Origin of the sequence: Sphingobacterium sp. (assembly GCF_039596235.1) — a bacterium.
Classification (GTDB): Bacteria; Bacteroidota; Bacteroidia; order Sphingobacteriales; family Sphingobacteriaceae; genus Sphingobacterium.
On sequence record NZ_JBCNKE010000005.1, the window covers coordinates 1 to 57,671 of the forward strand.

The window sequence follows — 57,671 nt, forward strand, 5'->3', positions numbered from 1 at the left end:
GCCGCTAGCGTTCATCCTGAGCCAGGATCAAACTCTCCATTGTAAAATGAAGTTTTTGATTCCAACTATTTATAATAATCAGAATTCTTTTTTTATATCTCTGATCTTGGACCGAATTGAACGAATTACTTGAATTTGTTCATGACTTTCGTTTACCTACTCGTCACGCTACATGATTGTGTTTTCTTAAAGAACTTTGTCGCTTCAACTTCCGTATCCGCTTTTATTCCGATGGGCACCAGCCCGTCTTTATCTTTTTCTGTTTTCCCTCCGTTTCCGTTGGGACTGCAAAGGTAGAAATCTTTTTCGGAATTCCAAAAAACTTTTGAAGTTTTTTTTCTTTTTCTCTTTTCCGATTTCTGCGTTTAAAATAAGCTGAACGGGATTTTAAATCCTGCCCGGCTCACCTAAACCCTTCTTTTTTTCATGGTTGCCTGCTCTGGCGGCAACCGTCCCTCCCTTGCGGAGTGGTGCAAAGATAGGAAGATTGTTAACAAACTTCCAAGCCTTTTGTTCTTATTTATTTCATTTTTCCGCTAACTGGCTGTACCCTTGGGGGATTGTTTTTGTGAAACGGGATCCCGCAGGGGATCTGGCGGGGTACGGTGGCGGCAAGGGGTGTGCGGTAAGGCCAAAAAGGCCGGTCAGCATAGGACCGCTACGGGATCTGTGCTGACGGTTGGCGCTGGCCCCGCGGCGGAAAGCCCAGGAGTGTACATAAGCTCGGTAGAAAACAGGTACAACTAGGGCGGGTCAGCGTCTGTAGAGATTAACTGTTTAGTTAGAGTTTAGTTAGGGTTTGCTTAGGTTTAGTTTAGGTATAGCTTAGGTAAAAGCTAATGAATACCTAACTAAATACTAACTTAAATCTAAACTATTCCTAAGCTATTGGTTAAGTTGTGTATAAGCAGGTGATATAATGGTCAAAAGCGGATACAATATCAGGCTATCGTAAAAACCAAAAGATATTTGAATGCCGATAGATAATCCATTGCTGGAGGGGCAAACTTAACTTCTTCATGTACTTTTTGTCTTACACAAAAGTATTGCTGCGTATAATCAGTATGTGCAGAGTTTTCAATTTATTACGAAACGCAAAGACAAATGACCAAAATAGGGGTAAACAGTAAAAAGACATCTGAAAGAAAAAACGATGACTTTCATCTTGCTGAGGATATTAAATTGATCTAGATTAAAAAATTACGAAAAGGCGGGAGTACATATACTAGATATTAAAGATATTGAATACTTTTATTCTAAATAAATACCAAATTGGTCATGATAGATTACAACGAACTTCTAAAACAAGTCGAAGAATATTCTAACACATATATTATACAGAATATTTCATCCTGTCATTGTTTTCACAACAGTCTGCATACGCATTCTGTAGTTCAGGCGGCAGAAGAGATTTCATCCTATTATAAGTTAAATGACGAAGATCATTTTATTGTGATCAGTGCGGCCTATTTTCATGATTTAGGTTATGTAAAATCTGACAATGCAATCGGTCATGAAAAAATAAGCGTAGACATTGCCTTGGATTTCTTAGCGGACAAAGGTGTATCCGACGAAGTTAAAGAAAAAATAAAAGGTTGTATTCTGGCGACAAGAATGCCCCAAGATCCAAATAATCTATTGGAGCAGATTCTTTGTGATGCTGATCTGTTTCATTTCGGAAATGATGAATTTGAGAACAGGAATAAACTCATGAAGGCCGAAGCTGAAGCTGTATTAGGAAAAGAAATCGACAAGGATGTTTGGCGTGCCGGCACAATAAAACTCTTAGCAAGCCATCATTACCATACAGCCTATGCACAGCAGAAGCTCAATGCAAAGAAAGAAGAAAACTTAAAAGAACTTCAACGTAAGCAGGAAAAATCTAAGGACAAGAAAAAAGAAGATAAGAAAGAAGCAAAAAAGGAAAAAGACAAAAGTGTAAAACCGGAACGCGGCATAGAAACGATGTTTCGCATAACATCGTCCAACAATCAACGGCTGAGTGATATGGCTGACAATAAGGCAAATATATTATTGACAGTCAACTCCATTATCCTGTCAGTTGTTATCGCTGTATTATTTAGAAAATTAGATAGCAATGAACATCTGATCTTCCCAACAATTATTCTAACGGTAATTGTTGTCGCAACCATGGTCATGGCCATATTATCGACTATTCCGAAAATACCATCCGGGAAATTTTCAAAACAGGAAATTGAGAATAAAACCGTCAACCTATTATTTTTTGGGAATTTCTATAAAATGAAACTCGATGACTACAATGAGGGGATGCAAAAAGTAATGACTGACTCCGAATTCTTATATGGTATGCTTACAAAAGATGTTTATTCCCAAGGCGTGGTTTTAGGCAGAAAATACAAGTTGCTACGGTATGCCTACGGTATTTTTATGTTTGGCCTGGTCATTTCTGTTATTTCTTTTGTGATCGCAACCCTATTATAAAATAGTGAAAGCATCTCTAACCTTATTGCTTCTTAGATTATTTTGCAGATGAAAAAAAAAGACTTATATATCAATAGAGATATCAGTTGGCTATCGTTTAATGACAGGGTACTCGATGAAGCGGGGCGTCAGGAGGTTCCACTATTGGAGAAATTACAGTTCCTCGCCATTTTTTCATCAAATCTAGATGAATTTTACCGTGTACGGATGCCGGTATTGATGGCATGGAAGAAAATTAAAAAGAAGAGCAGTGATCAAATGGTTCCGAATCTCGATATTGGAACCTATAAAAAGGCTACTAAAATTATTGATAAACAGCAGGAAAAATTTGGCCTATTTTTAACTGATATCATTCATCAGCTGGCTAACGAAAAGATTATACTGATCTATAACCAGGAAATCCCATTAGCGATAAAATCGCTTGTAGCTAATTATTTTTTTAGTACGATCGCTTCTTATCTACAAATAATTCGCGTAGACGAAGAATTTTCATTTTTTCCGATCAACAACTGCCTGTATTTTGCCCTGACCGACAATAATACAACAGATTTATTTATTGTCAATATACCTTCAGATCGTATCAATCGTTTCTTTACATGTCAGTTCGATGCTAGTACGTACGTTGTCTTTATCGACGATATCATTAAGCTATTTCTGCCTGACTTAATAAAAAATAGCCATTTAAATTTCTATTCTTTTAAAATTACCCGTGACGCTGAACTCAATCTACAAGATGAGTTCGATGGCGATATCGCACAGAAAATAGAAGCAGAGGTCAATAAAAGGGACCTTGGCTATGCCACCCGATTTTTACACCAGCCTGGTTTTCCAGATTCGCTCATTGAAAAACTTGCCGTTCTTTTCGACCTTCGAAAAAGTAGTATTGTTGCAGGGGGGTATTACCATAATCTGAAAGATTTTTTCTCCTTCCCAATAAAACGGAACGAACTGTCTTTTCCGAAACAGCAGCAGCTAGCAGCACATCAGGATTTTGAACGCTCCATTTTTGAACAGCTCGATCAGCATGATATGCTAATCTCTACACCCTATGAGTCATTTGATCCTATTCTTCGTTTTTTTAACGAGGCCGAGATAGATCCTGATGTAGCCGAAATTCATACTACACTCTATCGAATTGCCAGCGATTCACTTATCGCCCAAGCACTGGCTACCGCAGCAAAGAATGGCAAGAAGGTAAATGTATTTGTTGAATTGAAAGCTCGTTTTGATGAGGCCAATAATATGCGTTGGTCAAGAATTATGAAAGAGCAGGGGGTAAAGATCAGTTACAGTATCCCAAATCTTAAAGTGCATGCTAAAATTGCACTTGTCAAACGAAAAGACGGAAAAGAGAGCGCATTATTCGGAACAGGCAACTTAAATGAAAAAACAGCCAAGGTATATACCGATTACTTCTTAATGACATCCAATCGTCTATTAACAGCAGAGTTAAGCCTGTTATTTGAGTTTCTGCCCAGCAGAAAGAAACCGGATAAGCCGACAGATATCCCATTTCAACAGCTTCTGATCGCTCAATTCAATCTAAAACAGACGTTTGTTACTTTGATTGATGAAACCATCGCTCAGGTCAAGACGGGCAATGCCGCCTCCATAAAAATTAAGCTAAACAATTTAGAGGAAGAATCGTTAATCAATAAACTATACGAAGCCAGTCGGGCAGGGGTGAAGGTACAATTATTGGTCAGAGGCATCTGCAGGCTAAAACCCCAGGTCAAGGAGCTAAGTGAAAACATTGAAATAAAACGGATCGTAGGTCGCTATTTAGAGCACGGGAGAATCTTTATATTCCAATATGGAGCGCAGACAAAGGTGTATTTAGGTTCCTCAGACTGGATGAATCGCAATATCTACCGTAGAATAGAAACCTGCTTCCCGATTATGGACCCTGCATTGGCCAACAGAATTCAGCAACTCTTTAAAATTCAGTTCGCTGATGACGTTGAAGCAACTTTCCTTGATGAGATGGGGCGTAATATGCCTGTCGAACATCCGATTGGCAATAAATCGCAACAACAAATTGTTGACTACTTAAGAAAATGAACTAATGAAAGACGCTACACGATTAACAGCCCTGGCTTTAGCAATGATTTCCACTGTATTACTGGCTTGTAACCCCAGTAATGGAAACAAAGAACACACAGCTCATGTAACCAACGTTACAGCAGATAATCAACAGCAACAGACAATTCCGTATAAATTATCATCCGGTGAAAAGATAAACTTGCCCGATCAACTGCTCGAAATATCAGGAATCGCATTTGTCGAAGGTCAGGATGAAGATATTTATGCCATTCAAGATGAACAGGGGCTGCTTTTTAAATATCATTTATCCAGCCAGAAGCTTACATATAGTCCCTTTGGAAAGGACGGTGACTACGAAGATATAGGCATTAGTAAAACCCACTTCTTTATTTTGAAGAGCAATGGATCTGTGTATTCCTTTCCCATAACGGAAAAAGATAACATACAAACGGTCGTTGAGCAAAAAGATATTTTGCCGAAAGGTGAATATGAGGGACTTTTTGTGGACAAAACAAGTAACCTGGCTTATGTCCTCTGTAAAGAATGCCGGGTAGACAAAAAACAATCACAGACAACCGGCTATATTTTTTCCATTGGGCGTGACGGGAAATTTACCCCGAAAGGTGAATTTGCGATTCAGATTCATGAACTGAAGCAATTTGATCCAAAAATCAAAAAAACATTCAAACCTTCGGCCCTTGCAAAGAAAACCGACAGCAACGAGTGGTATATTTTATCCTCGATTGATAGGGCTCTTGTTGTAACGGATGAGAGTTTCCGTGTCAAATCCATAACAACCCTAGACCCAAAGCTATTTCCTCAACCAGAGGGGATCAGCTTTGATTCAAAATCCAATCTTTACATCAGCAGTGAAGCTGGGAATCAGGATAAAGGAATCCTTTATAAATTTGAAAAATAATAAGCATGCAACGGGTTTTACCATTCTTTTTACTTTTTCTTACGATACAGACTTCTGCCCAGCAGAAGAACAAGTCCAATCGGGCGGCAGATGCACACAAAATTGCCCCTCTGGTACAAACAGTGATCAAAGACAGCACTACTGTCATCGCAAATGCGAAATACGGAAAGGCGAGTAAATTTAAGAAATCATTTCTTGGGGAAAATTATCGTAAAGAATGGGCGGCCGAAACAACATTGCCGCTGCTACAGCTCTCTAAATTATTTGGTGGCCTAACACCGGTCAAACAGGGCGGCGGGATGCAGTCTGTCTCCTTAAGGTTGACTGACCCAACCGGAAGAGAATGGGCACTTCGATCGGTCAATAAACGGACGGAATCTTTGATTCCAGTAGAACTGCACGGCACCTTTGTACAGGATGTGCTGGACGATGCGACGAGTGCACAACATCCTTATTCCGCATTGATGATTCCAGCATTGGCCAACGCGGTTAATGTGCCACATGCACATCCGATCATAGGTGTGGTTGCTCCAGACACAATCCTGGGAGAATACGCACCATTATTCGAAAATACGGTTGCTCTTTTGGAAGAACGAGAGCCCTTAGGCGACTCAGACAATAGCCCAAAAGCTGTTCGCAAACTACAGGAGGACAATGACGATAATTTTAAACCAAAGGCCTATCTTAGAGCCCGTATGCTGGACGTGATCGTAAGCGACTGGGATCGTCATGAAGATCAATGGCGCTGGTATAATGAAAATCAGGACACGGACGATAAAGACAAAGACTATATTCCCATTCCGCGCGACCGTGATCAAGCCTTACGCGTGACCCAGGGTTTTTTGATGAAGGACATTTACCAACGTTTTGTGAATCCGGTTATGCAGGGGTTTACGACAGGTATACCAAGTATCCGATATTCGCTTTTTAAATCCAGATTTTTAAATGCACACCCTAGTAACCAACTCTCCCATAAAGAATGGACAAAAGAGGTGGACCAGTTTGTCGCCCGCTTGACAGATTCGGTACTACGCCAGTCTGTCAATAGTCTACCCCAGTCATCCATTGCCATTCGCGGGGAACAGATTTTCCGTACCCTCCAGAGTAGGCGTGATGCTTTGCCTGCAGCAATGGAAGAATATTATCGTTTTATCAATAATATTGTCGACATCCATTTCAGTGATAAGAATGAAAAGGTGGAGATTGCCAGCACCAAAGATGAGGGCTTAAAAATCATGGTCTCCAAAATCAATAAAGATGGCAAGGTAACCAAAACCTTGATGGACAAAACTTATGAAAAGAACCTAACGAAAGAAATCCGCCTATACCTTTCTGAGGGTCAGGATTCCGTATCCATAAATAACTTAAATTCACCGATAAAGCTGCGTATTATTGGCGACAGCCTACCAAAGACCTATATAGTTAACAAGAGCAGGTCGAAGATAAAGCTCTATGAGAACACGAACAATTCCACATTTGTAGGAGAAAAAAGCCGGATCAGGCTTCATCGGGGTAAAGATAGCCTGAACACACAATTCGTTCCCGTGAATTTATACAATTCCTGGCTACCATTATTAACCGCGGGGTACAACGCTGACGATGGCTTCTCTTTGGGACTTGGCGCAGCATATACACATCAGCGGGGATTTAGAAAAGTACCATTCACGTATAAACAACAGATTACTGTCGCTGCGGCTTTCCGGACGGGCGCTTATAAAATTCATTATCGCGGTGAGTGGGAGGATGTGATCGGTAATGCTGACTTTGTTCTTGATGCGTTGGCGAAAGCGCCCGATAATACACAGAACTTTTTTGGTGTAGGTAATAATTCACAGTTCTTAAAAGATCAGTATGGTGCAAAGTACTACCGAAGCCGATTCAATATTTTCAATATCAATCCACTACTGCGCTGGCATCCATCATCGACACTGAATTATGCCATCGGCCCCCATATCCAGTTCTATCATTTGGACCCGGCTGAAAATCAGGGTCGTTTTATCTTAAATCCACAGGCACTCCATTCTTATGACAGTGTTTCCATTACCAATGACAAAGCTTTTGTTGGGTTAAATGCTTTTCTGACGCAGGATACCCGAAACCGCAAGATTAATCCGAGTAAAGGAATCTTTGTAAAAGCGGCATTGCATTCCTTTTTAGGCCTAAATAAATATTCAAAAAATTCGGCGCAGTTAAGCGCAGAAATGACCGGCTATTTTAGTGCATGCAATGAAGGGATTATATTTGCCAATAGAGTAGGAGGAGGAACAGTGGTCGGTAACCCCACCTTTTATCAATACCTTTTCCTAGGGGGCCACGACAATCTACGTGGTTATCGTCAATATAGATTTGCGGGCGAACAAATAGTCTATAATAACCTGGAGGCCCGCATCAAGATTCATGAAATAAAAAGCTATGTGCTCCCCGGAGAACTAGGCATTATGGGCATGTATGACATCGGGAAAGTATGGGCAAAAGAACATAACAGTAAAACCGTGCAGCAAGGATACGGTGGCGGACTTTATTATATCGTCGCGAATGCATTACCGTTACACTTCGTCATGGCTAAATCCAATGAAGGCTGGTATCCCTATTTTAGTACCGGATTCCGCTTCTAAAAGTGTTCAATAAATGGAAATCAAGAGAGTACAACTGGCCAAGGTCAACAACGCGTTATATAATACCGAAAAAAGACTTCAATTTGAACCTTTTTTCCGCTACCTGGAATCCTTTACAGAGAGCGCTGTATCTTCTGATGACATGATTCCGTTAGTTGCATTAGAACGGATAAGAGAAATTGAAAAGGTTAATGGCAAACTCTGCTCCCACAATCTCAATGCCTATAAAGATATTTTGCAGCTCATCTATAGCCTTTCGGTGTCCCTGATCGATACTGATCCCAAGCAATACTGGGCCCTGGGAACAGCACTCGCCGAAGAAACATTTTATGGAACAGAAGCTTTTTTCGAACTCTGGAAAAATAAACTGGTGGAACAAGAGATACAGGATCAAATGCAAAATGAAGGGATTCTGAACAATCAGGAAAAACTGATATATGCACTGATCTTTGAGCGATTATACGGTCTTCCTGCCAAAGAAAACAACACAATTGTCTACCATCATCTGGATGAACAGGGCGAAATCATCGACTATTACGATCTAAATATAGACTTCAAATTTGTTGACATCAAACCCAAAAAAGAACTCCCCCTATTTGATGTGGAGAGTCTAACCAAGAATGCCAATGATACCTCTTTATTTGACTGGAATAATATTGTCAATACCATCAAGATCGAAGATTTTGAATTGTCGGGTTTTACCATCCTCACCGCCCAAAAGAGTAGTCTAGCACATACCCGCGAGAGAATACAATCTATCCTATTGGATCTTGCGACCTATAACTATCATCTTTTTTTAACCGATCTGGAGAAAATTATTGCTCCAATTCTAAAGGGGACAAACACTGTTTTTAGCCTCTTTCCTTTATTTCAATTGAACGGGGTCCCATTTTTTGATTATTCAATTACCAATAAGAGTATTTTAATTTCCGAAACCTATGCCAACAGCAGTTATACCAATATCAATCCAGCAATCGCTAGCTATTTAAAACATCCACACCTTATCTTTTACAATACCCTGGATACCATTAAAAATACGACATCCATTTTTGATGAACGCATTCAGGCGTCTGGAGTCAAAACTTACTTGTGCATTCCGCTGATACATAACCATGCATTATCGGGTATTTTAGAAATATACAGTCATCAGCTCGACCAGCTCGATCATGAGACCATACACTCGCTTCGTGAACTTGTGCCTTTATTATCCCAGCTTTCGCATGATATCACAACAGAGTTCAAAAAACGTATTGACGAAATTATCATCAACCGATTTACGACAATACAGCCAGCAGTACAATGGAAGTTTAATCATGTTGCGGCTCAATATATCCAGGAATTTGAGCAAGATGAACAGAACGCGCATATCAAACCCGTTATTTTTGAAGAAGTTTACCCGCTCTATGGGGCCATAGACGTAAAAGATTCTACTATCATCCGCAATGCATCAATTTTAAGGGATTTTAGTTTCAAAGTAAAACAACTGGCACTCCTTATTGACGAATTGTCATTGGACGGCAGGCATCAACTTATTGTTGATTTTTCAAAACGGGTCGATCAGATTACCGCGTCGCTGGATCAAATTTCCTTTGACGAATCTATGGTCAAGATCATTGAATTCTTCCGGAAAGATGTACAACCTTTTCTTGATGCGGCGAGAAAGCAGTTCGCTGCAAAACATGCTATTATCGAGCATTATGCCCGACATTTTTTTACCAATCGGGAAACTGGAGAGTTCTATAGGAATGAATTTGAGACTTCATTACGCCGGATAAATCATATTATTAGTAAGGAGCTCAATCATTTTAACAGCTTTATTCAGGGAAATTATCCGTCCTATTTCCAAAAATTCAGAACTGATGGGATCGAATACGATATCTATATCGGCGAATCTATTACACCGCAGCAAACTTTCAGTAGAGAATTCATCAATGTCTTTCGGCGGCAACAGATTATCTCCATGGCCCGGATTGCGCTGAAAACATATCATGCAAAACAAGATTTACCTCTTTCCCTGGAGACAACACAGCTTATCTTCATTAATCCACACAGCATTGACATCAGTTTTAGAGAAGATGAGCGTCGATTTGATGTAGAGGGATCATTGAATATCCGTTACGAAATCATAAAAAAACGGATAGACAAGATACGGATAAAACGCACGAAGGAAAGGCTCACGCAGGTCAATAAGATTGCCATTGTCTATCTTTCGGATGAAATCTTAGAAGACCTCAATCTGAGCATACAGGCGATTTATGATATGGGAATTATTGAAAATAATGTTGAACATCTAAAACTTGAGGATGTACAGGGAATTGTAGGATTAAAAGCCATTCGTCTTACAGTAAACTTAAACTACAGAGATTTCTCCTAAATTTGCCAGATCTTTCGGGGATAAATTATAGAAATTGGGAAAATATTTTTAAATACATATTACAATGATAACTGATGCCAACTACTTTTATTTGAGCGATTTGCTTGGCACCTTATTTTTTGCGATATCGGGCACATTGTCTGCGAAACGTAAGGATATTGACATCTTTGGAGCTGCATTTCTCGGTTTTGTGACCGCTATTGGCGGTGGATCCATGCGTGACGTATTTTTAAACCTACGTCCAGTATGGGTAAATGACAGCAATTATCTCATTGCCATTTTTCTGGGTATCTTGATTGCCATTATTTTCAATCGGCAGTTGTATAGTTACTATCGTACACTCACCCTTTTTGATGCTATAGGAATCAGTTTTTTTACCATATTAGGCGTACAAAAGTCGTTAAATTATGAAAGTAACGTCTATGCGGCCATTATCTTTGGAATGTTTACTGCAGTATGCGGTGGCATGACACGTGATATACTCCTGAATGAGACGCCTTTGATTTTTAAAAAAGAGGTATATGCAACTGCCTGTCTAGCCGGCGGATTAATTTATATCTTGCTTGTTCATCTGGACCTTGATCTATCCTGGGCAGCTTTTATTGCTGCCGGAGTAGTCTTCCTGATCCGAATGACTGCTGTTAAGTACAGGCTATATTTACCGAGGTTGGATTGAGCTTGGAAATCTGAATGAAATCCATGCCGACAAAATAAAAAAGCGTTAGTTTGGACTAACGCTTTTTCTTTTGCTGTGGAAATTTCATTTTATAACCCACCCGGATATTGCCTTTGGCAATCGCATCCAATTTACCTTTCAGCATCGTTTTCTTCAGGGTGCTCAATTTATCCGTAAATAACTTCCCTTCCAGGTGATCGTATTCATGTTGTACAACACGTGCCGCCAACCCTGTCAGATCCACTTCGTGCTCTTCAAAATTCTCGTCCAAATAATTGATACGGATATTTTTATGGCGAAGTACATCTTCATTAATATCAGGAATACTCAGACAACCTTCACCAAAGGCCCACTTTTCCCCAGATTCTTCAACCATTATCGGATTAATGAAAACCCTTTTGAACGACTTCAGCATTTCTTTATTCTCTTCATCATCTTCTGCAAAAGGTGTTGCATCGATAACGAACATACGTATTGGCAGGCCCACTTGTGGCGCTGCTATGCCAACACCATGTGCAGCATACATGGTATCGAACATATCGTCAATCAGTTTTTTTAAATCTGGATAGTCTTCATCTATTTCTTCAGCAACCTTTCTTAGTACTGGGTCGCCATACGCCACTATCGGAAGTTTCATATGTAAATAATTATTTTATAAGTGCCGATCTTCATTGTTATACATGAACTCGTTACACTTGGTTTGATTTTTAAAAGTACCCTGTAAATATCGCGTTTATCTTATGCAGCACAATTTTCTATTAATACCCCCATACCTCGCTTCGTTTCCCTCGATTGACTATGTCTTCAAAATCTGGATATTACACGGTACTATTATGATTTTGCACAAAGATACGGATAATTATTAAAAGCAAATATTTCCTCAGAACTTCCATAAAAGTTACTTTTGTTGTATGAATGCATCCTTTAAAGATCTCGTTATTCGACTTAAAAACGAACTCGGGCGACAACTCGAGCTGCGACTAACCCTGATCGAACGAGATGGATTTATACAAATTGAATCTCCTGAATTAACAAAAAAAATATTTCTTTACGCCAACGAGCGCCGCTTTCGCTTCCTGAGCACCGAGTCGGGTATCCATATAGACGAAGATCAATTGGAACAAAAATTCGATCTTATCGTCCAGCGTATCATTGCTCAATCGATGAACAACCGTCGTATTTATGCACGAAAGACTGTTGTTGCCCGACTTGATAAAAAAGTAAGTCAGCAGTTTCTCGTGGAACATCACCTGCAAACACCAATCTTTGGAAAATATCGATATGGCCTGTATGAACAAGGTGAATTGGTTTCCATTGCTATCTTCTCCGGAGGGCGACGTATGAATGATAAAGACGAGGCCTATCGTTCCTTTGAATTGTTGCGTTTTTGCAATAAATCCGGTTATAACGTAATTGGCGGATTAAGCAAATTAATTAAAGCTTTTGTGATAGATTTCTCACCGGGGGATATCATGACCTATACAGACCGGGACTGGAGTCAGGATTCCTCGTTAGAAAAAATCGGCTTTATAGCCAAAGAAATTACAGCGCCCATCCACTTCTGGGTAACAGGGGCAAACAGGTACGCATATCGTACCGAAGATGAGCTGAAAGCATTGATAGCTCAGGCTCCAATCGGCTTTCCTAAGGAAAACTTGGGGAGCATCAAGATGATTTTATATATAAAATAAGCTAAATTGTGTATATTGTACACTGTAAAAATTTGAAAAATAAATAATCAAAAATAATAACGTTATGAAGAGAAAACTTCGCATGGGTATGGTCGGAGGCGGAAATGATGCCTTTATTGGAGCTGTACACCGCATCGCCGCATTTATGGATGGAAAGATTGAATTGGTCTGTGGCGCATTTAGCATTGATCCACAGATTTCAAAACAGTCTGGAGAAGACTTATTTGTAGCCCCCGAACGGGTCTATCAAAACTACGAAGAGATGATAGAGAAAGAATCTTTGCTACCTGAGGGCGAACGCATGGATTTCGTAACGATCGTTACGCCTAACTTCCTACATTTTGCTCCTGCTAAGTTAGCTATGGAAAAAGGTTTCGATGTTGTGGTTGAAAAACCAATGACTGTATCTGTTGAGGAGGCAAAAGAGTTGCAAGAGACCGTAGAGCGTACAGGCCGTACATTATGTCTGACGCATACCTATTCTGGCTATCCAATGGTCAAACAGGCCAAAGCGATGGTGAAAGAAGGTCACTTTGGTAAAATAAGAAAAATTGTTGTTGAATATCCACAAGGCTGGTTGAGCCGCTTAACTGAACGCGAGGGCAATGCTGGCGCAGCATGGCGCGCCGACCCTAAACGCTCTGGTAAGTCTTTGGTTATGGGCGATATCGGCACCCATGCAGCCCATCTTGCAGAATATGTCTCAGGACTAAAAATTGAAGAGGTGTGTGCTGATTTGACAACATTTGTTGAAGGTCGCCTATTAGATGATGATGGGTCGGTATTATTACGTTTCGAAAATGGTGCTAAAGGGGTATTAATGGCGTCGCAAATCTCCGCAGGAGAGGAGAACGCTGTCCGTATCCGGATTTATGGGGAAAAAGGAGGACTAGAGTGGGCCAATGAGGATCCGAACAACCTGATCATCAAAATGCTCGATCAGCCACGTCAATTGTACCGTACTGGAAACGCTTATGCTGCTCCATATACATTAAGTTCTTTCGCTACGCATAATACACGTATTCCTGCTGGTCACCCCGAAGGTCTATTGGAATCCTTTGCAAACATTTACCGCAACTTTGCGTTGACTGTTAGCGCAAAACGTGAAGGCCGGACACCGACCGCTGAGGAACAAGATTTTCCAAACGTTAACGATGGTGTAAGAGGAATGACCTTCATTGACACAGTTGTAAAAAATAACGAAGGAACAGAAAAATGGACTAAATTTGTCGTGTGATAGACAGATTAAAACATATACTTTCTCTTTTGGAACAGGAAAATGTTCCAAAAGAGAAAGTTATCGTTATACTGGGCCCTACAGCCTCCGGGAAAACCAAACTGGCCGTTCAGCTTGCCCAGCAAATTGATGCCGAAATCATTAGTGCGGATTCCCGTCAAATTTACCGACGCATGGATATCGGTACCGGAAAAGACCTTAGTGAATACCAGCATATTCCATATCATCTCATTGATATACATGAACCCGGGACAAAATACAATCTTGGAAATTTCATTATGGATTTCAATCAGGCGTATCAATCCATTTTAAAAAAGGATAAACATACAATCTTGTGTGGAGGGACGGGGTTATACCTGCAGAGCGTTATCCAGCAAAAGCCTTATGCACTGATTCCAAGTATAACAGGATTCAAAGAAGCGCTAGTGGGCCAGACGAGGTCTGCGTTAATAGACCGGCTAAAGGCCTATACCTGTCCTTTGGACTTTCAGATAGACCACTCCACAGATAAACGGATTATACGGGCCATCGAAATCCTGGAGTTTCTCCAACAAAACCCGGACTTCAAACCCGGGCAGCAAGCTCCAGAAGTTTTCGTTATTGGTCTAAATCCACCTTTAGAGAAAAGGCGGACTGGCATCAGCAAGCGACTGAAAGAGCGTATAGAAAACGGTTTTCTGCAAGAAGTGGAACAACTCCTGGCCGAAGGGCTTACGCACGAGCAATTGCAATATTACGGTTTGGAGTACAAATATGCGTCCCTGTATCTGCTTGGGGAGATGGATTACAGCACTTTCTTTACCAAATTAGAAACGGAAATTCATCGTTATGCCAAACGTCAAATGACCTACTTCCGAAAAATGGAAAAGGATGGGATAGCGATCCATTGGATATAAACAAAAAAGGGTTAGTATCCCTACTAACCCTTTTCGTTAATCTCTTTCTATTATAACTTGATTTCTTCATCCTTCGCATTGAAGAAATGGAATTCAGTTAGATAATATGACGTCATCGGATTTACTTTTATCCATTTTCCGTACTTCATAAACCATTTCATTCTTTTAGAAATCAAACCAGACTTAATGTAAGCGTCTATGTATGGGTGAACACATAAGGTCACCTTTTTCTCATTCTGTTCTTGAAGAATAAAACTCAAATTATTTTCAATATCATCCATTAGGACAATACTTGATCGGATTTCACCTGTACCATCACAAGCCGGACATTTCTCGTTTGTGACAATATTCATTTCAGGTCTTACACGTTGACGGGTGATCTGTACCAGGCCAAATTTACTTGGCGGCAGGATCGTATGTCTCGCTCTGTCCGACACCATACATTCTTTTAAGAACGTATACAACTCTTTTCGGTGATTGGGCTTATGCATATCAATGAAATCAATGACTACAATTCCCCCCATATCACGCAAACGCAGTTGTCGCGCAATTTCCTTTGCTGCTTCCATATTGACCAGCAATGCATTATCCTCCTGATTCTCCTTATTGGCAGAACGGTTACCACTATTGACATCGATTACATGCAGGGCTTCGGTATGCTCGATAACGAGATACGCGCCGCCAGGCAAAGTAACAGTCTTGCCAAAAGCTGCCTTGATTTGCTTTTCAACTCCGAAATGGTCGAAAATTGGTTCTTTATGTTTGTAAAGTTTTACAATTTTCTCCAGATCAGGAGATATATCGTGTATATATGATTTTGTTTCTTCGAAGATCGAAGGATCATTAACATAAATATGCGAAAACTCATCCGTAAGGATATCCCGTAGAATAGTGGATGCACGATCCATTTCGCCGAGAACCTTTTGTGGTGGTTCAGCATTACGAAGACGTTTGGTAAATAGCTCCCATTTTGAGATCAGGTCCAATAAGTCACGTTGTAGTTCCTCGACACCTTTACCTTCAGAGACTGTGCGGATGATTACGCCAAAATTAGCTGGTTTAATACCTTCGACAATCTTTTTGAGGCGGTTACGTTCGTTACTACCTTTGATACGTTTGGAAATGGAAACAGTACTTGAGAAAGGTACCAAAACGACAAAACGACCTGCAATTGAAAGGTCTGAACTCAGACGAGGTCCCTTTGTTGAGATGGGTTCTTTGGCGATTTGTACTGGCACGAGCATGTTTTTGCTCAAGACATCAGAGATCTTACCAGCTTTATCGATATCCTTTTCAAGTTTTAAACTATTGAGCAGTTTCTCTTGATAACTGCCATTCTTTACGATACGTGTAAGCTTTAGCAAAGATTGAACCTGAGGACCCAAATCTAAATAATGTAGAAATGCATCCTTTTCGTAGCCTACATCTACGAAAGCCGCATTTAGCCCCGGCATTATCCGCTTGATTCGTCCAAGATAAATATCTCCGACAGCGAAGTTGTTATTTGCGGGCTCGCGGTTAAGTTCAACAAGCTGCTTGTCTTGTAGTAAAGCAATAGTTACCCCTTTATCAGGAGTTGAATCGATAATTAATTCCTTTACCAAAAGCTACTCATTTTTGACACCTATGCAATATCCTATCGCAATTTTTGGTATCTGATTAAACATTTAAAGAACGTTGTTACGAAAAAAACAATCTACATACCCTTCAAAGACATGTAGATCGTTTCGTAAAGCTATCTCAGCAAAATGGGCCAAGATGTTTAAAAGCTCATCACAAGACTATTTTTTCTTGTGTCTATTTTTTCTTAAACGTTTTTTACGTTTGTGAGTAGCCATCTTGTGTCTTTTTCTTTTTTTTCCGCTTGGCATAGCTAAATTTTTTAATGATTATAAAATAATAAATTAATTACTTGCTCAATTCCCCGATCTTACGGTCGATGAATTGTGATAGGGATGGATCAGCAGCCAGCTCCTTACTTTTTTGAAAAGCAGCTACAGCTTCTTTTTTCATCCCAATATTTTCGTAGCCTGTGGCTAAGTAAAAGTAAGACTCTGCATCGGGCTTCTGATCGATAACGGTCTTAAAGCGCTCGATAGCTTTGTCAAACTGACGGGATTGTAATGAAAACAATCCCAAAGTTTTATTTGCTTCTAAATTTTTCGGGTCAGCAGCAACAACTTCACGCAATAAAGCAATACCTGCCATTGGGTTGTTTGTGCCAGATACCATTGCAGCACCTAACCCTGTTTTTGCATCAAGACTACTTGAATTTGCTTTTAGTGCCGCCTCATACGCATGAATCGCATTCTGGTTAAGCGCTTGGGCTAAAGTAGAATCTTGCAAGTTTGTGTAAGCTGCACGATAAGCATTACCCGCTTTCAACCAATACTCAAATTGAGGAGAAACCTTTGCCATTTCCTCATACACAAATGCCTGAGGGGCTGGTTTTGCGACATCGTCCCACTTATCTGCCAACTGTTGCAACAGCTTTATCTTATCTTCACCAGAAGCTTTTGCAACTTGGGCCTCAATATCGGAAATTTCTTTGACTAAACTAGCATCTAAACCTTGTTTTGTCATCGAAGAGATATTTTCCAAATTTACTTCATTGGAAGGTTTCGATTCAGATGCTGCAGCAGTTTGTTTTTCTTTGTCCACCAAACCTTTAATAGGCTGCGCAAATAGCACAGCAACTAAGGCTACTACTGCTCCTATAACTATTATTTGTTTGGTTTTTGCCATTTTAATCTATTTTAAAGATTATTTATTGCCATTTTTTACTTTCTCAACGAAAATCTTAGCAGGCTTGAAGCTAGGAACAAAGTGCTCTGGAATAATGATTGCTGTATTTTTTGAAATGTTTCTTGCAGTCTTCTCAGCTCTTTTTTTGACTACGAAGCTACCAAAACCTCTTACATATACATTTTCTCCTCCGATCATTGCGTTTTTGACAACTTTGAAGAACGCCTCTACGGTCTCTTGAACATCTACCTTCTCTAAGCCAGTTTTGTTAGAGATTTCTGCAATAATTTCTGCTTTAGTCATATCTATTTTACTGTAATTATTTATTTTTCAACCCTTAAGCCAACTAATGTTTGGGGATGCAAAAGTATTGTTTTAAAATGAGTAATGGAAATTATTTAAATACTTTTTTGATAAATAAGCTTCCAAAAGCCAAACATTTACAATCAATTAACGAGATTACACAACGCACAAACCGCTAAATAAATCCCAAAATTAACAACAATTTCCTAATTTACAACAAGTTGATTGATTGGATGTCATAAAAAAATCAAGATATATCAATTGCATGGCTAATACGTTCTAAATCTTCTAAGGTATGATGTGCATTGACAACAATTCTATTCAATAATGGATCTGTAGGAAGCGGATAAGGAAAACTGGATACCACTATACCCGCCGCCATTAGCCTTGCATAGAGACCGCTATCTGCGGAAGAGAAGACCGGGAAATTAGCGGTGGTATTTAGGTGTCCGTTGCTGAGTGATCCGAAATACCCAATATTCCGCTGTAATTTTTCAAATTGCTGGCGATAGATCTGTTCTCCATTTACAAAAGCATAGAGGCTTGCCGGCGAACTCGGGGAGGCTCCTGTGTAAAAATTTGACTTCTTAAACTGTTCTATCCGTTGTTGCCCAGCCAAGATAAGCCCAGCGTCTGTTGCCAGGCCTTTCGCCAGCGAAGCAACCACAATCAGCTCAATATTGTCTCTCAAAAAACCGCGATCAGCTAAAGAAATACCATTTTCATGCAGCACAGCGATTCCATGAGAATCATCCAATACCAAGGTCACTTGCTTATTCGCTGCAATGGTATCAAATACTGAAAAATCATATCGCTCCGGCTTCATATTATCCAGGCTATTGCTAACGATAACAAATGAATTTGTTTTGGACCGATTGATATAATCGACTGTACGTACAGCCCAAGAGCTAAAATCACCGCTTATCCCTGGATTCATATCAAGCCACAGCGAAGGGTGGGTTGCAGGTGCATAAAGCAGTTCTCCTTCCTTTGACAGCGTTTTGACAACAAATTGAGTTGCCAGATAACCGCTTGACAGCAATAGCGCAGCTTCAAATCCAAATCGCTTGGCCGCATATTCTTCCGCTTGGTCAAATATAGCCTGCTGCACATTATTATTGCGGGAAGTTCCATTGTTAATGCCATACCGTTGTACTCCTTCAATAAAAAGTTCGGCATAGGCATTATCCGTTGCCAAGCCCAGATAGGATGTGCCGCCAAAAAAGAGGTATTCCTTCTCATCCAAGTATATGAAACGCCCCGTAGGCTGATCAAGTTTTGTGAAATTTTTCATTTAAATATTTCGGTGAGATATGCTTTAGCCGGTCAGAACTTCCGGATTAGCAATATGCTGTGGGACTCCCTGTGCGAAAGCAACAATATTCTCAAAAGCTAACTTAAATAATTGTTCGTAGCCATTTTCTTCAACGTAGCCCAAGTGAGGCGTACAAATTACATTCGGCATCTGCAACAATGGATAATTGGAGTCGGTAATAGGTTCCGACTCATAAACGTCAATCGCAGCGGCACTGAGAGCCCCGCTTTTCAAAGCTTCCAAAAGCGCACCTTGTTCCACCAATTCCGCACGCGAAGTATTTACAAATAAGGCTGATGGTTTCATTGACCGCAGGTCCTCCAATTTTACGATACTGCGGGTTTCCGGCACCAATCTTAGGTGCAAGGATACGACATCAGCAAAATGGAAGAAATCCGACTTATTTGCTGCTGCTAAGAATCCGTCCTTCACAGCCTCCTCTCGGGAGCTTTCGCTCCCCCATACAATTACCTCCGCGCCAAAGGCTTTGGCATATTGGGCCACCCGACGCCCGATCTTTCCGTAGCTCCATATGCCTATCGTTTTTCCCGCCACAGACTGTCCTATAGTCGTTTGCCATTGCCCTGCTTTCATTGCCGCAATCGCTTGTGGTAGTTTCCGCAAACCATTCATAATTAATAACCAGGTCAGTTCGGCAGGTGCAACCGGGGAACCTATACTTTCTGCGACAGCAACTTGATAAGCACTGCACGTCGCCAGATCAAGGTGGTTGGAAATTTTACCAGTTTGACTGATAAGCCGGAGGTTTGGAAGCCTGCTGAGCAGATCTGCAGTGATTTTTGTTCGCTCTCTGATTAGCACCAATGCCTCCGTATTTTCTAGCTTTTCTGCCAGTTCAAGAGGATCTGTATAGGATTGTTTCAATATCTGAACATCATGACCATCAAGTATTTTGAAACAATCCAACTTTCGGACAGCATCTTGATAGTCATCTAAAATGGTAATTCGCATCTTTCCGTGACTTAATTTACACCGCTCGTTAACACGATCGGCTCTTATTCCAAGCATTAATTTACAGCATAAAATCGGAATACTACATTTCATCATCATATTTTGACATTTCATCCACTCTTTTTCGTGGAAGCAATTGTTCCGTTCCATTTTTGGATAAAAATCAACAAAATGAAGCTGCTATTAACCTTAATTTTTAAACACACAGCTTTGCTGTCCTCCGGAGAAGGGGAGTGAAAAAATCGTTAGCCGATCTATTTAGCCAATGCTTATATTAAAGGCACCTACGATGTGAGCACAATGGGCTTGTTCGGAAATTTATTTTTGAAGCTAAGGAAAAGGCCAAAAACACATTTTTGTTTTTTGCCTCAGTGCGGTTATATTCGAGATTACAAAGACAAAGTAACCTACATATTTAGCCTATAGTTCAGCGGAATACTGAATCTAAGGGACACGGCAAACCCCTTCATTGGCCGATAATCCTTCCTGTCATTGATAGAAAAGCCATATCCAAAATCGAGATCTAAAAGTGTTGCCAGGCTGGCACCGATTTTCGGGGTAAAGGTATAGGGTGTCACTTCCGCACGTACAAATGGGGTCAGCACATAGGTTTGGGGATAATAGGTAAAAGCCGCTTCAGGAATGACCGCAAATTTGTTCTGTGTCCAGGTAAAATTGGCTGTGGCATCTGCGCGAAGGATATTATCGCCTACAAATGGAAATGCAAAATAAGCTCCAGTTTTGATGATGCTCCCTTTCTGAAACTGATAACTCAAAGTCGGACCAATCAAATAGTCTTGTGCAGTTGCCTTTTTTCCAAAAGCAAACAACATAACCATACAACTTATCCAAAGTATATTTCTATTTTGCATGGCTCACCATTTTAATAAAGATGAAAATTCAAGGGGATATTCACCCCCACAGATACCGTAATACCATCTATTGGCTTAAAGTTCTTCTTTGTATTGTAATCAAAGCCATAACCTATACCCAGATCGACAATGGAAAATAAACTTGCGCCAACTTTAGGTGTAATCGTATAGGGAGTAAGCTCGGCCTTAACAAATGGAAATAGTACAAAGTCATTCAAATAATAGGTAAAGCCCACTTCGGGAATGACTGTCGTTTTGTTTTGCATCCAACTGAAATTTGCGCCAGCATCTATTTTCATGTACTGAAAGTCGTTCGGCGCAAATAGACCCCACCCTGAAACTTTTAGGAAATTCCCACTCTGATATTGATATCCTACAGAAGGACCCCAGATCCATCTATTATGTTCCTGTAAAGGTTTCCTCTGAGCCCTTACTAGCGAAAATGGACAACATAGTGCGGTAATCAACGATAGTACTTTTAGTTTCATCCAGCTAAATTACAAACTATAATCTATTTTATGGAATACAACAGGTGCACTCCAGAATAGTTTTACTTAAAACAGAAAATAGTATTTATATGGTTCGGTATCCATAAGTTAAATTGACAAAACTCCTGTTTAACCTGATTCTAATACTTAAGCAACTTTATTCTGATAAATTGAGACCGTTCGCTTAAAGAACCGTCTTCACCCCAGTAACCATTTACGTGATTGGCCGCGGCATAGATATGTCCATCTTTTCCCCAGAATAACAATTCCTCTTTCCAGCTTGGCATCCATTGTTTAAAACTTACTGAAATCATTGGGGTGACTTTCCCTTGTTTCACGTGGAAGAGCTGCAGATCACCTGTCGATTCATAGGGGTCAGCATGCAAAGTCATCAGGTATTTTTTATCTGCCGAAAAAAAAGGATAATCGCCACATTCCACAATAAGATGCCCATCCTTTCGGTCAAAAAGCCGTACATCAGCACTTTCCCAATAGTTTCCCGCAACAGCATAGGCATTCAGAAAATCGTAATGTCCCATGTACGAATAGCGAGCTTCCGATTCATTGTCTATCTCCTTATCTGTGAACGTCAATGTTTTCCCGTTTGTCAGTGGTAACTCCAAAACGTTTCCGTTTTTAGTATAGGACAATGTATCCTTAATCAGATAATTCCTTGCCGTATTTCGGGCGGTTAGAAATGTCTGTTCATCGATCAATTCCACAAAAAGATATTTGTCCAATGGATGTCCTTTTTCGTAATAGCTTTCTTTTCCGTTCACCGTCTGTGAGACAATGATATTTAAATCCTTGGGTGATATCGTAATTTTATCCTGATTCCCCAATTTAGCTTTCGCCACATATACTTTTTCCCATTGTGTGACATCATTGGTTTCGCCGTTAGGCCCTTTATAATCCCGTTGAATACGATCCATCACAGCAATCCACTCGCCTTCTTCAGCAATTACATCCAGTTTGGTACCATAAGGATACTTTCCAAGTGTCGGCGCACTTTCATCAGCGCCCTGACGCAACACCACACCAGCACGGTCGATCACATATAGGTTTTTCAAGACCTTTGTCTGATCATAGTTGATCGGCAATGGCGGAAATTTATCCGTTACAGCAGTATCCTTGACTGCAAAAGAATCCATTTGAGTAGAATCCGCCTTTGGGGTACCCGTCTTTTTCGATCGGTCACCGCAGCCTGACATTCCGATGGAAATAGTCCCGCCGACTAGCATAAACAGGGGTAAAAATAGCAGTCTTTTCATAAGGATGAAGATAGCGATTCCTGTGCCGAAAAAAAATACTGGTATTCAGGGGTTCTTACCTCCTGATATAAATATCAAAAGCTTACAGGCTTGGCTACCTATGTTCGAGGAGCAGCTGCTGCGATTACGGTCTTTTTTATCCCACAATAATTTTACCTTTTTCGCCAAAGCGTCTTACGATTCACCTGAAGACCGCCATGCATTCTTTTTGCCTTAATTACTGTTAATGTGATAACGACCGCGATCGTCAAAAAGCGGAAGATATTCGCGTACCCGTTTCCGGTGGCAGTATCATCAACATTAAACAGTGTCCGGGCCATATTCAGCGGGTGTTTTTTTGTAAAAGGCAGATCATAAAGCGGATTATTTGTCAGACCGATAAACAGCTTTGCTTTTTATTGATTAGTTTTGTGTTTCAACGATAAATTAGCATTTCGGTGGCATTATTATTCAACGAAGGGCGTCCGGTAGTTAGACTAAGAGCATTTCGTGCTATCGACGATCCCAAAACCTGTGAACGTTTTATAGAAGGGCATGCCCATGTCTTGACAGCAATCGGTGTCAAGAAAGTTACTTCATCCAAAAATGACTGGATGTATAATCCTGCGTCTTTCGTACTTATTGTAGAGTCACTTGATGGCGAGAAAGTATATGGCGGAGTCCGGATACATGCCGCTGGAGGGAGTGAGCCACTACCGATAGAACAGGCTACAGGCGCTATGGATGCACGTATCTACGATTTAGTATACGACTACGCCCTTCACGGTACCGGAGAGGGCTGTGGTCTATGGAACTCCCGTGAGATCGCCGGCTATGGTATCGGCAGTATTTTCCTTACCAGGGCTGGGGCAGCGATCAGTACTCAGATCGGCATCAAATCGTTATTTGCTTTATGCGCCCCATATACCGTAAAACTGGCCGAGAGCGTAGGCTATCGAATAGATACCAGCGTCGGCAACAACGGGACTTTCTACTATCCCAAGTTGGATTTATTGGCAACAGTTATGATTATGAGAAATCTGGATACATTAACCGAGGCGGATCAGGAAAACAGGGCGGCAATATTCTCGCTCCGAAACAACTCCAATATCGTCCGGATTGAAACCCTGCGAAATAAAGAGATTGAAATTCACTATCAAATTGATATTCCCCACCTAGATCGTTGGGATCTTGATGAAGTCATAAAAAATTTGCAACACACATCTGCGGATCTCAAAGTAGATCATCGTAGTCTAAATATTTTGTAATGGATACTAAACACTATGGTGCCGGTTATTTACAGGACACCGGAGACTTTCTTAAGCAACTAAAAATACATTCCTATAGCCCCTTCAACACGATCAAAGAAGGGCTTGTTGCCGATCTGGGATGTGGTACCGGGATGGACGCTATCAACCTTGCAAATATGTTGGGAAGCGCTGTACAGGTCGTTGGCGTGGACCACGACGCTGCGTTAATCGACCATGCTAAGTCAGGCAGTAAAGATAGCTCCAATGTTCGTTTTGTACAGGGTGAGGTATACCAGCTCGATTTCGAGGATGAAAGTGTTTCGGGTGTACGGATGGAACGTCTTGTTCAACATCTGACGGCTCCGCAGGACATGTTTCGCGAAGTTTATCGCATCTTGAGCAAGGGTCAGCCCTTGGTTATCGTAGAGACCATCTGGAATAGCCTGACTTTTTACACACAACATGTAAATATAGAAGCCAAGATATGTCATTACCTGACCGACGAAAAAGTCAACAACGGCTGGGCTGGCAATAAGCTGACCACTGATCTCCTTGCCAATGGATTTCAACAGGTACAATTGCAGACATTCAATATGGTTACGCGTTCAAGGGAAGAAGCGAACCGTTATTTATTTTTGGACAGAATACTATTGGAAATGTTCGAGAAAGGTAAATTAAGTCAAGCTGAATATGACGCTTTTCAGCTAACGTTGAATCAATTGGATGAATCGGGTTGTTTTTTGGTGTCCATGAATTTAGTAATCGCTCAAGCAGAAAAATAGTGTCCTAAAAATGAAGCGCTGGTTTTTACTGTTCTGTTTATTTATAGGCGTATGTCTACCCACACATGCCCAGCTGACTGTCGACGATCCTGGGCAAAGGCTGCTGGTCGGACATGCGCTAGCACGCTATACGGGCCCCGAAAACCCAGACTTTTCGACAGTGTTATCTTCTTCAGCCTTTCAATCCTTGAATAGGGAAGTCCCTAATCTCGGGACATCGCCAAATGCCATTTGGCTAAGGCTACCGATCAAGAATAATACCCAACAAAATTTAGATTTTCTTTTAGAAATTGCCTATCCGTTATTGGACGAAATTGAATTATACAGTCCTTCCGAAAATGGTGCTTATCAATCCATACAGTTAGGAGAACATCAAAATTTTTCCAGCCGGAAATATAAGGTCGCCAATTACGTATTTGATATCCATCTGCCCAAAAAGTCAGAAAAGGTCTTCTTTCTTCGTATTAAAAGCACTGAACAGGTCATTTTACCTATTTATCTGAGCAGCAAGCGTCAATTTGTGAGACAGATGAATAGTGACAGCCTCCTGAGTGGTATTTATATCGGGATTGTATTTATTATGGCGATCTATAACCTGTTTCTGTTCTTTTCCGTACGGGACAGAGGTTACCTTTTTTACGTATTATATGTCGCCTGCGCTGGTATCACCCAAATGGGCATCAAGGGTTACAGTTTTCAATATCTATGGCCTTCCTGGCCTTATTTTGCGACCAAAGGCCCGATTATTTTCGGTTGTCTGTCTGGACTTTTCGCGCTGCTCTTTGCCGGTTCATTTCTTCAGTTATCAAAGAATGCTCCTCGATCAAGGCGTATAATCGCCATTTTTATTGTGTTATTTGCATTGGGTATAGTTTTGGCATTGACCGGTCTGACACAACTCGCATTTTTTATAATGCAAGTGACTACTGGAGCCGGCTCCCTGTTTGTCCTTTATCTATCTTACCGCATCATGATAAGCGGCTATAAACCAGCCAAATACTTTGTCTATGGCTGGACAGTATTACTTCTGGGATCAGTTGTATTTTTGTTAAAAGACTATGGTATATTAGATTATAACAACTTTACCAGCAATGCAGTACAAATTGCCTCAGTGATCGAGATGGCTTTACTTTCGTTTGGTCTGGCTTACAGCATCAATATCCTCAAACAGGAAAATGAAGACGCCCATAAACGGGAACTGGCTATTTCTCAAGAAAATGCGCGACTTATCAGTGAACAGAATGCAATATTGGAACAGAAGGTCGGGGAACGGACACGTGAACTAACAGAATCCAATGCTTCACTGCAGACGACACTGGAGCATCTCAAAGAGGCCCAGTCGCAACTTGTCGAAGCTGAGAAAATGGCTTCCCTGGGCCAGCTGACGGCGGGGGTTGCCCACGAGATCAATAACCCAATAAACTTTGTCACGGCTAATATTACCCCTCTAAAACGTGATATCAATATGATCTGGGCAACGTTGGACGAAGTCGAACGTATCGCATTTAATCCGGATATTTCCGATAACGAAAAACGAGTACAGATTAAAAAATTTAAAGATGATCTAGATATTGACTATCTAAGGACCGAGGTAGATTTTCTATTGCAGGGAATGGGTGACGGGGCTCATCGCACGGCAGAAATTGTAAAAAGTTTACGTATCTTTTCCCGTGTTGACGAAGACACCTTAAAATTTGCCGATATCAATGAAGGGCTGGCCTCTACCTTGGTAATCCTGAACAGTTTGATCAACAATTCGATCGAAGTAGAAAAGAATTATGGTAATCTGCCGAGGGTAGAATGCTATGCCGGAAAATTGAATCAGGTATTTATGAATATTATCACTAATGCCGTGTATGCCATAAATAAAAAATTCGCTGATGACAGCGGCGGAAAATTAAGTATCGAAACGGGAGTTACAGCAGATGAATCCGGTATTTTTGTTAAAATTGCAGACAATGGTATCGGCATCCCAGAAAACATTCGGGATCGAATTTTTGAACCTTTTTTCACGACCAAAGATGTCGGCGAAGGAACAGGCCTAGGCATGTCCATTGCCTATAATACCATTGCGAAACATCATGGTAAGATTATTGTAGAATCGGAAGTGGGAGAGGGAACAGCTTTTATATTGCACATTCCTATACAACAAAAGGATTGGCACCAAAATAACCCCGAATAGTTCGATATTATCATTAATTTCGTTCATTGTTGGGAAGATAAACCAGATAATAAAATTATGCAGCAGGAGCTTGAAATATTATATATTGATGATGAGGCAAATAACTTGGTTGGTTTTAAAGCAAATTTTAGATACGATTATGTCATTCATACCGCATCGAATACTGCCGAAGCCGAGACAATACTTCTTTCCAATCCGAATATCCGTGTGATCTTTTGCGATCAGCGCATGCCGGGAGAACTGGGAATAGATTTTCTCCACCGCATCAAAAAGGATTACCCAAAGCCAATCCGCATTCTATTAACCGCTTATGCTGACATGAATACGGTTATCGATGCGATCAATAAGGGGCATATATTCCGTTTTGTTCGCAAACCCTGGATGGAAGAAGAAATTATCTCAGCAATCGAAGAGGCCAACAAATTTTATGTTGCAAATTCGCTGTTGGAGACGAGGAACCAAGAACTGCAGCAAGCATACGATGAACTGGATAAGTTTGCCTATAGTGTGAGTCATGATTTACGTGATCCACTGACAGGTGTTCTCTCCGCCGTAAAACTTGGGCTGGAATTTGACAATATTGACCGTATCCATGAGTTGCTTAGCCTCATGGATAGTTCACTGGTCAGCCTAGATGCCTACATCGATAGCCTACGGGATTATTATCTCTTACGAAGAGGCGAACTTATGTTGTCTGAAATTAATTTTGACGAGCTTTTTGCCAATGTTAGACAGTTCTACAACATGTATACGCAAAATAAGGAGGTAACATTCGATATTCATGTGGAACAGAAAGAACCATTCTATTGCGATAAAGCCATACTAGAATTGATTTTGCACAACCTGCTATCTAACGCGTTCAAATATCAGCAAAAGGAGCACACGAATCCTTTCGTCAAATTATCGGTTGATGTATCAGACCAGCAGGCGACTATTATCGTGAGTGATAATGGTATTGGAATTTCGCCTGAACATATCAGCGATATTTTCAAACTATTTTTTAGAGGCAGCGATCAGGCCAAAGGAATGGGATTTGGCTTATACAATGTACAGAATGCGCTAATCAAATTACAAGGGACGATCGATGTGCAGTCACCGGCAAATACTGGCACAACATTTACGGTTAGGATACCGAGCAAATAAAGTCTGCTATCCTAAAAATTCAATTCTTAGGATAGCAATTTTTGACGTAGCATAAACTCCAATTGATCATTGGACGTTTCAAGCTGTGCATTCGTTTCTATTATTTTTTGCCTTTCCGTATACACCTCATAGGCACGTTGAATCGTTTGATCGAGTTCCGTCTCGCTCCAGGGTTTATTGAGGTAATGAAATATCTTTCCCTTATTGACCGCATCGACTACCGCCGCCATGTCGGCATAACCCGTTAAAAGTATACGCATTGGTGCGGCGTCAATTTTTATGATTTCTTCCAAAAACTCCACGCCTGTCATTTCGGGCATCCGCTGGTCAGTGATAATAATATCAATGGGATTACTTTTGACAAGTTCTATCGCTTTCGCTCCACTAATAGCGGTAAACACGTTATATTTTAATCGAAATGTCGCTCTAAAGGAAAATAGATTATTTTCCTCATCATCGACATACAATATCGAAATCTTCTTGTTTTCCATAAGCTTGTTGTCTCCGATACAAATTTACGGAATTAATCTTCGGATTAAGTAACGGGAAAGTAGTTTTTACAGCCTTTAGCGCACACGGCGAAGATCCAAATCCTGAAAGTCAAAGCTAAAGTCAATATCCGGAGAAATGCCCTTCATTTTGATGCTTTCGGCCTTTCCTTCTTTATTCAGGGTAAAGGTTGCAAATGCATCACAGTTCATATCCTGATAATCCCATCGGATCGCAAAAATATCCCTGTCGTACAAATACATACGACCATTTAATTTAGGCGATCGAACACTCCGGATCCATAGTTCCTTACCCTTTAGATAGACTTGTACCTCTCCAAACCAACGATCCGAATATGAGCCTATATACTTTTGGATATCAATCTTTTGGTTTTTTAAAGAATCCGTCTTCGCCCAAACCTTTTCCGTTTCGGCATCACCCTTATCTTTATTCTGTTTGAGAAAATTAACGCCCATATCCACCCATTTCAGTTCGCTTAACCCCAGATACTTGTCCAAAATAGCGTTTGTGACAACATGGTTGAGAGCTCCTCCGGAATGATCCGAATTATTTAATATCGTAATTCCTAAGTTCAGATCCGGCACCAATATCACTTCAGCATGCATTCCCGGCACATATCCTGAATGCGAAACAACCATACAACCACTATTATCTGTAAGAAACCAGCCGAGCCCGTAGCCCAAGAAATGAGATTTATAACGTTTTGATTCCTCTGCACTCATTGGGGTATGAATTGTCCACATCCGTTTGCTATTGGCAGCAGAGAACAGGGTTGAATCTAGATTAGATCCATATTTTCCGCGGTTCAATTGAACAGACATCCATTGGGTCATGTCAGCAACATTCGAATAGATTCCTCCTGCTGCCGCGGATTCACTGTTTTCAAAAAAATTTATCCTTTTTACTTTTTTGGCGATCAGACTATGCGGAGCAGCGGTATTCTCATCCTTCAGCATTGCCTTTTTATCAACTTTTGAGCGACTCATCCCTAGAGGCATCAAGATACGGTTTTCGACAAAGGTACTGAAAGGCTGTCCACTCGCACGATGGATTACTTCTCCGGCGACTATATAAAGTAAATTATCGTAATCAAATTGGGTCCGAAATGCAGAAACAGGTTTAAAATATTGAAAAACCCTTACAACATCTTTTACACCAAAATCTCCACCATCCGGAAAAAACATTAGATCGCCAGCGCCAAGCCCGAGCCCACTGCGGTGGGTTAGCAGATCAGTAATATTCATATTTTCAGTCACATAATCGTTATACATCTTAAATTCCGGGATGTGATGTTTTACTTTGTCCTCCAAGCGGATCTTTCCCTCCTCGACTAGAATTGCCAGAGCAGCTACGGTAAAGGCTTTCGACGTACTAGCTATCTGAAAGTTCGTATGCTCATTGACCTGGGACTTTGTACCTATATCACGAAATCCATATCCTTTCTGGATAACTACTTTTCCATCTTTGACAATTGCGATTGCTGCACCGGTTACATCTAGTTTGGATAAGGCCGTCTCCATAAGCGAGTCAACCTCCAATGCTGTTACCTGCGCAAAAATTTGCATTGATATTCCAAGATAGAACAATGCCGTAAATAGAAAACGTTTAAAAACCTTCATGTCTTATTATTAATATAGATATATCGTGCATAACGATTGTGGTCAGCACTCCACTCTAACGCTGGAGAAACTCTATTACACTAATTTACATTAATCATGCGGTTATTTATTAATATTACTTTATATTTTCATCAGTTCTGTAGAAGTAAACCAACGATACAAGGAAAAAAGTTGCACAATTATTTAAAATCGTCTATAGATCGGTATTTTAGCCATTTTGAAGGGTGTCATATGGAAGACATTCGTACAGATGAAAATCATACAAAAAACGATGGATTGGCAGCGCTTTTGGTTGGTGCCTTGCTGATGCTGTCCAACGCATTATTAGTCTATTATTTTTTGCACTACAGGAAAGAAGTCGATAATTTTCCAATGAACAAAAAAACCATCCTACTACGTAAAATGGCTTTTTGAAAGTGACCCCGCTGAGGCTCGAACTCAGGACCCACAGATTAAGAGTCTGTTGCTCTACCAACTGAGCTACGAAGTCATTCGATAAACCAAATGTAAGGTTCACCGCAGAAAAAGTCAAGTGGAAAAGGATATTTTTTTGACTTTTATGACATTCAGGCAAGATTTTGTTCAACTTACCCATCTAAAAGAACAATCCTAAAGATCCTTTTCAAATACCCAACTATTAAGCATTAATTATCCACTAGGTAGAGCAGAATAGCTGCAGCGGAAACAAAGTACAATTAATAATCATCGCCAAGTTCATCTCGCTTCTTCTTCTTGTCCGTCGCTGCCATAGCAACGGAAGTCTGGCCGACTCGACAAAATGTCAGGAATCGACCCGCAATTTCTAGCGGTCTGAAGTGGCTATAAGCCCCATGATCATCGGCCGAAGCTCCATCTCGATCGTTTTTTTTACCGCGGTTTTAGTTCCTTTTTTCAATGGGATAACAACAGTTCGATAACCGATCATTTCTGCCCGAAGTTCCTGTTTCTTATTCAGCAGCGATTGCGGTACCCAAAGTTCAAAATTACCTTTTTCATCAGCCTGTGTGTGGTAGTTTGCTATGGTCACATTGGTGCCCATCATACTGTTCTCACCAGAAGCGCAGACAATTTTTCCGGTAATCTTTACCTTACTGCTATCCTGAGCAGATGATACCTGCTTATTATTGACGCAATCGTGTGTATTTATTTGTTTCGCAGCCGATTTTACGATCTTTTCTTCTGATGGTACAGTGGACACTGTTGCTGTTGTGACAGCCTGTGCCTTCACCGGCATAGTCTGAAAGCTCATTGAGCCAATCAGCATCAGTCCTGCAGCAACACCGCTCCATCTATTGTGCCATAGCGGATTTTTTACAAAGGAAATGCTGGCATCCAGTTCACGTATCAGCTGATCTTCATAAAATCGGCCACAAAGTCCTTTACTGGATTTTTTGATCCGATCAACGATTTCCTGATCGCTCATCTTGGAGAAATCAACAACTATCTTTTTACACTGGCCACAAAAGCGTCCCTGTTCCTGTGCTTTCATTTTACCCCAATCTGCTGTGCAGGATTCTTTTACTTGTAATATGATCTTTTCCATGTCTATGTCTTTATGTTTGGTATGGGATGCAGAGAAATTCAAGATTCCACAAAGGCGGAATAAAATAATTTTAAATACCTGTAAAGGGGGAATAGGGGAACACAAGTAAAATAAAAAACAGGCTGTGTCCAAAAAATGCTCGGACACAGCCTGTTCAGAATATTTAATATCGCTTTCCAATTAACTTTGGAAGCTATTTTCTGACATGGACTTTCGATATAGTCCACTATAGCTGGAGGGGATCCTCAGCTTGTAGCTATTGATTCTTTTACCGTATTATTTGAGATCAGCTAAGATTTCCTTCACGGCACGCTCCAGTTGGGGATCTTTGTTTTCCATACGGTCCTGCACCGTATTCTTGACAAAAATATCCGGCGCCACACCGGTTTGCTCTAAATCCTGGCCATCGAGGGTATAACATCCCCAGGAAGGTAGGCGGTAAAAAGAACCATCTACCAAGCCTTTGCCAGAGGTAAAGATAATCCAGCGGTAAGTTTCATTACCGATGATCTTGCCCAATTTTAGCGCTTTAAACCCCGCTGCTGTCATTTCAGCATCACTCAACGATTGCTCATTGATTAACAGCACGATCGGTTTGGCTGCGGGTGCAAAATTGCTTTGGGGCGCACGTTTTCCGCCGCGATATTGCCACTGTAGATACGGACGCTGCGACAAAAAGCGGAGCACCTCATCGTGTACATTTCCACCGGTATTGTAACGTAAGTCCAGGATAATCCCCTGTTTGTTATTTTCCTGCTCAGCCATGTCGATAAGAAAGCGTTGCAACTCCCCGCCCGACATATTCTTCATATGCGAATAAGCAATTTTATTGTCGCTTAGTCTATCAACACGGCTGCGGTTATCCTTGATCCATTCATCATAAAGCAATTCCCTAAAAGCTGTACCGGAAATTGGTCGCACATTGGTATGGATTTCTTTCCCATTGCGGTTTAAAGTCAGCTGCACTTCCTCTTCCAATGACGGCCAGGTAAAATAACTATCACGGTCTGCCACAGTATTTAATTTGACACCATTGACAGCGACCAGTATATCGCCGGCTTTGATATCCACTTCTTTCTTTGCTGCCGGTCCATTTCCTACAATGCGACTGATTTTATACGGGTTTTCGTTATCATATTCCACTCCGATTTCGTTGGTCACGAAGCCAAATGATTTGCGTTCTTCTGCGCCCATGGAACTAAAGCCAAGGTGCGAGGAGTTAAGTTCTCCTAACATATCATTCAGGAGAATACGCAGGTCATTGCGGTCATTGATTCCGGGCAGATATTTCTCATATTTCTTTTTGGTTGCCGTCCAGTCTACACCATGGAAATTGCTGTCATAAAAGTTTTCTTCCAGATTGGCCCAGGTCTCATAAAACATCTGGTTGAACTCTTTCTCTAGATCTCTATTGAATTTATAGCTCATGGTTATCGCATCGAGCTTATTTGCCTCCAAATTGTACTTCTGTATGATTCCCCGATGCAGCACAAAGTACTTACCAGCAGATTCCTGAACCTGCCCCATACCGCCTTCGATGACCTTTTCTGTTTTGGGAGCTGTGAATGGCTCATAAACCGTACGATAAGCACTGAACTTGCCTTCATGATCAGAACCATAGAAGACATAAGATTTATCTGCTTTTTGGATCACTAAAGGGCTGTATTGAGTCCCAAATGCTGGACTGACCTGTTCGATACGGTCCCGCAAGCCCTCAAGATCAAGCTGTACCAACACCGTCTTCTTTGATTCTTGAGCAGGCGCTGCAGGTTTATTTTTATCTGCATTGGCCTTATGCTTATCCTTGGCATCATTTTCCTTTTTAGGCGCTGTTGGCTTATTGGCCACCGAATCTTTTTTTACTGCAGGCTGCGCGAATAATTCGTCGAATTTGGCACTACGATAAGGTTGGTCAAAATTGGTCAGCGCCATACGGAAGATGCTCGAATTTTGCATGCCCGTAGGGTAAGAAGGCTTTGTTCTATTGCTGGCAAAATAAATATACTTCCCATCAGGAGACCAATAAGGGCTGGTCTCAGAGACCCCAGTATTGGTCAGGTTGGTCGTTTGTCCGCTTTTCAGGTTATGGACAAAGATGTCCTGCTCAAAATTACGTATTGCGGTAAACAGCAGGTAATTGCCATCGGGTGAAAATGAGGGTGAAGAATTTTGGAATCCCCAGATTTCATCTTTGACTACGGTCTGGCTCTTTAGCGTACCAAGATCCAAGGTACGCACCTCATCACGGCCACTTAGGTACACGGCTTTCGTACGGTCGCTATTAAAGGTAATGTCACGGTTGTTACGAAGATCCTGGGTCAGCTGTTTCACTTCGCCCTTGCCGTCCGCAGTGCGAGAAAACCAGTTCTGATAGCCTTGGAAGGTTTGGCTGTAGAGTAATGTTTTACTGTCTTTAAGCCACTTGACCTCCATCACGCGCTCTCCCTGACCGGGCATCTGACGGACAAATTTACCCTCGCTATCGGAGACAAAAAGCTCGCCTCTGGATACAAAAGCGATTTTTTTTCCGTCCGGAGAAACATCAAAATTGCTGATATTGCCCGTGATATTGAACTCTTTCAACTTGCCAAGTACCTGATTGCGATTTAAAGCAATATTGGGCTGTACCGTTTTCTTACTATTGACGTCGTAAATATAGAGCTGATAGCCCTTCTCAAATGCTATTTTATCGCCATTTGCAGATACAATCGGCCGTTTAATGGATTCTGTAAAGCTGGTCAATGCTGTTTTGGCTTTTCCATTCAGCTGATACAGGTTATACTCGCCGTTATTTTCGTCCGAAACATAGTATATATTTCCTTTTTGATCCGTTGTTGGCCACAGATCTTTTCCGACATAGTCTGTATACTGTTGAAAGACTTTTGTTTTGGGATTATAGGAACGGATATCTGGATTAAATGCCCCCTTATAGCGCTTACGGTTTGCCGAATTATACCCTTCCCAGCTGTCATTAAACAGGAGTTCCCCAGAAGCTGTGGGTACGATACCGCTGATATAATTGAAAAAATGAGGAAAAAGACGTGTTGCTGTGCCGCCTTCTACTGAGACCTGATAACCGCCCATGCGATTATAGCGTGTGGAGGTAAAATAGAGGCTCTTACTGTCCCAGCTCCAGCTGTCCACTTCGTCTAGGGCATCGTGTGCGGTCAACTGACGGATATCCCCGCCGGCCAAAGGCATCACATACACATCCATATTTCCATTTTGATTGGCGGAGAATGCTAGCCATTTGCCATCTGGAGAGATCCGGGGATTGATTTCGTTACCTTCCATACCGGTAAGCCGAACAGCCACACCTCCTTGGCTGGCTACTTTCCAAAGGTCACCCTCATAGCTGAATACCATCTCCTTCCCATCGGGCGTCAATGCGGGATGAGATAAAAATGTCGGTTGCTGTGCAACGACATAAGCAGTTCCACCATAGGCGAGAACTGCACTTAATAGCAGTTTTTTTATCATTATATCTAGGAGGCTAATAATTGCTTGCCTTTAACAAAAATAGAATAGCTTATTGAAAAACGATTGAAGTATTGCGAATTTTACAATTTTATTGAATTTAGCCCGATATTAATAGGTCTTATTTGAACATCTTCGTATATTTAATCTACAGTCAGGGAGCTGCCTCTGGCAGCTGGTCATAGTAGCAATCAACAGAAATGGACCGGACACAGGTAACATATGGGACACTGATCATAAGCTATTTAAAGTGAGCTAATTTTATCTTCACAAATAAGCGAAGATAATTATCGCGAACACTTTGTGCAGAAAGCATAAAACAAGAAGATAATTAACATTGGTTTTGGCGATAATTATCACTTAACTTTAAATCGCTGATTATATGATCCCTCTGCTTGACGATCTTTTTCTGCTAGGACTGGGTGGCTAAATTTCTTTATTGATCGTGTCGTAAAATGAAATACTTATCCGTAACTTTGCACCCTCAAATCAAGAACTATGGACGCAACCTTAACTCTCTCAGAGGAAGAACTTTATAATAAGCGCAATCGCATACGGATTGCGGTATCACTTTTCTTTTTTTGCCAGGGCATCGCGTTCGCGTCTTGGGCGAGTCGTATTCCTGTCATTAAAGAGCGACTACACCTGAGTGAAGGGCAGCTGGGAACTATTCTATTGATGCTTCCTGTGGGCCAACTGGTGACAATGGCGCTTTCAGGTAAGCTCGTCACCAAATATGGTAGCGCCAAAGTACTGCGTATCGTACCGATTGCTTATGCCTTGGTACTCTGTTCCATTGCCTTCGCTCAAAATGCCTGGCAACTGGGAGCGATACTGTTTCTTTTTGGGGTGACTGGCAATATGTGCAATATTTCTGTCAATACACAAGGGGTGGCCACAGAGCAGATTTATAAAAAATCAATTATGACTTCTTTTCATGGCGCCTGGAGCATTGCTGGTTTTACCGGAGCGTTAGTGGGGCTGCTGACCATGAACCTTGGCTTGGATACGCTATCTCATTTTCTGATCATATTGGCCTTTGTCACCGGCAATACATTAATTAATCAGCGATACTTGGTTCCGGGAAAATCACCACAGAAAGAAAAGCGAAGTTTCTTTTCCAAACCAGAGGGGAGCCTTTTGCAATTGGGGATCATTGGCTTTTTCAGCATGGCAACGGAGGGAGCGATGTTTGATTGGAGCGGAGTATATTTTAAAGAAATCGTTCATGCGCCCGAAAAATTCGTTGTCGTGGGCTATGCGTCTTTTATGATCATGATGGCCACCGGCCGTTTTGTGGGAGATACCGTAATTCGGAAACTCGGCCGCAAACGAACCTTGCAATATAGTGGACTCCTGATGTTTGTAGGGATGATGACTTCGGTAATTTTTCCCCAGTTTATTGTGTGTACGCTTGCCTTTATGCTCGTCGGCATAGGTGTTGCCTGCAATGTACCTTCTATCTATAGTATCGCTGGCCAAAACAAAAACGTGCCATCGGGCGTGGCTTTGGCCATGGTTTCCAGCATTAGCTATCTCGGTTTTTTAATGGGACCGCCGCTGATCGGTTATATTGCCGAGCTATTTAGTTTACGCTATTCGTATGGTGTTTTTGCCTGCTTCGGCTTACTGATGTTTGGCATGGTTGGAAGGCTATCTCTATTTAAGGAAGCGAAGGTGGATTAACGGGGCCCAGGCTTTGAACGGATTATTACAGCTTTGGTTTTCTTCGACTATGACCATTCCCTGTTATGATCTCTGTGCGCGTTTCTACCGGACATTTGTTTGGCATGATCGGAAGACGCCTCTATCCAGGGACTCAGTCCGAGCAGTCTCCGCAACAATCGAGATAGCACATTGCTGCTGCCGCGCTTAACTGTCTTTGACCACCACTATTTATTGATTTTAATCCCATTATGGCCTCCGCCCATGTTTCGATCGGCCTCTGTTTATCATGACCGGCAGGACTACTCCCGTCAATTTGGTCGGAAGGAACTTAAAGTTGAAAGCCGGACGTCGCTGGAATGAAATCATCGGTGCAAGGATAAAGTAAATACAGGCTGTTCCTACCCCTAATAGCGATCCAAATCCAACATCTTCAAGAAAGTGCTGTCCCAAATAAATTCTGGAATATCCTGTTAACACCGCCATAATACAACAGAACAGACCAATTCTTTTGTCTTTAGAAATAATAGCAATTGTTGTTGCCAAAGCGAAAGCGGAAGTTGTATGCCCCGAGGGAAAGGAATTAGTGTAAGCCACAGGTAGCCAAGAAACGAAGTGTAATGAAGGTTCACCACGGAACATCGCCGCCGGGCGGTTGGCATGGAATACACTTTTCAGCACACAGCATATTAGACCCGAAAAAACATAAGTACCAAAAATACCCTTAACATAATTCCATCTTCTAAAAAAGCAGCACAGGACGGTGAGCATTATAATAAAGATCCCATCTCCAACGTATGTGTTTATTGTCATGAGAATATCTGCCCAAAAAGCATGATGAGCATTTATAAACTGAAACGATTCTTTCTTGGTTGCCAAAAGAAGGAGAGCAGCAACCGATATAATCCATATACCGAACATAATGAAAAAAGCTCGGTTTGTATTATATATTCTTTTTAATTGATTCTGAATCACTTTTATCATTTCACAGGTATTATCGGGCGAAGTTAACCGCCGAATATTAGTAAGTCATTAATTTGTAATAAAATTTAAATTAACACAATTTTTACCGACACTGAAAATAATATGACAAAAGCACGGAAAATTTAACAAAATTTAATAGTCTCCCCTAATACCTCTCGTTTGTAGCACTTTAACCCCTCAATGGCCTCGGAACCAATTTCTCTAGAATCATCCTGAAGTAGATATTTTGAAATGATCACTTGTTTTACGGATGCCGCGGATTCTAATTAACAGCCGATATATGTAGGAAGCAATGTTTTTTGCGAACGCAAAAAGTGTTTCATGTGAGCCTGGTTTTAATAAATATATTCCGAACGGATAGAAATCAGTAAATTTTATACTTCCCTAGATTTTCATTGAAAATCAAAATGACAACTTCAATGTTTAACAACATGCCCGGCAGAGCGTAGGTGCAAGTCCTCTACATGTCAATTCATTTTTAAGTACGAAGCACTGCTGGACTCTTTATTTAAAAAGCTATACGTACACTCAAGAAGCCAGCAAGCAAACGATCTGGAGACAGGAGCTTAAAAAGCCAACCAACAATCAAAATTAACCGTTGGGGGTCAAATTCGGGTACTTGTTATCAGGTTAAGCGGCCTTTGGCTAGATAAATTAGGCTTTACTCCCAAAAAGCAGATTTCCGTAATGATCATGCACAATTTGCTCACCATCAAATTAGAAGAATAACGATACGAAATTTAGGTAATAAAACCGGAGATAACCCAATACTAACATATTGAATCACAGATTTTTATTACCATAAAAAAAGGAGACATCCAATAAGCGCTGTCTCCTTAAGTAGCCCCGAGCAGAATCGAACTGCTATCAAATGTTTAGGAAACATCTATTCTATCCGTTGAACTACGGGGCCATTTCAAAAGCCAAACTTAGGTTTATTTTATAAATAAGTCAATAGTTAGTTGAAAATCTACGCGATATTTTATGCAATGTCTACGTATCAGGTACAAAAGGTAACTCGATGACGATTCTCAACAATGCTTCAGCTACCATTGCACAACAGCACACAACCAACAATGAAAGAGATGATAAGACAGATTGCATCGACGCAATTGCTGATTTATTTGAAACGAAAATTTAAAGTATTTTATAAAGGAAAAAATGTGGAGGGAGAAGGATTCGAACCTTCGAAGCCGAAGCAACGGATTTACAGTCCGTCCCATTTGACCGCTCTGGAACCCCTCCAGCATTGCGCTATCTTGAAATAGAACGTCGCAAAAGTAGCTGTTGCGCAGCATTTGTGCAACTATTCTGACGTATTAATTTGTAACTACCCCAAAATGAATTGTTTTATTTTTTCTACAATGCCGAATTCCGACAATCTGCGTTTATCAACCCGGTATTACTATAATAAAAACTTATTGTTATATTCTAGTCATAATAGATTTTGATGATAGTATATTGGTAAAATCAATTCGCTTTTTGATCTAGGTTGCCTTATCTTTGTACCAACAAAAAAGAAAGATATATATTATGAGTTTCACAGGTAAAAGTTTTCCAAGCATTACGGTAGATGCAATCGATTATTTAGGCGACAATTTGCAGATCAACATTTTCGAAAAAGCAGTTAAAGAAGGTAAAAAAGTACTTTTGTTTTGGTATCCAAAAGACTTCACTTTTGTATGTCCTACAGAATTACATGCTTTCCAGGAGGCTGCTGCCGAGTTCGAAAAACGCAATACAGTCTTGATCGGTGCTTCTTGCGACACAAACGAAGTTCACTTTGCTTGGTTAAACACTGCAAAAGATAACGGTGGTATTGAAGGCGTTGAATATCCGATTTTAGCTGATACTAACCGCAACTTATCAAGTGTATTGGGTATTTTGGATGTTCAAGAAGTGGAGCACCCTGAGTACGGTACATTGGCGCAAGGGTCTGCTGTTACTTACAGAGCTACTTATTTGATCGACGAAACTGGCCGTGTATTCCATGAGTCGGTAAATGATATGCCTTTGGGCCGTAACGTAAAAGAATATTTACGTTTGATCGACGCTTACGCTCACGTACAAAAATTTGGCGAGGTATGTCCTGCAAACTGGGAAGAAGGTAAAGATGCTATGAATGCAGACAGAAAAGGTGTAGCTGACTATTTAGCTAAACACTAACAATAAAAGACCTTTAGGTCCTATCAACGGGAGCCCTTATCCCGGCTCCTGTTGATTTTCTCCATCAATCACCTTAATAATAAAATCATGTTACAAGAATTAGAAAACGATAATTTACAAGAAATTGTAAACAATAACGATATTGTAATGGTTCAATATGCCGCTACCTGGTGTGGTAACTGCAAAATCATGAAACCAAAATTCAAGAAATTGTCCGGCGAAAACGAAAGTATTCCATTTATCATCGCTGACGCAGAAAAGTTCCCTGAATCACGCAAATTGGCGAACGTCAATAACCTACCTACATTTGCTGCATTTAAAAACGGTAAATTGGTGAATCAAGTACAAACAAATAAGTTGGACGCATTAGTAGAATTATTCAATGAAGCTGCCGGTAATTAAACATCTTACAGAATTCATCGAACAAAACGATGTCGATTATGTATTAGAAACCATCGAGACATTGGAGGCCCTAACGGAAGCACCATTGAAAGATGAGGAACTCGACGTGATCGGTGAATTAATTTCTAATCTATACGGTGCCGTAGAGGTTGATAAATTGATCAAAGAAGGCAATTCGAAAAAAGATGCCTTAAATATGTTCATGAAACGTGTTTTAGGGGCAATTGATAAATAATACTGCTTGCTCAAACACAAAAAGTGAAACTTTCTTTTCATATTTTTAGTTGCCAAAAAGCTAAATTGTTGACAAAATTTAGCAATGTGGAAAACTAATTGAAGTAATCTGACAGAACTAAATATTTTCTACATATATTTACTATGTTAAAGGTTGCCACTTGGAGCGAAGCGACAAAATAACTATTCTCTAAAAATTCGTTTCAGGAAAAAATATTTTAATTGTTAAACGGAAATTTCAACTTGGTTGGAATTTCCGTTTTTTATTTTAGGTGAATTTTGAAGCTTATACCTTTGTTTTCTTTCCAGTTTCACCTTATTTACAACGAATAATATACATTAAAATTACAATGTGCTTCAATGCTCTTTTGCGTGAAATCTTTATCTTTAAACATGCGAAAACCCTTTCTTTCTGTTATTATTTTATTGGCTAGTATCTTGTCGAAGCCTACTGTACAAGCGCAAAATCCGCAGTGGAATGCCGCCGAGATTAAGCTTAAGCTGGAAAAACTGAATGTTTTAGGCGCTGTGCTGTACTTTGCGGCACATCCGGATGACGAAAATACCCGTCTGATTGCCTGGCTGGCCCAGGAAAAAAAGTACAGAACGGGCTACTTATCGCTGACCCGCGGTGACGGAGGACAAAACCTGATCGGTACCGAACAAGGTGTTGAATTGGGACTGATCCGTACACAGGAGCTTCTCGCCGCACGAAAGATCGACAACGGGGAACAATTTTTCTCCTCGGCCTATGATTTTGGGTTTTCTAAAACCCCCGAGGAAACATTCGCTTTTTGGGACAAACAACGGGTGCTCGCTGAGGCAGTATGGTTGATCCGCAAATTCAGACCAGATGTGATCATAACAAGGTTTCCTCCGGATTCCAGGGGCGGGCATGGCCACCACCAGGCGTCTGCAATGCTCGCACAGGAAGCATTCAAAGCAGCTGCTGATCCAAAGCAGTTTCCTGAACAACTGCAATACCTAAAGCCTTGGAAGACAAAACGCCTTCTCTGGAATACATTTAACTTTGGCGGACAGGACAACACGAGCGAAGATCAGCTAAAAGTGGACGTCGGAAATTATAATGCGCTGGTAGGAGCCTCCTACGGGGAGATCGCTGCACATAGCCGCTCTTCGCACAAAAGCCAGGGCTTCGGTTCGGCTGCTCAACGTGGCTCATCCATTGAGTATTTTGAATATGTCGACGGTGATCCGGCTAGTTCCTCGCCCTTGGACGGCATTGATGCCTCCTGGAAAAGAATACCAGATAGCGAAACAGTACAATCGCTGATCACAAAAATTAACCAGAACTATCAGATCAACAGACCAGAGTCATCTTTACCTGACTTGATCCAGCTCTATAAAGCCCTCGATCGGATCAAGGATGATTACTGGAGGGATCAGAAGAAAAAAGAGGTAGAAAAACTGATTCTTGCCTGTGGCGGAATCTGGTTTGAAAGTATTGCAAAAAATCCAGATTATGGGATCGGTGATCAGATTAATGTCGCTAGTGCTATCATTGCAAGGCGCCCGGATGTTACCGTGCAGCTGGTCAAGCTAAATGACAAAGAAATCCATAAAAACCTGGTCAGCAATGTCCTTTTAAAAGATTCTATAACTGTTAATGCCATCAGCTCGACACAACCTTATTGGCTGATTGAGCCACACGCAAAAGGGAAGTTTAACGTCAGTGACTTCAATCTCACAGGCTATCCCGACAACCCCAATAACCCCAAAGTCCGCTTTGAATTAATGATCAATGGTACCGCCATGACTTTTGATCAGAACATACAATATAAATATACGGATCCTGTCCGTGGTGAAATCTACAATCCGGTAGTCATTCTTCCACAGCTCACAGCAAAGAGTTCAAGCCCATTGGCACTCACTCAAAATGCCCAAGCCGTTAAAGTAAACCTATTGTTCAAAAAAAACGGACAGGATCCAGCACAATCATTTGGCGTAAAGGCTGTTGGAGTAAAAGATTGGCAAATATCGCCAGCGTCATTTGAGCTCCAGTTTACCCCTGGCGTCAATCTCCTCGCCAAAGAGCTCACCATAAGCCCCTTAAACCCCACTGTTTCGTCCATTGATACCCTACTTTTTCAAGTCAATCAAAAAGATAGACTAAAAGAGATAAAAACAATAGGTTATGACCATATTCCGGAGATTGTCTATTTCCCTGATGTTGCTATAAAGATGAGCAATATCAATCTAAGCAATCCGGTTAGAAAAGTAGCCTATATTCATGGCGCAGGAGATCTGATCCCCGAATCACTCAGCGTAATTGGAATCAAAGTGGATGTGCTCACAGGCGAACAGCTATTAAAAAATGATCTTTCAGGTTATGATGCGGTAATCTTGGGTGTGCGGATCTTTAATGTCAACAAAGACATCGCACAAATTCAGAATAGGCTATTGGACTATGTCAATAAGGGCGGAACTGTGCTCGAGCAATACAATGTCAGCAACGGTCTGGTTTCGAAAAATTTTGGCCCCTATGCCTTTAGCCTTGGAAGGAGCCGCGTTACTGATGAGCACGCTAAGGTTCATTTTGACGAAAAAGATCCTATTTTCAATTATCCCAATAAAATTACAAAAGCAGACTTTGACCATTGGGTACAGGAGCGGGGTCTGTATTTCGCCGAGAATATCGACAAGAGATACCGTACACCGATCAGTATGCAGGATCCGGGCGAGCCACTGCATAAAGGATCTCTTTTGATTGCTAACTATGGGAAAGGGAAATTCGTATATACATCCTTATCTTTTTTTAGACAATTACCCGCGGGAATTCCCGGAGCTTACAGATTATTTGTAAATTTGTTATCAAAATCAAAATAGAATATCATAATGGAAAATCAGATTGACAACAACTGTACAACAATAGATGCAGGAAAGGCTAAAGGAATTATCCTTTTAGTTGCTGTAGTATTTGGTGCATTAATTGGCTTCACTGCAAATGAGACATTTTTAAGTATCATTGGTGGTGCTGTTATCGGATTGATTATCGCTGCATTTTTTAACAGTGTTATCTATCCTCAAAAGGCCTCAGATAGATAAAAAACAAGATGAATAGCTGGAAACGTTACTATTGGATAGTCGTTATCTGGCTATTTATATTTATCCTTTTTCTGTACTTTTTTACGAATCATTATTCATGAGTACGGTAGATTGGATTGTTCTATTGCTAACACTTTTGTCGATTGTCGTCTATGGCATCTATAAAAGTAGAGGTATCAAAAATATTGATGGTTATCTTCTGGGCAATCGTTCATTGCCTTGGTACCATGTCGGGCTTTCGGTAATGGCCACTCAAGCGAGTGCCATTACTTTTCTGTCGGCTCCGGGATTAGCCTACTCCTCGGGAATGAGTTTTGTACAGTTTTATTTTGGTCTCCCCTTGGCCATGATCGTCCTCTGTATTACATTCATTCCAATCTTTCACAGACTTAAAGTCTTCACTGCCTATGAATTCCTGGAGAAAAGATTCGATGTCAAGACCCGCGGACTCACGGCATTGCTGTTTTTAATCCAGCGTGGTATTTCAACGGGTATCACCATTTTTGCCCCATCGTTGATCATTTCGGCCATTCTGCATATTGATCTAACACTAACAACGCTGATTATCGGAAGTTTTGTCGTTATCTACACCACCTATGGGGGGACTAAAGCTGTGTCTCACACGCAATTGCTCCAAATGAGCATAATATTTGGATCGCTGCTTATAGCGGGTGTACTCGTCATCCATTTGCTCCCTGCGGATATTGGTCTTTCTAATGCGTTGCACATTGCCGGCAAATCAGGTAAAACCAATGCCCTTGATTTCACTTTTGACCTCAGCAACAACTATACGCTGTGGACGGGATTGATCGGTGGTTTTTTTCTGCAGTTATCCTATTTCGGAACAGATCAAAGCCAGGTAGGCCGTTATCTAACCGGATCGTCTATAAAGGAGAGCAGAATGGGATTAATTATGAATGGCCTTTTAAAGATCCCTATGCAATTTGCCATTCTACTGATCGGTGTATTGGTATTTACCTACTATCAATATCATCAACCGCCGATTTTCTTTAACCAGGCCGAAGTACAGAAGTTGAAGGAAAGTAAATATGCAGCTTCTTATCAAGAGCTGGAGCAAAAACACGCTTTCTTATTCCAAAAGCGTGAATCTGTCGTCAATGGGCTCAATATAGCACTGGATCAGAAGGATGAGGAGAAGATTGAGTCCTCACGCACAGCATTGCATGAACTGAATACCAAGATGCAACAGGTGAAAGACAGTACAGTAACACTTATCAAGAAAAACAATCCGACAGCCGAGACAAACGATAATAACTATGTGTTCCTGTCCTTTGTAACCAAAGCCTTTCCCAAGGGGCTGATCGGTTTGCTGATCGCCGTTATTTTTCTGGCATCCATGGGTTCTACCGCCAGCGCCATTAACTCGCTGGCTTCAACAACAACGATAGATATTTACAAACGTTTTATAAACCGTAATGCTACTGAAAGACAGGATCTCCTCTGGTCACGTATATTTACCTTAGCCTGGGGAGTTTTCACAGTGGTCATTGCGCTATATGCCAATAAGCTGGGTAATCTTTTAGAAGCAGTCAATATCTTAGGCTCTTTGTTTTATGGTACGATCCTAGGCATATTTATCGTTGCTTTCTATCTAAAAAAAATTCAGGGGAAGGCTGTTTTTATCGCCGCAATTCTCTCGGAAATCATGGTCGTTGGCATCTGGTATCTGGACAAAATTCCTTTTCTCTGGCTGAATCTCATTGGCTGTATTGCGGTGATGATTATCGCGTATATGATACAGCTTTTGTCCAGAAATAATACTGTCACAACGGATAACAACAGTCATCAATAGAACCCAATCCGAAAAATAAGGTCACATCGTAAAAAAGTTCATGATTTCTGTCCGGAGTTTAATTTTGAGAACCTTTCCCTATTCCAGATTTTGTTCGCCTATAAAAAGAAACGCCAATAGTTTAATTTCGACAATTCTTTTCTTAATCCCTATAAATGTAATACGAAAGCGTCCAAATTTGTTGTGGATTTGGACTCTTTCATTTTATAGACCAAGATGCCATTGTTTTTGTTGGCATCATCTGTCGAAATTGCATTTTTCAGTCTATTAATATTTCTTATAAATATTGTAAAGCACACTCTTATCATATACCGTCAACTCGGGCGTTGTATCGCGTATGATAAATTTACGTTTAAAGGCAACGATCGCGGCTTTGAGATTGGACGTATCATATCCAATGATCTTAAGCGCGTCAATGGCATTAAACCCCTCAGGAGGAGCAACCAGCTGACCTTCGTCATACCATATCCCAAATCCCTTTTCCGCCAGCTTCTTCCAAGGAAAGAAAACACTGGGATCGTTTTTACGTGCCGGAGCGATATCGGCATGACCGATAAAGTTATTGTCAGGGATAAGATAGCGTGATTTTAAGGTATCCAAAACCGTGATCAGTGAATTGATCTGTGCATCGGGAAAGGGTTCCCGACCATTATTATCCAATTCTATTCCGATAGAACAAGAGTTCATGTCCACAATAGTTCCCCACTTCGCTACACCGGCGTGCCACGAACGCACGTAGTCATTTAACATTTGGATAATCTCACCGTTGCGGCCGATCACATAATGTGAGCTCACTTTGGTGCGCGGGATCTGGAATGTCTTTATCGTCTGGCCTACACTATCCTGTGCCGTATGGTGGATGATCACAAAATTTGGTTTGCGCACATCATAGTGTATAGCTTCTGCCTGCCGCCAGTAGGGGTGTTCCCCTGTCTTCTGTAAGAAGATCACTTTTCTTTCCTGTGGTGTCAATTGATTTGTGTCGGGCTTGACCACAACCTTCTCCTCCAACACTGCGTCTGGCAGGAAAGAAGCAACCAATGGTGTGGTCATAGCAGCAGCTTGTCCCTTGGATTTACAGCTCGCCAAGGACATCAACACAGCAAATACAATTCCAACTGACACTGGTCTAAACATTATTTTGGTAAACTATAGACAATTCCCATAGCCAATGACTGGCTCAATTGAACTCTTGAGATCACATCTGGATCATAGATCATAATTCCATTCAGATTGACGTTGATTACCCGGGTCACTTTTGCTGTTACGGTCACATCAAGACGGTGGGTAGGATCTGAAATCTTCTCATAGTCCGCAAATAAATTGTAACGTGCTTTTACATTCAATTTATCCGTAAAATTCTTATCTAAGTTGCCCGTGAGCTGGAATGCCAGCGCATTGGCAAAAGAACGGTCTTCTTTCACCCCAAATCGTTCGCCTGTACCTTTACGGAGATTACCTTCCCCCTCGGGCTTGTTCATATCCGGTAAAAGATAATAACCGTATTTATCATAAAACCCTTCTGCGGAACGAGGTTTTACACGCTCATCCAAAATAAAGGTCTGCCGTGCGGTACCCGTACCAAAACGCAACGAAAACTCATTGCTCGGCTTATACTCGAGACCGAATGATTCTGTTAGATAGGCCGGCGCCATAAACGCATTTTCAATATAATCAATCGTGTCCTTACCATTTATGGGTTTATATTTATAACCCGCATCAAATTGTGACTCGAAGGTTACTGATGTAAACAGGGCCCAGTTTGCCGACAATTTATAAGATAACTTGTTATCCCAAAATATACGGTCATTATTCTTTTTTGCGATATTATTTGTATTCTTGATCTTACCGTAACGGAGATCAACTTCAGTTACAAAATTAAAGTTGTCACGGGTATAATCTGATTTGTGATTGGCATTGAGACCGATAGCGATGGATCCGACACCGCCCCCCTTCCAATTATCGTTAAAGGACGCCTGGTTTAAGTTGATACCAAATTTAGTCCAATGTTTCCAGTAATCGACTTCAAGATTGAGTTGGGGTACAACCGGACGGATGGTTTTGATATTTAAAGGTAGCTCTTCTTGTACAGAAATTACGGTATCTGGTTTTGCTCTAAGATCCTTCAGATCCTGCGCCTTTATACTTGTAAAAGAAAGGCAAAGCAAAGCCATGCCGACAAAATTGAATAACTTCATTCTGAAAACTCTATTTTTTGTTTACGGTACTAATTTATAATTAATTGTTGGAAAAGGCTCAATAAAATATTGCGAAGGATTCATTCGGTAACGTGAATAGCAATCTTTGATGTAATTTGTTACTTCGTAATCACTCGCTGCCAGGATAAAAAAATAGGATGGTCTAAATATTCGTCTAAACCGTTCTGACTCTTCACCATTGAGCCCCGTAACCTTGCTGATAAGTTCTTTGGTAAATTTATAGTCGATTACATTTTCCTTATAATCGTTTTCTATGGTCTTCGTCAGTCTACGCGCTCTCTTGGCTTCTTTACTAAATAGACTATAAATGGAGTTGATACTCAACCCTGCCCCGGTAGGCCCCACCGAAAATACATCGCCATATCCTGCCAAGCGGTAGGCTTTCTCATAATCTTCTTTTGCCTTTTTCAGAATTTCCTCGGGGTTCTTTCGTGCGGATACCTGAACCTCATCAATATAGATAGACTCTCTTCTCAAATGAAACAACAACAATCCCTTATTGTCAACAGCAAGGGTGTCTGAAAAATATTCCTTGCTCATAGCAACAATCTGATCACCTATCCGGGCCAGAAAATCAAATTCACCTTTAATATTATTATAGAATACCTCGCCGGTCCTTAAATTGGCAAGTTTCACATTTCCGATACGTTGTTTGGTTTTTTGGTCAAATACAATTCCTTCAACTTTCTTTTCCTGACAAAAAAGTAGGGGAGAACTGCCCAATATGGCTACGAACAGAAAAATATAACGCATTAGTTTCACTTTCGTAAAACTACTATATCGCCATACAAAACTGAAATATTTAACATCTTTTAAAGCGTAACTATTTAGATATAACCAATAGCTGTCCTAGGGACAATGCTTCATCTGTAAGACCATTTAAAGATTTGATCTGCTCGACAGAGACATTATAGAGTTTGCTCAGTGAATATAAGGTTTCCTGCGCTTTCACTTCATGAATACGCATTGCTACCGGGCTTTTGATCTCTTCCGTTTTCACGACGGCGGGAGGTGTTTCCTCCACATGATGTACAATCTCTTCTTTCACGACCTCTTCACGCATGACCTTTTGTGTCGGGGTCTCTTTCCGATCGTATTGGTCAAGATGATAGCGTTCGATCATTTCAATCAATAAATCCGGATAGCGGGGATTGGTCGCATATCCTGCAGCCTTAAGCCCTTTTGCCCAACCTTTATAGTCATCCTTGTCCAATTTGAACAAGGCTGAATAACGGGGACGTAATAAAAACTCCGAATGATCCCTAAACGACTGTTGGGGATTGTCATATACACGGAAACAATCGTTAATATTATCGTCAGGACGGGTCACGGATTTGCCCTTCCATACGCCACCACATTTGATACCGAAATGATTATTTGCTTCCCGGGCCAAGAAGCTATTACCATTGCCAGACTCTAACAGAGCCTGAGCGAGTTTTATACTGGCCGGAATACCATACTTGTTCATTTCTGCAATGGCAATGTCTTTATAATGCGCAATGTAGTCATTCCCAGCCATGGTGGGTCGGCCTGTTGAAGATGAAGAAGTTTTTGAATTGGATCCGGATTTTGTCGATGATAATGTGCCTCTCCGGCTTGAACAGGATGTAATCACCATCATGAATACAATCATGCCATAAAAAAACTTCTTCATGCAATACTGTCGTGCTTATTTTTTAGTAGACGAGAACTTATTTTGCTTGGAATCGTTATCAAACATATCAAGGTGATAGAGTTTGATCGTTTTAAGTACTTTCGCTGTCCAGTCTCTACTCGTGGAGTAACCTGAACGAGCTATTGCCTTTACCCAAGCTTCATATTTTTCACCTGGATGTTTTTCAAAAAGGCTTTGGGTAGTCTTTTTTCTCTTTACTATTCCTACAAAGTCATCATACGAGTCTAATACAGACCGATAACCTTTGTAAGCTGATCGAATAACAGTGCTGTTATTCTTTCCTTTGACACCAAAATGGTTGTTCAAATTTTTTGCTATCCTGCTACCACCATTTCCGCTTTCATGCATAGCGATGGCTAAGATAACCGATGCCGGAACACCGTGTTCCTCCATCATTTCTTTTGCTATTGGACTGTACTTATCGACATATGCCGCACTTTGAGCTGAAACTTTTGAAATTCCAAAAGTTGCTAAAGCCAGTACCAGTACAAAGCTTTTTAATTGTTTTAAATTCATGAAGAATGTTTTAGTTCACAAATTACTTCTTGCGCAATGCAAAAAGTCCGTCTCGAATCGGTAATATTACCTTCTCTACGCGCTTGTCCTGAGCTAAACGTGCATTCAAATCAATGATCTGCTTTGTTTGGTTGTCTGGTTTTGAATCTAACACCTTACCTTTCCATAAGACGTTGTCAATCAAAATGAGTCCCCCAGACGGAACTTGATTTATTATTGTTTCGAAATAATATAAATTTCTCTTTTTATCAGCATCAATAAATACCAGATCAAATGTTTCATTCAATGTAGGTATGATCTCCGCTGCATCGCCAATATGATATCGGATCTTATCTGCGAATTCAGACGCATCAAAATATCCTTGGACCCGTTCCTGTTGCTCCTCATTGATATCGATGGTGTGTAAAACACCATCTTGCTGAAGCCCTTCTGCGAGACATAATGTTGCATATCCCGTAAAAGTCCCGATCTCCAAAATACGTTTTGGAGCAACCAATTTACTCAATAAAGAAAGAACTCTTCCCTGGTAATGACCAGATAACATATGGGGCATTGTTTCCTTCAAATATGTCTCCCGATTTACCCTTTTCAGTAACGAATTTTCATCGTCTGTAGTATGTTCCAAATAGGACTCTAAATCGTTGGCAACAATTTCCATAACCACAAAGGTACCAAAAAACATATTTATGATAAAAATATTTTTTTATAAAACACTGAAAAACAACTACATATAATTATCAGTTTGTAAAGGAATTTTGTAACGACTAGCCTTAAAAGCCCAAAAACGCCATATCCCCATTTTTTGAATTTTGTGTTTTTTTTAAGATTTTTTCAAAAAACACGCCCTCGAGAAGAGCTTCATCTCGAGGGCGTGTTTTATTATTTAACAATAAAAATATTAAGCAAGATCCGCTGTGATCAAGCGTAAAAATTCGGATCGGGTCACGTCGTTTTGAAATGCTCCAGTAAATGCGGAGGTAGTCGTTACCGAATTTTGTTTTTGCACACCGCGCATGGCCATACACATATGTTTACACTCCATAACAACGGCAACACCACGAGCACCTAACGTTTCCTGAATACAATCCCGGATCTCGTTGGTAAGACGTTCCTGTACCTGCAAACGACGGGCGAAAATATCCACCACACGCGGAATTTTACTCAATCCCACAATATGTCCGTTCGGAATATAAGCAATATGGGCTTTTCCAAAGAAAGGTAACATATGGTGCTCGCATAAAGAGTATACCTCGATATCCTTTACAACTACCATCTGGCTATAATCTTCCTCAAACATGGCTCCTCGGAGCACTTCAGCCGCATCGATATCATATCCATGTGTCAAAAACTGTAGGGCTTTGGCCACACGTTCGGGAGTCTTTACCAAGCCTTCACGCTTGGGATCCTCTCCTAGGCATTCCAAGATATCCGTATAATGAGAAGCGATGCGATCTACTTTTTCAGTATTGTATTTGTCGATCTTAATATATCCATCCAACTCTTCGCTGTCAAATGAGTGTTGACTCATAGTTTCTACTATTTAAATGTATTAAAGATTAATCGCCAAAATATTCGACGTAGTTATTTTCGGTTTCGTGCAAACGAACACTATGCAGTGCCACTCCATGCGCTTCAAACTGTGGTTTCAGAATCTTAAATATCTGTATAGCGATATTTTCGGTAGAAGCCATGACACCCTTCATAAACTCAACATCCAGGTTGAAATTACGATGATCCACTTTATCAATGATACTGTGATTGATAATTTCTTTCATGATCTTTAAGTCGATCAAAAAACCAGTTTCAGGATTTACCTCCCCCTTGACTGTGACAAAAAGGTCATAATTGTGCCCATGCCAATTTGGATTAGAACAGAGCCCGAACACTTGTTCGTTTTGTTCATTGCTCCAATCTTCACGATACAGCTTGTGTGCTGCACAAAAACGTTCACGACGAGTTATAAATATCATAATAATACAAAGATACGGCTTTGAGCCCAATTTTAACATTTCTATTTTAGGAATGCCGTCAGAATAGGGTAATATAATTAACAAGTGATGAGTCTGCTGGTTGTATTTTAAGTCCGAAGACTCGGCGATAATTCGTAATTTTCGCTACTAATTTAAAAAGGTCTATCATGAGGATATTAATTATAGCTGCCACAGCATTCGAAATTCAGCCTTTTCTGGAAGTTGCCGCCAATTACCCCAATTGTGACACGCTGATCACCGGTGTAGGGATGGTTGCGACAGCATTTGAATTAGGAAGAGTACTATACGAAAACAAATATGACCTACTTATCAATGTGGGCATTGGAGGCTGCTTTGACCGCAACTTGAAAATAGGTGCGGTGGTGCAGGTCATTGCGGAATCGTTGGTAGAATTGGGGGCAGAAGATGACCTACAGTTTATCCCGATCGAACAGTTGGGCTACGGAAAATCGACATTTGAGTCTTCTTTGCTTCACGGCAAAAAGGTATCACTCCCTTTTTTGCCCCAGGGATATGGCATTACAGTAAATAAGGTACATGGGAATGCCGACAGTATTGCAAAAGTACAACAGCTACAGCCCAACAGCTGTATCGAAAGCATGGAAGGCGCAGCAGTTTTCTTTGCTGCCGATAAAATGAAACTCCCGGTGATCGAACTTCGTGGTATCTCCAATTACGTCGAAAAAAGAAACCGTGCCACGTGGAACATTCCGCTGGCTATAATGAATAGTAATAAGGCACTTATACAAACCTTGGATTTCTTACCTGACTTATTTTCCAAAATTTAATACAAAAGTCATTTACTTATTAAAAAATGACATAAAACTATACATTTAAGCTAGTCAAATCTTCAAAATATCAATTTTAAATAGTAGATTTGTGATCTAAAAATTGACACTATTTTACAACTGATGAGAGAAATACAATTCAGAGAAGCACTTCGTGAAGCAATGAACGAAGAAATGCGTAAAGACGACAAAATATTTTTATTAGGTGAAGAAGTTGCTGAGTATAACGGTGCTTATAAAGTGAGCCAAGGTATGCTTGAGGAATTCGGCGCAAAACGTATCATTGATACACCTATTGCTGAACTTGGTTTTGCTGGTATCGCTGTTGGTGCAGCAATGAACGGTTTAAAACCAATTGTTGAATTCATGACATTCAACTTTTCACTTGTTGCAATTGACCAGGTGATCAATGCTGCTGCAAAAATCCACTCCATGAGCGGTGGACAGTTTTCTATTCCGATGGTCTTCCGTGGCCCAACAGGAAATGCAGGTCAGCTAGCTGCACAGCACTCTCAAAACTTTGAAAACTGGTTCGCAAATACACCGGGTTTAAAAGTGGTTGTTCCTTCTAACCCTTACGAAGCTAAAGGTTTATTGAAATCTGCTATCATTGATCCAGATCCAGTTATCTTTATGGAATCTGAGGTTATGTATGGCGATAAAGGTGAAGTCCCTGAAGAGGAATACTACTTAGAAATCGGAAAAGCAAACATCATTCAGGAAGGTACTGATGTTACTGTTGTTTCTTTCGGTAAAATGCTCCCTCGTGTTGTAATTCCTGCAGTTGAAGAACTTAAAAAAGAAGGTATCAGTGTAGAATTGATCGATTTGCGTTCTGTACGTCCTATTGATTACCCTACGCTTATTGAATCTGTAAAGAAAACAAACCGTCTGGTTATCGTAGAAGAAGCTTGGCCTTTGGCATCCATCTCTACCGACCTAGCATTTAATGTACAACGCAATGCATTTGATTATTTGGACGCTCCGGTAATCCGTGTAAATTGTGCTGATGTACCTCTTCCTTATGCACCAACTTTGATCGAAGCTGCGTTACCTAGCGTAGAAAAAGTAGTGAAAGCCGTAAAAGAAGTATCTTACATCAAAAAATAACCGAATTCTTTTTGAATCAAATAACAATCCCTTTTACTGACGTAAAAGGGATTTTTTTTATATTTACCTGTCCTGTTATTAACAATAAAAAATCCAATTGATGAAAAAACTAAAAACAATGGCCTCAACTGCTTTAATTGCATTGATCGCCCTATCTGTATCCGCGCAAAAGAAATACACGCTTCGGGTGAACCCCGACGAGAGCAAGAAAGTAGCGCAAAACGTTATCATGGCCATGGATATCGAAACTAATGGACAAAAGATTGTGACAGATTTAACAATGGGATTTGATATCACAAATACAGCTAAGAAAGATAATTCATTTTTATTTGAACTTAAATATACCGGTATCAATATGAAAATGAGTGGCGAGGCTATGGAAATGACTTACGACTCCAAAAATCCAGAAGCAAATGAATTTTCGAAGCAGATGCATGCTACAGTAGGGAAATTGGTAGATAGTAAAATTAGCTTCTCCATAGACCAATTGGGAAAATCCTCAGATATTACATTGCCAGAGGGGGTCAGTCTTCCTTTTGATCGAAGTATGTTTGAAAATATCAGCACAGTACTACCAGAGAATCCTATTGGCGTCGGAGAATCATGGACTTCAAAAGCCGAATCAGAGGAATCGGGTCTATTAATCGAAAACAAAATGACACTTGCAGAAGTAAATGAGCAAGGCTATAAAGTAAATGTGGAGGGGAAGATGTTTGGATCTGATGCAAAACAAGTGGGTAACATGCAAGGGTTCTATGTATTGGATAAGAAGACTTGTCTGACTAAAATAACGGAAATGACAAGTGATGTCGATATGCCCGAAGCAAAGATTAAAACGGTCATAAAATGCCAGTAGATGGCAACGATTGACGGTTCCTTACGGCCGATATACCTATCGCAGCAAGTGAATAGATCATTTCGTGAAAAAATACGAATCAATAAAATAGATGCTTTTAATAAAAAAAGACGGGGGTGATTATAAAAATTACCCCCGTCTTTTTTTGTCACGCCGATATTATGCGTTGATTTCTTCTTTGTATTGATCTGCAGATAATAATGCTTCCACATCTGCTGCGTTATTTAATTTAACACGGACAATCCAGCCTTCGCCATAAGGATCAGAATTCACCAGTTCAGGAGAAGCATCAATTGCCTCGTTAACCGATAAAATTGTAGCTGCTACAGGTAAAAATAGATCAGAAACTGTCTTTACAGCTTCGATTGTACCGAAAACTTCATTTGCGGCAACTTCCTCACCTACAGTATTAATGTCAACAAAAACGATGTCACCCAATTCACGTTGAGCGAAATCGGTAATCCCTACAACTGCTTCATCACCTTCAACACGAATCCATTCGTGATCTTTGGTGTATTTCAATTCTGCTGGAAAATTCATTGTATCTAATTTTTTGATTTTTAATGCCGTGAAGTTACAAAATATCTTCAATTGTCAAAAATGATATTCATTATAACATTTTTGTGTTTATTTTTAGATTATGAATCCGCAAATCGAAAAACTTTATCAGATCGCGCTAAAAAAGGAGCGTTTTATTATTGGCTTAATGTCAGGAACATCCTTAGACGGACTTGATGTCGCATTATGCCGAATTGAAAACGCGGGAAAGGCTACCAAGATAAGTTTAGAAAAGTTTATTACAATGGACTATGAAGATATTTTTAGAACCAAAGTCCGTGAAATATTCGCCAAAAGGACCATCGACCAGCAGTTACTGTCGGGACTTAATGCATACGTAGGTATCACCCACGCGAACCTGATCAATCAAGCATTGGCTAGCTGGAACATTTCAGCTGATCAGATAGATTGTATAGCTAGTCATGGACAAACGGTCTACCACGCACCGCAATCGTTAACGAAAGACCAAAATTGGCCCAATAGTACGCTACAAATCGGCGATGGAGACCATATAGCGAAACATACGGGAATAATTACATTATCGGATTTTAGACAAAAGCACATTGCTGCAGGAGGAGAGGGGGCACCTTTGGCAGCCTATGGGGATTACCTCCTTTTTTCCCATCCCACGGAAAACAGATTTTTACTAAATATAGGCGGTATTTCCAATTTCACTTTTATACCAAGTCATCAAAATAATCTGGAAGCCTATGCAACAGATCTGGGGCCGGGAAATACAATGATGAACCAGTATATGAAAGCTCATTTTAATCAGGAGATGGACAGAGATGCTATCGTTGCAAAAAAAGGTACAGTTAATGAATCGCTATTGGAGCGGCTCCTCGCCGAAGAATTTCTAAATCTAGCGTTTCCTAAAACAACAGGACCGGAATTATTCAATCTGGATTACCTGAAAGAGGCTCAAAGACGTTCAGAAACTTTAGGTTTATCAGCAGAAGATGTTATGGCCACGCTCAATCGCTTTTCAGCACAGGCGATGATCAATGGCATCCGCAAACAGGCCACTGGCTTATCCAATGTTTCGGTATATATCAGTGGTGGCGGATTACATAACCCTTTGCTTTTTGACTACATCAAAGCGAATCTACCGGACATCAAGGTAGACAGTTTCGCCACTCTGGGTATCGACCCTGATGCGAAAGAAGCTGTTCTTTTTGCCCTATTGGCCAATGAAACTCTTGTGGGAAACAAATCCAATGTCACACATATAAAAGATTCTCCAGCCGTATGTATGGGCAAAATCAGCCTACCACAGTAGACTATTCGCTGTCGATCGCCTCTTGTAAAAACTCCTTGAAGGGTAACATCTTTTTATAAGAGGCGATGATATTATCCAATGCGTTTGTGTTTGACAGGTCTTTAATTGACAAGGATTGATCCAAAACAAAACTTTTTAGCTTGATAAAATCTATGTAAGGGTTATCCTCAGCGTAACCGGCCGGAGCACGTTTAAGTAGATCTTGTTTAAACAGCGTTATTTTTCCATCATCCAATGTACGGTTCAGAATTGTTGCTATTTGTTCACCATTATAGTCAATCTCCTGCCTAATCGCTTCTAGATGCGGTTTTTCCGGTCGCCAATAACCACAGGCTATAAATGAATTTTCGGCGCCGATATGAATATAATATTCGGGACCATGGAGCTTTCTTCCGTCAACAGATATTCCGGCTCCGAACCACGTCTTATAAGGAGTTTTGTCATTTGAAAACCGGGTATCTCTATAGATACGGAATAAACATTTATTGGCTTGAATAGAGGTATTTATTTTTGGATCAAATTCACTAAGTGCAGCGATTAAGTCAGTTATAAAACTCCGTACATCTGCCAGTGCAGATTCATACTTTTCCCGGTTCTCCGCAAACCACTCCCTTGAATTATTTTCCTTTAATTCTGTCAAAAAATCAAAGGTAGATTTTTGAATATGACTCATAATTCTTCTAACTGATTAAAATTAAGAAAACATAGACCATCGGCGCAGCCAATAACAAGCCATCAAAACGATCGAGAAAACCGCCGTGTCCGGGTAAGATATTACCCGAATCCTTAACATGTAAGCTCCGCTTGAGCATCGATTCAACCAGATCTCCCAATGTACCAACAATACTAATGATCATGGCCACGATTATCCATTGCCACAAGGGCAAACTTCCAAAATATTTTTCAAGATTTATCGCGACAACAATGGCCAAAATAAAGCCCCCAAAGAATCCCTCCCAGGTCTTTTTTGGAGAGATACGTTCA

The 57,671-nt window shown here is 40.7% G+C and carries 52 protein-coding genes and 3 tRNA genes (1 of these 55 running past the window's edge); 25 read left to right on the forward strand and 30 right to left on the reverse strand.

Annotated elements, in window-relative coordinates; all coding sequences use genetic code 11:
* Positions 1-1,278 precede the first annotated feature (1,278 nt).
* The 6 genes from ABDW32_RS11930 to ABDW32_RS11955 all read left to right on the forward strand — a co-directional run bounded on the left by ABDW32_RS11930 (position 1,279) and on the right by ABDW32_RS11955 (position 11,090).
* Positions 1,279-2,463: a Pycsar system effector family protein gene (locus ABDW32_RS11930; protein WP_343562659.1), complete on the forward strand. Its 1,185-nt coding sequence runs from the start codon at positions 1,279-1,281 to the stop codon at positions 2,461-2,463.
* 48 nt (positions 2,464-2,511) lie between these two features.
* Positions 2,512-4,524 (forward strand): polyphosphate kinase 1, encoded by a 2,013-nt coding sequence (gene ppk1 / locus ABDW32_RS11935; protein WP_343562661.1) that lies wholly within the window; start codon positions 2,512-2,514, stop codon positions 4,522-4,524.
* A 4-nt stretch (positions 4,525-4,528) separates the two neighbouring features.
* A complete protein-coding gene (locus tag ABDW32_RS11940; protein WP_343562663.1) occupies positions 4,529-5,425 on the forward strand; it encodes an SdiA-regulated domain-containing protein in 897 nt (298 codons plus the stop codon).
* A gap of 5 nt (positions 5,426-5,430) precedes the next feature.
* Positions 5,431-8,040 carry a BamA/TamA family outer membrane protein gene (locus tag ABDW32_RS11945; RefSeq protein WP_343562665.1) on the forward strand — a complete coding sequence of 870 codons (2,610 nt, stop codon included), beginning with the start codon at positions 5,431-5,433 and terminating at the stop codon, positions 8,038-8,040.
* A 13-nt stretch (positions 8,041-8,053) separates the two neighbouring features.
* Positions 8,054-10,414, forward strand: a complete 2,361-nt coding sequence (locus ABDW32_RS11950; RefSeq protein WP_343562667.1) for a GAF domain-containing protein — start codon at positions 8,054-8,056, stop codon at positions 10,412-10,414.
* Positions 10,415-10,478: 64 nt separating this feature from the next.
* The gene (locus ABDW32_RS11955; RefSeq protein ID WP_077436965.1) at positions 10,479-11,090 is read left to right on the forward strand and encodes a trimeric intracellular cation channel family protein; all 612 of its coding nucleotides are present in this window, start codon (positions 10,479-10,481) and stop codon (positions 11,088-11,090) included.
* Positions 11,091-11,145: 55 nt separating this feature from the next.
* On the opposite strand, the gene def is transcribed toward ABDW32_RS11955, so the two are convergent.
* Positions 11,146-11,727 (reverse strand): peptide deformylase, encoded by a 582-nt coding sequence (gene def / locus ABDW32_RS11960; protein WP_343562670.1) that lies wholly within the window; start codon positions 11,725-11,727, stop codon positions 11,146-11,148.
* Between the two features lie 274 nt (positions 11,728-12,001).
* On the opposite strand from def, the gene ABDW32_RS11965 reads away from it, so the two are divergent.
* The 3 genes from ABDW32_RS11965 (at position 12,002) to miaA (ending at position 14,914) form a co-directional block, all read left to right on the forward strand.
* The gene (locus tag ABDW32_RS11965; protein WP_343562672.1) at positions 12,002-12,781 is read left to right on the forward strand and encodes a hypothetical protein; all 780 of its coding nucleotides are present in this window, start codon (positions 12,002-12,004) and stop codon (positions 12,779-12,781) included.
* Positions 12,782-12,845: 64 nt separating this feature from the next.
* On the forward strand, positions 12,846-14,018 hold the full coding sequence (locus tag ABDW32_RS11970; protein ID WP_343562675.1) for a Gfo/Idh/MocA family oxidoreductase: 1,173 nt from the start codon (positions 12,846-12,848) through the stop codon (positions 14,016-14,018).
* Entirely contained in the window at positions 14,015-14,914 is a 900-nt protein-coding gene (gene miaA / locus ABDW32_RS11975; protein ID WP_343562677.1) for a tRNA (adenosine(37)-N6)-dimethylallyltransferase MiaA, read from the forward strand. The genes ABDW32_RS11970 and miaA overlap by 4 nt, the downstream gene beginning before the upstream one ends.
* 50 nt (positions 14,915-14,964) lie before the next feature.
* Here miaA and ABDW32_RS11980 read toward each other — a convergent pair whose 3' ends face one another.
* The 10 genes from ABDW32_RS11980 to ABDW32_RS12025 all read right to left on the reverse strand — a co-directional run bounded on the left by ABDW32_RS11980 (position 14,965) and on the right by ABDW32_RS12025 (position 23,200).
* A complete protein-coding gene (locus tag ABDW32_RS11980) occupies positions 14,965-16,518 on the reverse strand; it encodes an Rne/Rng family ribonuclease (RefSeq protein ID WP_077436961.1) in 1,554 nt (517 codons plus the stop codon).
* Between the two features lie 177 nt (positions 16,519-16,695).
* Positions 16,696-16,785, reverse strand: a complete 90-nt coding sequence (locus ABDW32_RS11985) for a hypothetical protein (protein ID WP_008506795.1) — start codon at positions 16,783-16,785, stop codon at positions 16,696-16,698.
* 37 nt (positions 16,786-16,822) lie between these two features.
* Positions 16,823-17,659, reverse strand: a complete 837-nt coding sequence (locus ABDW32_RS11990; RefSeq protein ID WP_077436960.1) for a tetratricopeptide repeat protein — start codon at positions 17,657-17,659, stop codon at positions 16,823-16,825.
* 18 nt (positions 17,660-17,677) lie between these two features.
* The gene (locus ABDW32_RS11995) at positions 17,678-17,962 is read right to left on the reverse strand and encodes an HU family DNA-binding protein (protein WP_028071165.1); all 285 of its coding nucleotides are present in this window, start codon (positions 17,960-17,962) and stop codon (positions 17,678-17,680) included.
* Positions 17,963-18,209: 247 nt separating this feature from the next.
* Positions 18,210-19,256: an aminotransferase class I/II-fold pyridoxal phosphate-dependent enzyme gene (locus ABDW32_RS12000; protein WP_343562680.1), complete on the reverse strand. Its 1,047-nt coding sequence runs from the start codon at positions 19,254-19,256 to the stop codon at positions 18,210-18,212.
* 24 nt (positions 19,257-19,280) lie between these two features.
* Positions 19,281-20,249 carry a D-2-hydroxyacid dehydrogenase family protein gene (locus ABDW32_RS12005; protein WP_343562682.1) on the reverse strand — a complete coding sequence of 323 codons (969 nt, stop codon included), beginning with the start codon at positions 20,247-20,249 and terminating at the stop codon, positions 19,281-19,283.
* A gap of 407 nt (positions 20,250-20,656) precedes the next feature.
* Positions 20,657-21,121 carry a hypothetical protein gene (locus ABDW32_RS12010; protein WP_343562684.1) on the reverse strand — a complete coding sequence of 155 codons (465 nt, stop codon included), beginning with the start codon at positions 21,119-21,121 and terminating at the stop codon, positions 20,657-20,659.
* A gap of 11 nt (positions 21,122-21,132) precedes the next feature.
* On the reverse strand, positions 21,133-21,609 hold the full coding sequence (locus tag ABDW32_RS12015) for a hypothetical protein (protein ID WP_343562686.1): 477 nt from the start codon (positions 21,607-21,609) through the stop codon (positions 21,133-21,135).
* A gap of 140 nt (positions 21,610-21,749) precedes the next feature.
* Positions 21,750-22,880, reverse strand: a complete 1,131-nt coding sequence (locus ABDW32_RS12020; protein WP_343562688.1) for an SH3 domain-containing protein — start codon at positions 22,878-22,880, stop codon at positions 21,750-21,752.
* Positions 22,881-23,032: 152 nt separating this feature from the next.
* Positions 23,033-23,200 (reverse strand): hypothetical protein, encoded by a 168-nt coding sequence (locus tag ABDW32_RS12025; RefSeq protein WP_343562690.1) that lies wholly within the window; start codon positions 23,198-23,200, stop codon positions 23,033-23,035.
* Positions 23,201-23,317: 117 nt separating this feature from the next.
* Here ABDW32_RS12025 and ABDW32_RS12030 point away from each other — a divergent pair, with 117 nt between their 5' ends.
* Genes ABDW32_RS12030 through ABDW32_RS12045 form a run of 4 tightly spaced genes read left to right on the forward strand, consistent with a single transcriptional unit; the run spans position 23,318 to position 28,216 of the window.
* Complete coding sequence (locus tag ABDW32_RS12030) at positions 23,318-24,127, forward strand: hypothetical protein (RefSeq protein ID WP_343562692.1); 810 nt, start codon at positions 23,318-23,320, stop codon at positions 24,125-24,127.
* Positions 24,127-24,891: a methyltransferase domain-containing protein gene (locus ABDW32_RS12035; RefSeq protein WP_343562694.1), complete on the forward strand. Its 765-nt coding sequence runs from the start codon at positions 24,127-24,129 to the stop codon at positions 24,889-24,891. Before ABDW32_RS12030 ends, ABDW32_RS12035 begins: the two co-directional genes overlap by 1 nt.
* A gap of 10 nt (positions 24,892-24,901) precedes the next feature.
* Positions 24,902-27,073 carry a 7TM diverse intracellular signaling domain-containing protein gene (locus ABDW32_RS12040; protein ID WP_343562696.1) on the forward strand — a complete coding sequence of 724 codons (2,172 nt, stop codon included), beginning with the start codon at positions 24,902-24,904 and terminating at the stop codon, positions 27,071-27,073.
* A gap of 57 nt (positions 27,074-27,130) precedes the next feature.
* Positions 27,131-28,216 (forward strand): hybrid sensor histidine kinase/response regulator, encoded by a 1,086-nt coding sequence (locus tag ABDW32_RS12045; protein WP_343562698.1) that lies wholly within the window; start codon positions 27,131-27,133, stop codon positions 28,214-28,216.
* A gap of 26 nt (positions 28,217-28,242) precedes the next feature.
* On the opposite strand, the gene ABDW32_RS12050 is transcribed toward ABDW32_RS12045, so the two are convergent.
* Positions 28,243-28,707, reverse strand: coding sequence for a response regulator (locus tag ABDW32_RS12050; RefSeq protein WP_343562700.1), 465 nt, complete (start codon positions 28,705-28,707; stop codon positions 28,243-28,245).
* A gap of 75 nt (positions 28,708-28,782) precedes the next feature.
* Positions 28,783-30,345 (reverse strand): serine hydrolase, encoded by a 1,563-nt coding sequence (locus ABDW32_RS12055; RefSeq protein ID WP_343562702.1) that lies wholly within the window; start codon positions 30,343-30,345, stop codon positions 28,783-28,785.
* 231 nt (positions 30,346-30,576) lie between these two features.
* On the opposite strand from ABDW32_RS12055, the gene ABDW32_RS12060 reads away from it, so the two are divergent.
* A complete protein-coding gene (locus tag ABDW32_RS12060) occupies positions 30,577-30,759 on the forward strand; it encodes a hypothetical protein (protein WP_343562704.1) in 183 nt (60 codons plus the stop codon).
* Positions 30,760-30,762: 3 nt separating this feature from the next.
* Here the strand turns inward: ABDW32_RS12060 and ABDW32_RS12065 are convergent.
* The 3 genes from ABDW32_RS12065 to ABDW32_RS12075 all read right to left on the reverse strand — a co-directional run bounded on the left by ABDW32_RS12065 (position 30,763) and on the right by ABDW32_RS12075 (position 35,368).
* A tRNA-Lys gene (locus ABDW32_RS12065) sits at positions 30,763-30,835 on the reverse strand.
* Positions 30,836-31,147: 312 nt separating this feature from the next.
* Positions 31,148-31,888, reverse strand: coding sequence for a hypothetical protein (locus ABDW32_RS12070; protein ID WP_343562706.1), 741 nt, complete (start codon positions 31,886-31,888; stop codon positions 31,148-31,150).
* 276 nt (positions 31,889-32,164) lie between these two features.
* A complete protein-coding gene (locus tag ABDW32_RS12075) occupies positions 32,165-35,368 on the reverse strand; it encodes a S41 family peptidase (protein ID WP_343562708.1) in 3,204 nt (1,067 codons plus the stop codon).
* A 495-nt stretch (positions 35,369-35,863) separates the two neighbouring features.
* Between ABDW32_RS12075 and ABDW32_RS12080 the strand changes: the two genes are divergently transcribed.
* On the forward strand, positions 35,864-37,051 hold the full coding sequence (locus ABDW32_RS12080; RefSeq protein WP_343562710.1) for an MFS transporter: 1,188 nt from the start codon (positions 35,864-35,866) through the stop codon (positions 37,049-37,051).
* A gap of 228 nt (positions 37,052-37,279) precedes the next feature.
* Here ABDW32_RS12080 and ABDW32_RS12085 read toward each other — a convergent pair whose 3' ends face one another.
* From ABDW32_RS12085 to ABDW32_RS12095, 3 genes are all read right to left on the reverse strand, one after another.
* Positions 37,280-38,014 carry a phosphatase PAP2 family protein gene (locus ABDW32_RS12085; RefSeq protein WP_343562712.1) on the reverse strand — a complete coding sequence of 245 codons (735 nt, stop codon included), beginning with the start codon at positions 38,012-38,014 and terminating at the stop codon, positions 37,280-37,282.
* Positions 38,015-38,855: 841 nt separating this feature from the next.
* A tRNA-Arg gene (locus ABDW32_RS12090) sits at positions 38,856-38,927 on the reverse strand.
* Between the two features lie 251 nt (positions 38,928-39,178).
* Positions 39,179-39,259 (reverse strand) — tRNA-Tyr (locus ABDW32_RS12095).
* Between the two features lie 288 nt (positions 39,260-39,547).
* On the opposite strand from ABDW32_RS12095, the gene ABDW32_RS12100 reads away from it, so the two are divergent.
* From ABDW32_RS12100 to ABDW32_RS12125, 6 genes are all read left to right on the forward strand, one after another.
* Positions 39,548-40,180, forward strand: a complete 633-nt coding sequence (locus ABDW32_RS12100; RefSeq protein WP_104384792.1) for a peroxiredoxin — start codon at positions 39,548-39,550, stop codon at positions 40,178-40,180.
* A gap of 87 nt (positions 40,181-40,267) precedes the next feature.
* On the forward strand, positions 40,268-40,582 hold the full coding sequence (locus ABDW32_RS12105; protein ID WP_104384791.1) for a thioredoxin family protein: 315 nt from the start codon (positions 40,268-40,270) through the stop codon (positions 40,580-40,582).
* Entirely contained in the window at positions 40,563-40,817 is a 255-nt protein-coding gene (locus tag ABDW32_RS12110; protein WP_077436919.1) for a hypothetical protein, read from the forward strand. The genes ABDW32_RS12105 and ABDW32_RS12110 overlap by 20 nt, the downstream gene beginning before the upstream one ends.
* A 392-nt stretch (positions 40,818-41,209) precedes the next feature.
* Positions 41,210-43,663 carry a PIG-L family deacetylase gene (locus ABDW32_RS12115; protein WP_343562717.1) on the forward strand — a complete coding sequence of 818 codons (2,454 nt, stop codon included), beginning with the start codon at positions 41,210-41,212 and terminating at the stop codon, positions 43,661-43,663.
* 9 nt (positions 43,664-43,672) lie between these two features.
* Positions 43,673-43,882, forward strand: coding sequence for a hypothetical protein (locus ABDW32_RS12120; RefSeq protein ID WP_077436917.1), 210 nt, complete (start codon positions 43,673-43,675; stop codon positions 43,880-43,882).
* Positions 43,883-43,979: 97 nt separating this feature from the next.
* Positions 43,980-45,695, forward strand: a complete 1,716-nt coding sequence (locus tag ABDW32_RS12125) for a sodium:solute symporter (protein ID WP_343562719.1) — start codon at positions 43,980-43,982, stop codon at positions 45,693-45,695.
* A 267-nt stretch (positions 45,696-45,962) separates the two neighbouring features.
* Here the strand turns inward: ABDW32_RS12125 and ABDW32_RS12130 are convergent, their stop codons facing one another.
* The 8 genes from ABDW32_RS12130 to ABDW32_RS12165 all read right to left on the reverse strand — a co-directional run bounded on the left by ABDW32_RS12130 (position 45,963) and on the right by ABDW32_RS12165 (position 52,075).
* Positions 45,963-46,820, reverse strand: a complete 858-nt coding sequence (locus tag ABDW32_RS12130; RefSeq protein WP_343562721.1) for an N-acetylmuramoyl-L-alanine amidase — start codon at positions 46,818-46,820, stop codon at positions 45,963-45,965.
* 11 nt (positions 46,821-46,831) lie between these two features.
* Positions 46,832-47,893, reverse strand: coding sequence for a DUF3078 domain-containing protein (locus tag ABDW32_RS12135; protein ID WP_343562723.1), 1,062 nt, complete (start codon positions 47,891-47,893; stop codon positions 46,832-46,834).
* Between the two features lie 21 nt (positions 47,894-47,914).
* Positions 47,915-48,667, reverse strand: coding sequence for a hypothetical protein (locus ABDW32_RS12140; RefSeq protein ID WP_343562725.1), 753 nt, complete (start codon positions 48,665-48,667; stop codon positions 47,915-47,917).
* 70 nt (positions 48,668-48,737) lie between these two features.
* Complete coding sequence (locus ABDW32_RS12145) at positions 48,738-49,568, reverse strand: glucosaminidase domain-containing protein (protein WP_343562727.1); 831 nt, start codon at positions 49,566-49,568, stop codon at positions 48,738-48,740.
* 15 nt (positions 49,569-49,583) lie between these two features.
* Complete coding sequence (locus ABDW32_RS12150; protein WP_077436911.1) at positions 49,584-50,105, reverse strand: glucosaminidase domain-containing protein; 522 nt, start codon at positions 50,103-50,105, stop codon at positions 49,584-49,586.
* A 22-nt stretch (positions 50,106-50,127) separates the two neighbouring features.
* Positions 50,128-50,763 (reverse strand): O-methyltransferase, encoded by a 636-nt coding sequence (locus ABDW32_RS12155; RefSeq protein WP_077437018.1) that lies wholly within the window; start codon positions 50,761-50,763, stop codon positions 50,128-50,130.
* 240 nt (positions 50,764-51,003) lie between these two features.
* Positions 51,004-51,633 (reverse strand): GTP cyclohydrolase I FolE, encoded by a 630-nt coding sequence (folE, locus tag ABDW32_RS12160; protein WP_108635440.1) that lies wholly within the window; start codon positions 51,631-51,633, stop codon positions 51,004-51,006.
* Between the two features lie 28 nt (positions 51,634-51,661).
* Positions 51,662-52,075: a 6-carboxytetrahydropterin synthase gene (locus tag ABDW32_RS12165; protein WP_343562732.1), complete on the reverse strand. Its 414-nt coding sequence runs from the start codon at positions 52,073-52,075 to the stop codon at positions 51,662-51,664.
* Positions 52,076-52,242: 167 nt separating this feature from the next.
* On the opposite strand from ABDW32_RS12165, the gene mqnB reads away from it, so the two are divergent.
* The 3 genes from mqnB (at position 52,243) to ABDW32_RS12180 (ending at position 54,850) form a co-directional block, all read left to right on the forward strand.
* The gene (gene mqnB, locus ABDW32_RS12170; RefSeq protein ID WP_343562734.1) at positions 52,243-52,884 is read left to right on the forward strand and encodes a futalosine hydrolase; all 642 of its coding nucleotides are present in this window, start codon (positions 52,243-52,245) and stop codon (positions 52,882-52,884) included.
* A gap of 123 nt (positions 52,885-53,007) precedes the next feature.
* Positions 53,008-53,994, forward strand: coding sequence for a pyruvate dehydrogenase complex E1 component subunit beta (locus tag ABDW32_RS12175; protein ID WP_343562736.1), 987 nt, complete (start codon positions 53,008-53,010; stop codon positions 53,992-53,994).
* Positions 53,995-54,094: 100 nt separating this feature from the next.
* Positions 54,095-54,850, forward strand: coding sequence for a DUF6263 family protein (locus ABDW32_RS12180; protein ID WP_343562738.1), 756 nt, complete (start codon positions 54,095-54,097; stop codon positions 54,848-54,850).
* A gap of 159 nt (positions 54,851-55,009) precedes the next feature.
* Here ABDW32_RS12180 and gcvH read toward each other — a convergent pair whose 3' ends face one another.
* A complete protein-coding gene (gene gcvH / locus ABDW32_RS12185; protein WP_343562741.1) occupies positions 55,010-55,390 on the reverse strand; it encodes a glycine cleavage system protein GcvH in 381 nt (126 codons plus the stop codon).
* A gap of 100 nt (positions 55,391-55,490) precedes the next feature.
* Here gcvH and ABDW32_RS12190 point away from each other — a divergent pair, with 100 nt between their 5' ends.
* The gene (locus tag ABDW32_RS12190; protein WP_343562743.1) at positions 55,491-56,687 is read left to right on the forward strand and encodes an anhydro-N-acetylmuramic acid kinase; all 1,197 of its coding nucleotides are present in this window, start codon (positions 55,491-55,493) and stop codon (positions 56,685-56,687) included.
* A 1-nt stretch (position 56,688) separates the two neighbouring features.
* On the opposite strand, the gene ABDW32_RS12195 is transcribed toward ABDW32_RS12190, so the two are convergent.
* Entirely contained in the window at positions 56,689-57,360 is a 672-nt protein-coding gene (locus ABDW32_RS12195) for a DUF2461 domain-containing protein (RefSeq protein WP_343562745.1), read from the reverse strand.
* Between the two features lie 7 nt (positions 57,361-57,367).
* On the reverse strand, positions 57,368-57,671 hold the end of the coding sequence (locus ABDW32_RS12200) for a phosphatidate cytidylyltransferase (protein WP_343562747.1). The gene runs 497 nt beyond the window's last position; only the last 304 of its 801 coding nucleotides appear in the window; its start codon lies off the right edge, out of view — the gene reads right to left on this strand; its stop codon occupies positions 57,368-57,370.

Bases quoted from the DNA above. Each gene is read 5' to 3' on its own strand.
- ABDW32_RS12175 (WP_343562736.1), top strand. From the start codon at position 53,008: ATGAGAGAAATACAATTCAGAGAAGCACTTCGTGAAGCAATGAACGAA.
- ABDW32_RS12040 (WP_343562696.1), top strand. From the start codon at position 24,902: ATGAAGCGCTGGTTTTTACTGTTCTGTTTATTTATAGGCGTATGTCTA.
- ABDW32_RS12050 (WP_343562700.1), bottom strand. From the start codon at position 28,707: ATGGAAAACAAGAAGATTTCGATATTGTATGTCGATGATGAGGAAAAT.
- ABDW32_RS11950 (WP_343562667.1), top strand. From the start codon at position 8,054: ATGGAAATCAAGAGAGTACAACTGGCCAAGGTCAACAACGCGTTATAT.
- ABDW32_RS12025 (WP_343562690.1), bottom strand. From the start codon at position 23,200: ATGGCCCGGACACTGTTTAATGTTGATGATACTGCCACCGGAAACGGG.
- ABDW32_RS12035 (WP_343562694.1), top strand. From the start codon at position 24,127: ATGGATACTAAACACTATGGTGCCGGTTATTTACAGGACACCGGAGAC.
- ABDW32_RS11990 (WP_077436960.1), bottom strand. From the start codon at position 17,659: ATGGCAAAAACCAAACAAATAATAGTTATAGGAGCAGTAGTAGCCTTA.
- ABDW32_RS12075 (WP_343562708.1), bottom strand. From the start codon at position 35,368: ATGATAAAAAAACTGCTATTAAGTGCAGTTCTCGCCTATGGTGGAACT.
- ABDW32_RS11955 (WP_077436965.1), top strand. From the start codon at position 10,479: ATGATAACTGATGCCAACTACTTTTATTTGAGCGATTTGCTTGGCACC.
- ABDW32_RS11945 (WP_343562665.1), top strand. From the start codon at position 5,431: ATGCAACGGGTTTTACCATTCTTTTTACTTTTTCTTACGATACAGACT.
- folE (WP_108635440.1), bottom strand. From the start codon at position 51,633: ATGAGTCAACACTCATTTGACAGCGAAGAGTTGGATGGATATATTAAG.
- ABDW32_RS12015 (WP_343562686.1), bottom strand. From the start codon at position 21,609: ATGAAACTAAAAGTACTATCGTTGATTACCGCACTATGTTGTCCATTT.
- ABDW32_RS12195 (WP_343562745.1), bottom strand. From the start codon at position 57,360: ATGAGTCATATTCAAAAATCTACCTTTGATTTTTTGACAGAATTAAAG.
- ABDW32_RS11965 (WP_343562672.1), top strand. From the start codon at position 12,002: ATGAATGCATCCTTTAAAGATCTCGTTATTCGACTTAAAAACGAACTC.
- ABDW32_RS12000 (WP_343562680.1), bottom strand. From the start codon at position 19,256: ATGAAAAATTTCACAAAACTTGATCAGCCTACGGGGCGTTTCATATAC.
- def (WP_343562670.1), bottom strand. From the start codon at position 11,727: ATGAAACTTCCGATAGTGGCGTATGGCGACCCAGTACTAAGAAAGGTT.
- ABDW32_RS12005 (WP_343562682.1), bottom strand. From the start codon at position 20,249: ATGCGAATTACCATTTTAGATGACTATCAAGATGCTGTCCGAAAGTTG.
- ABDW32_RS12145 (WP_343562727.1), bottom strand. From the start codon at position 49,568: ATGAAGAAGTTTTTTTATGGCATGATTGTATTCATGATGGTGATTACA.
- ppk1 (WP_343562661.1), top strand. From the start codon at position 2,512: ATGAAAAAAAAAGACTTATATATCAATAGAGATATCAGTTGGCTATCG.
- ABDW32_RS12110 (WP_077436919.1), top strand. From the start codon at position 40,563: ATGAAGCTGCCGGTAATTAAACATCTTACAGAATTCATCGAACAAAAC.
- ABDW32_RS11930 (WP_343562659.1), top strand. From the start codon at position 1,279: ATGATAGATTACAACGAACTTCTAAAACAAGTCGAAGAATATTCTAAC.
- ABDW32_RS12100 (WP_104384792.1), top strand. From the start codon at position 39,548: ATGAGTTTCACAGGTAAAAGTTTTCCAAGCATTACGGTAGATGCAATC.
- ABDW32_RS12020 (WP_343562688.1), bottom strand. From the start codon at position 22,880: ATGAAAAGACTGCTATTTTTACCCCTGTTTATGCTAGTCGGCGGGACT.
- ABDW32_RS12190 (WP_343562743.1), top strand. From the start codon at position 55,491: ATGAATCCGCAAATCGAAAAACTTTATCAGATCGCGCTAAAAAAGGAG.
- ABDW32_RS12115 (WP_343562717.1), top strand. From the start codon at position 41,210: ATGCGAAAACCCTTTCTTTCTGTTATTATTTTATTGGCTAGTATCTTG.
- ABDW32_RS12080 (WP_343562710.1), top strand. From the start codon at position 35,864: ATGGACGCAACCTTAACTCTCTCAGAGGAAGAACTTTATAATAAGCGC.
- ABDW32_RS11940 (WP_343562663.1), top strand. From the start codon at position 4,529: ATGAAAGACGCTACACGATTAACAGCCCTGGCTTTAGCAATGATTTCC.
- ABDW32_RS12135 (WP_343562723.1), bottom strand. From the start codon at position 47,893: ATGAAGTTATTCAATTTTGTCGGCATGGCTTTGCTTTGCCTTTCTTTT.
- mqnB (WP_343562734.1), top strand. From the start codon at position 52,243: ATGAGGATATTAATTATAGCTGCCACAGCATTCGAAATTCAGCCTTTT.
- ABDW32_RS11995 (WP_028071165.1), bottom strand. From the start codon at position 17,962: ATGACTAAAGCAGAAATTATTGCAGAAATCTCTAACAAAACTGGCTTA.
- ABDW32_RS12085 (WP_343562712.1), bottom strand. From the start codon at position 38,014: ATGATAAAAGTGATTCAGAATCAATTAAAAAGAATATATAATACAAAC.
- ABDW32_RS12140 (WP_343562725.1), bottom strand. From the start codon at position 48,667: ATGCGTTATATTTTTCTGTTCGTAGCCATATTGGGCAGTTCTCCCCTA.
- ABDW32_RS12060 (WP_343562704.1), top strand. From the start codon at position 30,577: ATGGAAGACATTCGTACAGATGAAAATCATACAAAAAACGATGGATTG.
- ABDW32_RS12070 (WP_343562706.1), bottom strand. From the start codon at position 31,888: ATGGAAAAGATCATATTACAAGTAAAAGAATCCTGCACAGCAGATTGG.
- ABDW32_RS12125 (WP_343562719.1), top strand. From the start codon at position 43,980: ATGAGTACGGTAGATTGGATTGTTCTATTGCTAACACTTTTGTCGATT.
- ABDW32_RS12180 (WP_343562738.1), top strand. From the start codon at position 54,095: ATGAAAAAACTAAAAACAATGGCCTCAACTGCTTTAATTGCATTGATC.
- ABDW32_RS12150 (WP_077436911.1), bottom strand. From the start codon at position 50,105: ATGAATTTAAAACAATTAAAAAGCTTTGTACTGGTACTGGCTTTAGCA.
- ABDW32_RS12010 (WP_343562684.1), bottom strand. From the start codon at position 21,121: ATGCAAAATAGAAATATACTTTGGATAAGTTGTATGGTTATGTTGTTT.
- ABDW32_RS12055 (WP_343562702.1), bottom strand. From the start codon at position 30,345: ATGAAGGTTTTTAAACGTTTTCTATTTACGGCATTGTTCTATCTTGGA.
- ABDW32_RS11970 (WP_343562675.1), top strand. From the start codon at position 12,846: ATGAAGAGAAAACTTCGCATGGGTATGGTCGGAGGCGGAAATGATGCC.
- ABDW32_RS12045 (WP_343562698.1), top strand. From the start codon at position 27,131: ATGCAGCAGGAGCTTGAAATATTATATATTGATGATGAGGCAAATAAC.
- ABDW32_RS12165 (WP_343562732.1), bottom strand. From the start codon at position 52,075: ATGATATTTATAACTCGTCGTGAACGTTTTTGTGCAGCACACAAGCTG.
- ABDW32_RS12105 (WP_104384791.1), top strand. From the start codon at position 40,268: ATGTTACAAGAATTAGAAAACGATAATTTACAAGAAATTGTAAACAAT.
- ABDW32_RS11985 (WP_008506795.1), bottom strand. From the start codon at position 16,785: ATGCCAAGCGGAAAAAAAAGAAAAAGACACAAGATGGCTACTCACAAA.
- ABDW32_RS12155 (WP_077437018.1), bottom strand. From the start codon at position 50,763: ATGGAAATTGTTGCCAACGATTTAGAGTCCTATTTGGAACATACTACA.
- ABDW32_RS12120 (WP_077436917.1), top strand. From the start codon at position 43,673: ATGGAAAATCAGATTGACAACAACTGTACAACAATAGATGCAGGAAAG.
- gcvH (WP_343562741.1), bottom strand. From the start codon at position 55,390: ATGAATTTTCCAGCAGAATTGAAATACACCAAAGATCACGAATGGATT.